The sequence below is a fragment of the Microbacterium sp. HJ5 genome, from assembly GCF_054824025.1.
Map to the genome: position 1 here is coordinate 147 of NZ_JSYE01000012.1, position 54,560 is coordinate 54,706.

Consider the following 54,560-nt stretch of genomic DNA (forward strand, 5'->3'; position numbering starts at 1 on the left):
AGCTCGGCGACGGGGATGAACCGCAGCGCGGCCGAGTTCATGCAGTAGCGCAGGCCACCGGCATCCCGAGGCCCGTCGTCGAAGACGTGCCCGAGGTGGCTGTCGGCGCCTGAGGACCGCGCCTCGGTGCGCGTCATCCACAGCGAGCGGTCCGTCTTCGTGGTGACGGCGGCGGGGTCGATCGGCCGGGTGAAGCTCGGCCACCCGGTTCCGCTGTCGTACTTGTCGGCCGAGGAGAAGAGCGGCTGACCCGAGACGACGTCGACGTAGATGCCGTCGTCGTGGTTGTTCCAGTACGCGTTGCGGAACGGCGGCTCGGTCGCGTCGCTCTGCGTCACGCGGTACTGGGTGTCGCTCAGGCCGCTGAGGGCCTCGGGCGTCTTGCGGTAGTCGTTGGGGTTCACGGTCGATTCCCTTCTGGTGCGACGTCGCTGGCTGCGGCGTCATCAGAAGAGAACGGATGCCGGGCCCGAATTGGTCCCTCGAGACTGGGAGCGAGCCGTGAGTTCGGGCTCAGCCGCGCTGCTGCCTCTCGACGCGGCGCTCGCGCGCGATCTGGACGAAGCCGAAGATGGCGGCGGCTGCGGCGCCCGCCATCCCGATCGCCAGGAGCGTCGTGAAGATCGCGTCGGGCAGCTCCCACGCGATCCACTGCCCGACGGCTCCGACGGCGCAGAACGCGAACACGGTGCCGCTGAAGAGCAGGATGCCGATTCCCCACGCGATGCGCACGCGCCGTCTGCTCTGCGGCAGGCTCTGCGCGTAGCTGAAGAGGACCCACGGGGCCATGACTGTCCTCTCGACCGGGGGCGACCACGTCCGACACTAGCGGAGAGCGCGCGTGCCCTCGGGTCGGGTCCGTGTGCGGCGCGATTAGCCTGAACAGACCGACCCGAGGAGCGCGCGTGGCACGAACGATCGTCATCACCGGAGCGAGCGACGGGATCGGCGCCGCGTCCGCCCGCCAGCTGCACGAGGCGGGGGAGCGCGTGGTCATCGTCGGGCGCAACCCCGACAAGACGCGGCGCATCGCCGACGAGCTCGGCGTCGAACGGCACATCGCCGACTTCGCCGACCTCGCCCAGGTGCGCGCGCTCGCGGACGCGCTGCTCGAGTCCTGCCCGCGCATCGACGTGCTCGCGAACAATGCCGGCGGCATCTTCGCGGAGCGCACGGCGACCGTCGACGGGTTCGAGCAGACGTTCCAGGTCAACCACCTCGCCGGCTTCCTGCTGACCAACCTGCTGCGCGACCGGCTGATCGAGAGCGGCGCGTCGGTGATCCAGACGTCGAGCGAGGCATCCCGCACCATGGCGCGGTTCGACATCGACGATCTCCAGGCGCAGCGGCGGTATTCGGCGGGCACGGCCTACGGCAACGGCAAGCTCGAGAACATCCTCTTCACGCGGGAGCTGCACCGCCGGTACGGCGACGCGGGAATCAACGCCGTGGTGTTCCACCCGGGTGTGATCGGCAGCGGGTTCGGCGGCACGGCGCGCGGTCCGGTGCGGTGGTTCTACAGCAGCCGGCTGACGGCGCCCCTCCTCGATTCGAACGAGGTCGGGGGCTCGCGCCTGACCTGGCTCGCTCTCGGCAAGCCCGGTGTCGACTGGGAGCCCGGTGCCTACTACGTGCGCAATCGCGTCGCGCGGACGAACCGCCGCGCGGACGACCCGCTTCTCGCCAAGCGGCTGTGGGACGAGAGCGCCGAGATGGTCGGCCTCGGCTGAAGGCGTCAAGCCCCCGCCGATCGAGTGCACCCCAGCGTACGGTCGTGGAATGCACGCGGCATCCGCTCGCCCGCTCGGTGGCGTCATCATGGGTTGGAACCCGAACCTGTGGGACGAATGGCCGGGATCATTCGCGTCGGTGGTCGAGCAGGTGACGGGCGGCGAGCCGTTCGTCACCCAGTGGTCGGTCGGCGCCCGCCGGGAGGTCGCGCCGGGCACCGACGCATGGCTGCTGAGGCAGGGCGGCGAGTACGGGATCATCGGGCACGGCACGGTGCTCACCCCGCCGTACGAGGACGTCCACTTCGCCGACCCGCGCCGCACGGCGAACTTCGTCGACGTGAGCTTCGACGCCCTCGTGATCGAGCCCGATCGCATTCCCCGCGACCTCCTCGAAGTGGTCGTGCCGGAGATCGCGTGGCGGTTCCAGTTCCGCTCGGGGAACCGCGTCGGCGTCGCGGCCAACGCGCGGCTTCACGAACTGTGGCGCCAGGTGGTAGCCGACGGCGACCCGCGCGGCTGAAGGAGCGCGAGGGGCGGCCGAGCCTCCCCGCGTCGATGCGCGGGCAGGTCCGGCCGCCCGAGGATCAGCTCGCGGTCCCGGCTCCCCGGCCACCGGCATCCGTCGCCGGCGCCGCCGGCGCGGGTTCTGCCGTGCGCCGGTCCGCCGCGCGCTGCTCGGCTTCGAGGCGCTCGGCCTCTTCGCCGCCGATCGCCTCGCCGCGGGCGACGAGCCCGGCGACGTCGGACAGCGGGATCTCCTTGAGGAAGAGCGACAGCACGAACGCGACCGCCATGAACGGCACGAGGTACCAGAACACCGGCGCGAGCGCGTCGGCGTAGGCGGTCACGATCGACTCGCGCACCGCGTCCGGCAGCTCGTTCAGGACGGCCGGATCGATGGATGCCGCGGCCTGCGACGCCTGGTCGGGCGAGGCTCCGGCTCCGGTGAACGCCGCCAGCAGGTTGTCGGTGAGGCGGCTGGTGAAGATGGCTCCGAACACCGCGATGCCCACGGCGGCGCCGGCCTCGCGGAAGTAGTTGTTCGAGCTGGTCGCCGTGCCGACCTGCGTCGCGGGCACGGAGTTCTGCGCGACGAGCACCACAACCTGCATGACGAGGCCGAGACCGGCGCCGAAGGCGAACAGGTACACGCAGATGAGCCAGATGGGCGTGTCTGCCGTGAGGGTCGTCATCGCGACCATCGTGAGTCCCGTGATGAGCGTGCCGAGCACCGGGAAGATCCGGTAGCGACCGGTCTTCGTGATGAGGATTCCCGACGCGATCGAGGTGCCCATCACGCCGACCATCATCGGCAGCATGAGGAGACCGGATGCCGCGGCCGACGTGCCCGACGACATCTGGAGGAACGTCGGCACGAAGGCGAGGGCCGCGAACATGCCGATGCCGAGGACGAAGCCGATGAGCGTCGTGTTGACGAAGACCGGGTTCTTGAACAGCGAAAGCGGCATGACCGGGTCGGCCGCGCGCGACTCGGTGAAGACGAACAGCGCGACGGCGGCGAGGAGCCCGGCGCCCCAGGCCCACGTGTTGGGCGAATCCCAGCCGTGCTCGCGGTCGCCGCCGAAGTCGGTGAAGAAGATGAGGCACGTCGTGGCGGCCGAGAGGAACACCACGCCCAGCCAGTCGATCGGCTGCGTCGCCTTCTTGCTCGGCAGCTTGAGGGCGAAGACCGCGATGAGGAACGCCGCGATGCCGACGGGGATGTTGATGTAGAACGCCCACTGCCACGTCAGGTGATCGACGAAGAAGCCGCCGAGGAGCGGGCCGGCAACGGCCGAGAGGCCGAAGATCGCGCCGAGCGGGCCGAGGTACTTGCCGCGCTCGGAGGCCGGCACGATGTCGGCGATGATCGCCTGCGACAGGATCATGAGCCCGCCGCCGCCGAGGCCCTGGACGGCGCGGAAGACGACGAACATCCAGAAGTCGGTCGCGAACGCGCAGCCGACGGAGGCGAGGGTGAAGATCGCGATCGCGATGAGGAAGAGGCTGCGCCGGCCCAGCACGTCGCCGAACTTGCCGTAGATCGGCATGACGATGGTGGTCGCGAGGATGTACGCGCTCGTGATCCACACCTGGTGCTCGACGCCGCCGAGCTCGCCGACGAGCGTCGGCATGGCGGTCGAGACGATGGTCTGGTCGAGGCTGGACAGCAGCATCCCGGCGATCAGGGCGGAGAAGATGATCCAGATGCGGCGCTTGGTGAGCAGCATCGGGCCATCGCCGGCGAGGGTCGGCGTGGGGGCGGTGGCGGTCATGGGGTTCTTTCGGGTGGTGCTCGATGGGTGGGGTGTCGCAACCGGGGGGTGCGCGACGAGGGGCCGGTGGGGTCAGGCGGCGGTCGTACGCGCGGCCGGGCCGCGCGGCGGGAGCGGATGCTGCGAGGCGAAGAGCTCCTGCGCCGTGGCGAGCTGGCCGCGGAACGCGTCGGAGAAGGTGCGCGGGTTGTCGGGGTCGAGGGATGCCGGCACGGCGACGCGCGCGAGGTGGCCGACGATGTGCACGGCGGCGGCCGCACGCGGGTCGTCGTCGTCGAGGCCCTCGCGCCGGGCGACGAGCAGGATGTCCTTCGCCTCGTCGCGGCGGTGGCGGTCGAGCATGTGGCTGACGAGGCGGGGCTCGCGGTCGGCCGCTGCCATGAGCTCCTCGGCGGAGGAGCGGTCGAACTCGAGGGCCGCCCAGCGTCTTTCGGTGAGAGCGGCGAGGTCGGACAGCAGCGTCGGCGAGAGCTCGCCCGCGGGCGTGCGCGGGCGCATCGCCACGAAGAACTCGTCGGCCTCGTCGCTGTCGGCGTGGAGAGGGATGCCGAGGACGGCGTCCTCCTTCGACGCGAAGTAGTTGAAGAACGTGCGCCGCGAGATGCCGGCCCGCTCGCACAGCTCGTCGATCGTGAAGCCGTTGAGCCCGTCGGCCGCCGTCGCCCGCCGGGCGAGCGAGATCAGCGTCTTCGTCGTCTCGTCGCGACGGCGGTCGCGCGTGGAGAGTGCACTTTCGGGCATGGAGTGCATTATTGCACTATTCGGTCCGTGGTGCACGAAAGTGGCCCGGCACGCGCGTGGCACCGTGCCGCAACTCCGCCTCGACCGCCGGGGAACGACGGAACCCCCGCGGCGATCCGCGGGGGTTCCGTGTCACGCCTCAGGACGAGGCGGAGTCAGTGCACAGGGTGCAGCGGCTCAGTACCAGCCGACCGACTGCGAGTGGCCCCACGCGCCGCACGGGGTGCCGTAGCGGCCCGAGATGTAGCCCAGGCCCCACGCGATCTGCGTCGCGGGGTTGGTCTGCCAGTCGGCGCCCGCGCTGCCCATCTTGCTGCCGGGCAGTGCCTGCGGGATGCCGTAGGCACCGCTCGAGGAGTTGTACGCGGCGTAGTTCCAGCCGGACTCCTTGTTCCACAGCGACACGAGGCACGCGAACTGGTCGCTGCCCCAGCCGTGATTGCCGATCATCGCGCGCGCCGTCGCCTGCGCGTCGGCCGGGCTCGTGCCGCCGACGGCGCCGCCGGTCGCGTACGCCGGGGACGGGGCGGCCGACGAGCGCGCAGCCTCCGCCGCCTTCCTCTCGGCCGCAGCCTTCGCCGCAGCGGCGGCCTTCGCCTTCGCCTCGGCCTCCTGCTTCGCCTTGAGCGCCTTGGCGGCGTCGAGCTTGCCGCGGAGGCCCGCCACGCGCTCGTCGACGGCGGTCTTCAGCGCGGCCACGTCCTCGGCGATGGAGGGCAGGAGCAGGGTCGGCAGCGCGTCGGCGCCGTCCAGGCGCGCGATCGCGGCCTCGAGCTCGGCCGTGTCGACCGAGGGGTCTTTCTCGCCGACGTCGAGGCCGGATTTCTCGATGTCGGCCGTCACGGTCGCGGCGGCGGCGACGGAGGCGCTCGCAGCCTCGACGGTGGCCTGGGCCTCATCGAGCGCTGCGGTCTCGGCGTCCGTGGGCATCGCGTCCGCGGGGGCAGGGGTCGTGTACGACGCGAGTGCGAAGACGGGGGTGGTTCCGGATGCCTCGGCCAGACTCGCGGGTGTCGTCGCGGTCATGCCGGCGGTGACGAGAAGGCCGATGGCCAGGCCGGCGCCGAGCAGGGCGGGGCGGCGGCGGAGGCGGCGCTCGGCGGCGCGGAGGGTGCGGCGGGCAGGACGGGAAGACGTGATCGAACGCATGGAACCGGTTTCGTATAGGGGGTGCCGCATCGACAGCGCGACGCGAAGAGTCCGTTCGGGCGGACACAAGTGCCCGAGTCTGCCCACCCCTCCTGGGCGGTTCCGGTGCGTTACCTGAACGTTACATGGGAGCGTCTGCGACGTCGGCGCTGTCGCGAGCGGGGCGTAGCCTGAACGGATGCCGGTGGAACACACCCTCCGAAGCGCCCGCGCGCAGCTGGTCTCGCTCGTCGAGGCGGTCGCTGCGAAAGGGCCCGGTCACCAGGGATTCGAGCACTTCGCAGGGCTTCCGACGCCCGCCGACTCGCGCCCCGCAGCGGTGCTGGTGCTGTTCGGCGTGCTCGACGCCCGCCCCAGCGCGCACGACGCCGCCGACGAGGCCGTGTCGAGCGACCTCGACCTCCTGCTGCTGGCCCGAGCGACGACGCTGCGCTCGCACGCGGGGCAGGTGGCGTTCCCCGGCGGGCGGATCGATCCCGCCGACGACGGCCCAGTCGCCGCCGCCCTGCGCGAAGCGCAGGAGGAGACGGGACTCGACCCGGCCGGCGTCGACGTGCTCGGAACGCTCGAAGACATCCCGCTCGTCTACTCGCAGCACGTCGTGACGCCGGTGCTCGGCTGGTGGAGGCATCCGTCGCCGGTGCGCCCCGTCGACGAGGCCGAGTCCTCCGCGGTGTTCCGCGCGCCCGTCGCCGACCTGCTGAACCCCGCCAACCGCGGGGTGACGGTGATCCGCCGTGACGGCCAGGAGTGGCGGGGTCCGGGCTTCCTCGTACCCGACCCGGACGGCGATCAGCTGGTGTGGGGCTTCACCGGCATGGTCCTCGACGGCCTCTTCGACCGGCTGGGCTGGACCGAGCCGTGGGACGCCGGACGTGAGCTGCCCTTGACGCGGGCAGGGTTCGACGAATCCGAGGCGACCGCCGGGAGAGCGGCTGAGTGACTGCGGGCGCCCGGGGCTACGCTGACCGTGTGCACCGGATCTACACCATGAGCTTCGCTTCGGTCTATCCGCTCTACGTCACGAAGGTGGAGAAGAAGGGCAGGTCGCAGGCCGAACTCGACGAGGTGATCGAGTGGCTCACGGGGTTCGACCGCGCCGAGCTGCAGCGCCAGCTCGATGAGCACACCACCTTCGAGGACTTCTTCGACCGGGCGCACCTCAACCCGAACGCGTCTCTCATCACCGGCGTGATCTGCGGCATGCGGGTCGAGCAGATCGAGGACCCGCTGATGCAGAGGATCCGCTACCTGGACAAGCTCGTCGACGAGCTCGCCCGCGGCAAGGCCATGGAGAAGATCCTGCGCGCATGACGGCGACCCGCACGATCACCCGCGACGAGGCTCGCCGCATGGTCGTGCGTGCGCAGCTGCTCGACGCGGACCGGCCGGGCGACGTCGTCGAGGTGGCGGAGCAGCTCGGCTACATCAAGATCGACCCGACGGCCACGATCGCGCCCTGCGAGCACACCGTCCTCTGGTCGCGGATCGGCTGGTCGTACGAGGCCGGCCAATTGCAGAAGGCGACCGAGATCGACCGCCTCCTGTTCGAGTTCGACGGTGCCTTCCGGCCCATGAGCCTGCTGCCCCTCATGCTGCCGGCGATGCGTGCATGGCCGACGCGCGAGAGCAGCCGGCAGTGGCTCGCGGCGAACGACCGCTTCCGCCGCGACGTGCTGGCGCGTCTGCGGGCCGAGGGGCCGCTGCTGGCGGCGGACATCCCCGACACTGCGCAGGTCGACCGCGCGCCCGACGGCTGGTCGGGAAGCAACCAGGTTCCGCACATGCTCGACTTCCTCGCGCGGCAGGGAGAGGTGGCCGTCGTCCGCCGCGAGGGGCGTCACCGCCGCTGGGATCTCGCCGAGCGCGTCTACCCGCGCGACCTGCCCGAGCTCAGCGTCGAGGAGGCCGCACTCCTCCTCGACGAGAGGCGGCTGCAGGCAGCCGGTATCGCGAAGCAGAAGTCGCCGTGGAGCGGGGTCGGCATGGCCGGCGAGCCGGTCGCGGTCGAGGGCAGCGGGTGGAGGTTCCGCGCCGATCCGGCGGCGCTCGCCGCGCTCGCCGATGAGGACGACGGCGGCCGGGTGGCTCTCCTCAACCCGTACGACAGCCTGCTGTTCGACCGCCCGCGCCTTGCCGAGGTCTTCGAGTTCGCCTATGTCCTCGAGCAGTTCAAGCCGGCTGCACAGCGGACCTACGGCTATTTCGCCCACCCGATTCTCATCGGCGATCGATTCGCCGGGATGCTGACGCCGAGGTCGACAAGGCGAACGGCGTGCTGCGCGTCAACGCCGTGCACGAGTTCCTGCCGTTCGAGGCCGAGGAGCACGACATGGTGCGCGCCGAGGTCGTCGAACTGGGGGAGTGGCTCGGCCTTCCGGTCGTCTGACCGCCGGCGGAGTCTTCGCGGCTGTGCCTCTTAACGCGAGCGGCCGACGGTCGTAGATTCGTCAGCATGGCAGACCGGGCGCAACCCAACCTCCCGTCCCGCGACTTCGACGCGACCGTCGCCTTCTACGGCGGCTTCGGGTTCGAGGTGTCGTACCGCGACGGCGGCTGGATGATCCTGGCGCGCGACGGCGTGGTGCTCGAGTTCTTCCTCGCGCCCGAGCACGACCCGTACGAGAGCTGGTTCATGGCCAGCATCCGGGTCCACGATCTCGACGGCCTCTACGGCGCGGTCCGCGGCAGCGGGGTGCCCGAGAAGACGGTGGGCATCCCGCGCCTCATCCCCGTCGCGCTGCAGGAGTGGGGGCAGCGGGCCGGATACCTCATCGACCCCGACGGGACGCAGCTGCATCTCATCGAGGATGCCGGGTGAGGCTCAGCCCCGCGTGCCCTTCCACCCCAGGGCGGGAGCCACATGGGTGGCGAACGCCTCGACGACCCGCAGATTGAACTCGACCCCGAGCTGGCTGGGGATGGTGAGCATCAGGGTGTCGGCGGCGGCGATGGCGGCGTCGTCGAGCAGCTGTTCCACGAGGACGTCCGGCTCGGCCGCGTAGGTCTTGCCGAACGTCGAGCGCATGCCGTCGATGATGCCGATCTGGTCGCCGTCCTGCCGCCCGCCGAAGTAGAGGTGATCCTCGGCCGTGACGAGCGGGAAGATCGACCGGCTGACCGAAACGCGGGGCTCGCCGGCGTGGCCGGCCTCGCGCCACGCCGAGCGGAACGCGTCGATCTGCTCCGCCTGGAGGATGTCGAACGGGCGACCGTCGGCGGAGGTGAGCAGCGTCGACGACATGAGATTCACCCCGACGCGGCCGGCCCACTCGGCGGAATCGCGGTTGCCGGCACCCCACCACACGCGCGACCGGAGCCCCGGAGAGTGGGGCTCGATGCGCTGCAGTCCGGTCGCGCCGCCGCCGAAGGGCGAGTCCGCGTCCCGTTCGGCGAGACCTTCGCCGTCGATGGCGCGCAGGAACAGGTCGAAGTGCTTGCGCGCGATGTCGGCCCCGCGGGGGTCGCCCGAGCCGGTGTAGCCGAAGGCCTCATAGCCGCGCACGACGGTCTCGGGTGAGCCGCGGCTCACCCCGAGCGCCAGTCGTCCGCCCGAGATCAGATCGACGGATGCCGCTTCCTCCGCGAGGTACAGCGGGTTCTCGTAGCGCATGTCGATGACGCCGGTGCCGACCTCGATGCGCTGGGTGCGCGCCGCGATCGCCGCGAGGAGCGGCATAGGCGACGACTGCTGCCGGGCGAAGTGGTGCACCCGGAAGTACGCGCCGTCGACTCCGAGATCGTCCATGCCCTGCGCGAGGTCGATGGCCTGCAGCATCGAGTCGGCCGCGGTGAGCTGCCGCCCGCCGCCGAGCGGACCGTAGTGGCCGAATGAGAGGGTTCCGAAGCGCTCCATGACTGCCTGCAACCGTAGCGCCGCGGCATCCATTCCGCTGAATGCGTCCGGGCGATCGAGGTGGCGACGGCCATCCGCGGGCCGCGCGGCGTGCCTACGATGGCAGAGAGGAGGTGCGGCCATGGTGCAGGTGCGGGTGGCAGGCGTCGCGCTCGACGCGTCGGGGCAGCACGTCGTCCTGCTCAAGCCCATCGACGAGATGCCCGGCGACGGTCACGTGCTGCCGATCTGGATCGGCCAGCTCGAGGCCACGTCGATCCTCGTGGCGCTGGAGCAGGCTCCCGTCCCGAGGCCTCTCGCCCACGACCTCATGCGCACCATGCTCGAGGCGCTCGGCGCCGAGGTCACGCGCGTCGAGGTGACCCGCATCGACGACGGCACGTTCTACGCCGAGATCACGCTCTCGACGGCGCTGGGCGACCGCGTCGTCGATGCGCGGCCGTCGGATGCCGTGGCCCTGGCGTCGCGTGTGGGCGCGGGCATCTGGGTCGCCGACGCCGTGCTCGAGGAGGCCGGAGTGCCCGACGTCCTCACCGAGACGGACGCCGCCGAGAGGCTCGATGAGTTCAAGCGCTTCCTCGACGACGTCGAGCCCGAGGACTTCGAGGGCTGACGGGCGCGACGCGCGTCACGCGGCGAGCAGCTGCGACACGCGGTCGAGAGCCCCCGGCACGAGGGCGTAGTACGCCCACGTGCCGCGCTTGCTCCGGGTGAGGAAACCGGCGTCCATCAGCACGCGCAGGTGATGCGACACGGTGGGCTGGCTCAGGCCGACGGGCTCGATGAGATCGCACACGCACGCCTCGGCGCCGTCGGACGCGGCGACGATGGACAGCAGGCGCAGCCGCGTGGGGTCGGCCAGGGCCTTCATCGTCTGCGCGAGCTGCTCGGCGTCGTCCGCGGACAGCGGCTCGCGGACGAGCGGCGAGCAGCACGGGGCGGCGACGTCGGTGAGCGGCAGTGCGATCATGCATCGATGATAGTCGATATTGACACTCATCGATATAGCGATCATGATTCTGATCATGACCCTCCTGGACCTCACGCCCCGCGTGGTCGCGGCCGATCGCCTCGCCCCGCTCCCCGTCGTCATCGTCGGGGCCGGCCCCATCGGCCTGGTGGCCGCCGCCCACCTCGCCGATCGCGGGGCCGAGTTCGTCGTGCTCGAGGTGGGCGACTCGATCGCCGCCAGCGTGCGCTCGTGGGGTCATACGCGCCTGTTCTCGCCGTGGCGCCACCTCGTCGACCCCGTCTCGCGCCGCCTGCTCGAGGCGACCGGCTGGCGTATGCCGGAACCCGATGGCGCGCCCACGGGCGCACAGCTCGTGGCGGACTACCTCGAGCCCCTCTCGCGACTCGAGGCGATCGCGACGCGCGTGCGCACGGGCGTCGAGGTGATCGGCGTGGCGCGCGAGGGGATGGACCGCACGCGCACGCGCGCCCGCGCCCAGACCCCGTTCGTCGTGCGCGTGCGCGTCGGGGGCGACGTCGAGGAGCTGTCGGCGCGCGCGGTGATCGACGCGTCCGGAACCTACCGCTCCCCGAACCCTCTCTCCTCGAACGGGCTGGGACTGCTCGGCTTCGACGAGATCGCGGATGCCGTCACCCACGCCCTGCCGGATGTGCTCGGTCGCGACCGGGCGACGTTCGCGGGCCGCCGCACGACCGTCGTGGGCGCCGGCCACTCGGCCGCGAACACCCTCCTCGCCCTCGCCGATCTCGCACGCGACGAGCCCGGCACCGAGGTGACATGGCTCATCCGAAACGCGCAGGCGGCGCGCGTGACCGCCTCGCCCGACGACGAGCTCGCCGATCGCGCGAAGCTCGGGAGCCGCGTCGACCGCGCCATCGCCGCCGGCCGCATCGCCGTGGTCGACGGCTTCGAGGTCGTCCGCGCTCGCCGCGCCGGTGACGAGGTCGAGCTGGTCGGCCGCCGTGATGCCGAGCAGGTGACGCACGCCACCGACGTCGTGGTCAACGCCACCGGCTTCCGGCCCGACCTCGGGATCCTGCGAGAGGTGCGCCTCGAGCTCGACGACATCGTCGAGGCGCCGCGCCGGCTCGCGCCCCTCATCGACCCGAACGTGCACTCGTGCGGCACGGTCGAGCCGCACGGCTTCCGCGAGCTGACACACCCCGAGCAGGGCTTCTTCATCGTGGGGATGAAGTCGTACGGCCGCGCTCCCACGTTCCTCCTCGCGACCGGGTTCGAGCAGGTCCGCTCGGTGGCCGCCTGGCTCGAGGGCGACGTGGCGTCGGCTTCGCAGGTCGAGCTCGTGCTGCCCGCGACCGGCGTGTGCTCCACCGACGCCGCCGGCGGGTGCTGCTGATGCCGGTCGTGCGCGAGATGCGTGCCTCGGACTGGCCGGCGGTCGAGGAGATCTACCGGCAGGGCATTCTCGACGGAGAGGCGACGTTCGAGGTCGAGCCGCCGTCGTGGGAGGCGTTCGACGCGGGCAGGCTTGCCGGCCTGCGGCTCGTCGCCGAGGACGACGCGGGTGCGATCGTCGGGTGGGCCGCGGCATCCGCCGTCTCTTCACGACCCGCCTACCGGGGGGTCGTCGAGCACTCGGTCTACGTCGACCGTGCGCGGCGGGGCCTCGGCGTGGGGCGTTTGCTGCTCGACGCCTTCGTCGGCGCGGCCGAGGCCGCGGGAGTGTGGACGGTCCAGTCCAGCGTGTTCCCCGAGAACGCGGCCAGCATCCGGCTGCACGAGGCGGCGGGCTTCCGTGTCGTGGGGCGCCGCGAGCGCATCGGCCGGTCGGAGGTCGGGCCGAACGCGGGGCTCTGGCGCGACACCGTGCTCATCGAGCGGCGGAGCGCCCGCAACGGGGTGTGAGCGCGGTCGGTCGGCGGGTCACGCCGCCACGGCCTGTGCAGCCGCGTTGACGACCGGCAGCTCGCCGGTGGTGCTCCAGTCGAGCACGAGCCCGCGGCTGGAGTTCGCCGCGGTTGCCAGCTCCTTGAGATAGGCGCCGTCGAGCTCCGCCGCCTCGGGGGAGTCGAACACGAACCGCAGCGGGATGGCGGGCTGGATCCAGATGGACGTGTGGCCCTCGGGTGCCTCGAGCGGATGACGCCACGTGAGCATGAAGCTCTCGCCGCGGCGCAGCTTGGTCGCGATGACGATCTTCACGTGGGCGAGCACGCGATCGGGGATCTCCGCGGGCAGCGGTTCCATTCCGTAATACAGGTAAGCCATCGGACCAGTCCTCTCTGTCGTCATCGCCGGTTCGCCCGGCCACAGGTGGATCAATCGGATGCTGTGTATCACAGCGCCTGTGTAATTTACCATGTGTCACAAATGGTGCGGTAGATTGAGTCGTCGAATTCGTCGACCGAAGTTGGGGGTCGCGGATGCCTGAGAGCGTCGTCCGCCGCGAGAACGAGCACCTGTACGCCGACGAGCCGCGCACCGAGGAGGGGCGCCGGCTGAGCCGGGCGATCCTGCGCCTGCGGCACGCCGAGCAGCAGCAGGCCGAACGCGCGCTGCGCGCCTCTGGGCTGAGCAGCGTCGACCTCACCGCGCTCCGCTATCTTGTGCAGGCCGACCGTGACGGCAGCGACCTCGGCCCCAAGGACCTCATCGTCATGCTCGACACCTCGAGTGCGACCGTGACGAACGTGATCGAGCGCCTCGTCGAACGCGGCTACGTGACGCGGGTGTCGCACCCGACCGACCGCCGGGCGCATCACCTGGTCCCCACCGAAGCGGCCGTGCGGCACGTCGACGACGCGCTGGGCGAGCATCACGCCGCCGTGGTCGGGGCGATCGACGCGCTGTCGAGCAGCGATGCGCAGACGGCCGCCGATGTGGTCGACGCGATCGCGGCCGCGCTCGGCGACTGAGCAGCACCGCTCGGCGCCGCGTGTCAAGCCCCTGCGTGCGCCGCGACCCCGACGCCTAGGTTCGCCGCGAGGGAGAGGAGCGCATCATGACTCTTGCGCGCGACATCATGACCACCGACCCGCGGTGCATCGGCGAGGCGGAGAGCCTCGAGGAAGCCGCCCGCCTGATGGCGGAGCTCGACGTCGGAGCTCTGCCGATCTGCGGTGGCGACGGGCGCCTGAAGGGAATGCTGACCGATCGCGACATCGTGGTGAAGTGCATCGCCCGCGGCGGCTCGCCCAAGCTCGAGACGGCGGGGCTCCTGGCCGAGGGGAAGCCGGTGACGGTCGGCGCCGACGACGACGTGCGCGACGTCCTGACCGTCATGGAGACGCACCAGGTGCGCCGTCTGCCGGTGATCGACGGCCATGATCTGGTGGGCATCATCAGCCAGGCCGACGTCGCGCTCTCGCTGTCGGCGACGCAGACCGGCGAGGCTGTCGAGGCGATCTCGGAGTGACCCCCGGCGTCAGCCCTTGACGCCGCCTGCGCTGATCCCGTGGATGATCTGCTTCTGCGCGAAGAAGAAGATCAGGATCATGGGGATCGTGGCGATGACGCTCGCCGTGACGATGATCTCCCAGTGCCATTCGCCGCCGAAGCCGAAGGCGTCGACGAGCGACTTCAGTCCTCGCGGGATGGTGAACGTCGACGAGTCGCGCAGGTAGATCAGCGCGCGCATGAGGTCGGTCCACACCGCCTGCACCTCGAACACGAACGTCACCGCGAGGGCGGGCTTGCTGAGCGGCACCGCGATGCGCCAGAAGACCGCCCATTGCGACGCGCCGTCGACGCGCGCCGCGTCGAACAGATCGCGCGGCAGCCCGAGCATGAACTGCCGCAGCAGGAACACGTAGAACGCGCTCGCGAACATGTTCTGCGCCCACAGCGGTACGAGCGTGCCGACGAAGCCGAGCGAGTTCCAGATGAGGAAGGTGGGGATCATCGTGACGGCGCCGGGCAGCATCATGCTCGCCAGTACGAGGCCGAACAGCACGTTCCGCCCGCGGAACCGGTAGTGGGCGAAGCCCCACGCCACCATCGCGCTCGAGATCGTCACGGTCACGGCGGCGAGGATCGTCACCAGGATGGTGTTCCCCAACCACAGTGCGAGCGGCGCCTCCTGCCAGACCGTGACGTAGTTCTCCCACGTGAAGGTCTCGGGGATGAGCTTGTTGTCGAAGACCTCGCCGCGGGGCTTGAACGACGCGCTCACCAGCCAGACGAACGGGTAGACGAAGACCACCGCCAGCAGCGACAGCAGGACGAGCACGACGACGCGGATGCCGCGCTTGCGGCCCCTCGCCGCGCGGGAGGCGCCCGTCCGCACCGTTCCCGGCTCCGGGGCGGGCTCACCGGAACGGCCTGCGCCCGGCGTGGGCTCGGGGGCCGGATCGGCGTCGATCCTCGGGGGCAGCACGCGGCTCATCGGCGCTCCTCGCCTTCGTAGTAGACCAGGCGCCGCGACACCACGAGCTGCACGACCGTGACCGCCATGATCAGGACGAACAGCACCCAGGCCATCGCCGAGGCGTAGCCCATGTGCAGGAACTGGAACGCCTGCTGGAAGAGGTAGATGACGTAGAAGAGGGCGGCATCGTTGCTGTACGTCGTGTTGCCTGCGCCGAAGAACGCCGTATACGCCTCGTCGAACGTCTGCAGTCCGGCGATCGTGTTGACGACGATGATGAAGAACAGGGCCGGGCTGATCATCGGAAGGGTCACCGACCACGCCTGCCGCCAGAAGCCCGCGCCGTCGAGGCGGGCCGACTCGTAGAGCTCGTCGGGCACCGCCTGCAGCGCCGCAAGCAGGATGATGACGGATGCCCCCACCGTCCACAGGCTCATGATGATGAGTCCCGGCTTGACCCAGGCCGGGTCCGTCGTCCACGACGGACCGTCGATGCCGAACCAGCCGAGCACCGTGTTGAAGAGCCCGTTCTGCCCGTTGAAGAGGAGCAGGAACAGGATGCCGACGGCGACCGGCGGCGTCATCTTCGGCAGGAAGAAGACGGTCCGGAAGAAGCCCGAACTGCGGCCGGCACGGTCGAGCAGCAGCGCCAGCAGCAGCGAGACGACGACGTACAGCGGCACCTGGAAGGCCGTGAACAGCAGGGTGTTCCCGAGCGCGAGGGCGATCTTCGGGTCGGCGAACAGCTCGGCGTAGTTGTCCAATCCGACGAACTCGGGGTCGTTGATGACGTCGTAGTCGGTGAGCGAGAGGTAGACGCTGTAGATCAGCGGCCACGCCGTGAAGACGAGGAAGCCGACGATCCACGGGCTGAGGAACAGCAGGGCCGAGCCGACGTACCGGCGCCGGGCGCGACGCCGGCCGCGCGCCATCGGAGGATGACGCGCGACCTCGGTCGCCGCGACCACGTCAGCCCTCCTGCTCGAGCTCGGCCCACCCTTCGTCGAGGGCCTCCTGCGCGGTGGACTGAGCCTCCGCGAGGGCCTCCTCGGGTGTCGCCTCGCCGTTGAGCACCGAGTTCACCGCGTCGAACATGGCTGCCTTGAACTCGGCGTCGGCCGGGTTGGCGGGGAGCGCGAAGGTGCTCTCGTTGGCCTCGTACATCTTGGCCACGGCCGTGTCCCACGGCTCTCCGCCCGACGTCGTCATGTCCTGGATCATGGCGTCCGCGGTGGCGTTGCCGGTCAGGATGCCGGTGAACGGCTTGCCCTCGGCCTCACGGGCCTCGATCCGGGCCTCGGCGGCCGCCTGCCAGGCATCCGTCGACGTCATGGCCCGCGCGAAACGGCACGCGGCCTCGGGGTTCTCGCCGCCTGCAGGGATCGCCCACGCCGACCCGGAGGCATAGGCGAGCGTCTCGCCGGAACGGTCGCGGACGGTGTCGAACGCGAGCGGAGCGTCGGGCGACACGTCGTTCAGGACGTTGACGTACCACTGCTCCATCGGCATCGCGCCGAGCACCTCGGTCGCGAACTGGTTGCCCTCGCCGAAGAAGTCCGCCGAGTCGCGGTAGGCCTTCACCGCGCTGAAGCCCCCCTGGGCGTCGTAGATCGACACCGCCCACGTGAGCGCCTCCACGACCGCGGGGTCGTCGAGCTGGGCGGTGCGGCCGTCCTCCGAGATGAGGTCGGCGCCGTTGGCCTTGGCCCACAGCGGCAGGAACTCGGGGAGCTTGCTGTCGACCCCGATCACCTCGAGGCTGCCGCCGTCCCCCACGACGAGGCCCTCCGCCGCCGCGGACATCGCCTCCCAGTCCGACCCGTTGACATCGTCGAGGCTGAGGCCGGCGCCCTCCAGAAGGTCGGCATTGGCCATCGTGAGCTGGACGGTGTTGAACTCGGGGATGCCGTAGACCACGTCGTTGAGCGTGACCTGCTCGAGGGCGGCGGGCACGAAGTCGTCGACGGGGACGCCTTCGCCCTCGATGCAGTCGTCGAGCGGGATCACCGCGCCGCGAGCGGCGAGCGAGCCGATCTGGTCGCGTGACGCGTACACCACATCGGGCGGAGAGCCCGTCGCGACGGCGGAGAGGAACTGCTGCATGTCGAGGTCGCCCTCGGCGAGCTGGACGGTCACGTCGCCGAGCTGCTCCTCGGCGTACTCGACGCGGGTCGTGGCGATCTCGTCGACGCCGGAGAACCCCATGACGGCGAGCTCGCCGCTGAGCTCGGCGCCCGAGTCGTACGACGCGTCGGTGTCGTCGGCGCCTCCGGTGCCCACCGCGCATGCGGAGAGCGCGAAGGCGACGGCTGCCGCGCCGCACACCGCGGCCGGCAGTCGAGTCGATGTGCGCATGATGGCCTCCCTCACCCAGGGGGTCGAAGTGGGTGGGCCGCGAACGTATGCGCGCGAGGGCGCGACCACCGAAGGGGTTGACTATCGGCGCCTCACCCTCTACGCGACTTCCGGCGCCGGCGGCGCGCCGCGCTGAAGCACATGTCGCGGGTCCGGCACAACCCCCATGCCGCCATCCGATTGCGCGCCTAGAAAGGTAAGCCCCACCGGCCACGCGGTGGGACCGAGGAAGGAGAACCCATGTCACAGGGTTACGGAGCCGGAGGCGTCGACCCCTACGTCGACACGTCCGGCGAGAAGTCGAACATGGCGGAAACCGCGAAGCACGAGGCCGGCGAAGTGAAGGATGCCGCTGCCGGTGCGGCCAAGGATGTCGCGTCGACGGCGAAGAGCGAGGCCGCCGGAGTCGCGAGAGAGACGAAGTTCCAGGTGCGCGAGCTCTACGACCAGGGCAAGCAGGAGCTGCGCGACCAGGCCTCGAAGCAGCAGCAGCGCCTTGCGACCGGACTGACCTCCGTCGGCGGCGACCTCCGCTCGATGGCGGCGAACTCCAACGGCTCGGGAATCGCCGGCGATCTGGTGCAGCGCGCGTCGGATCGCGTCGAAGCCGCGGGAACGTGGTTCGCCGATCGGGATCCTGCGACCGTCTTCAGCGAAGTCAAGGCGTTCGCCCGTCGTCGTCCTGGCGTGTTCATCGCCGCCGGCGTGGTCGCCGGCGTCGTCGTGGGGCGCCTGACCCGTGCACTCGCTGCGAACGCGAGCGACGCCTCTCAGGCGAACGACGCGACGACGCCCGCACTGCCGACGGGCTACAGCGGCGGCACCGTGGTGCCCCCGCCGGTGGTGACGACCGAACCGGTCACCGAGGCCGAGTCGCCGATCTACTCCCAGTCGGCCGCGCGACTCGACGGCGGCGGAATGGAGATGACAGATGAGCGATCAGACTCCCTCTGAACAGCGCGCGGCGACAGCGTCCTTCGGCGAGCTGTTCGGCGAGGTCACGCGTGACCTGTCGACGCTGATGCGCCAGGAGTTCGCCCTGGCCAAGGCCGAGCTCAAGGAATCGGCGACCGAGACCGCCAAGGGCGCAGGCCTGCTCGGCGGCGCGGGGTACGCGGCATCCATGACCGTGCTGTTCCTGTCGATCGCGCTCTGGGCCGGGCTGTCCTACCTCGTCGGGGGCGGCTGGGCGGGCGTGATCGTCGCCGTGCTCTGGGCCATCATCGCCGCCGTGCTGTATTCGGTCGGCAAGTCCCAGATGAAGAAGGTCAAGGGCGTCCCGCAGACGGTGGAGACGCTGGGAGAGATTCCGTCCACGTTGAAGAGAAATGAGGAGAACCGATGACCGATTCACCCGATGCGATCCGCGCCGACATCGAGCGGACGCGAGAAGAGCTGGGCGCCGACGTCGACGCGCTCGCCGACAAGGTGACGCCCTCGAAGATCGTCCACCGGCAGACCGACAAGGTCCGCGGTGCCCTCGGATCCCTCCGCGACCGCGTCATGGGCGTCGCGGACGACGCGGGATCGTCCGCGGCCGGACTGGCGCACGGTGCGGCGGATGCCGCGCACGACGTCAAGGTCAAGGCCCAGGGCAACCCGCTGGCGGTGGGCCTGATCGCGTTCGGCGTCGGCCTCGTGGCGGCATCTCTCATCCCGGCATCCGCCAAGGAGAAGGAGCTCGCCGAGACGGTCAAGCAGAAGGCCGAGCCGCTCGTGAGCGAGGTCAGCTCCGTGGCCAAGGAGGTGGCGGGCGACCTCAAGGAGCCCGCGCGCGACGCCGCGACCGCGGTGAAGGACAGCGCGCAGCACGCGTTCGCCAATGTCAAGGACGAGGCGACGACGGCTGCGACGGACGTGAAGGACCGCGCGCAGGACGCGCGCGAGAACGTCAGCAACGCGTGAACCGGATCGGGCGGGGCGCGGCGCGAGACGCCCGCCCCGCCCGACTCCGCGCTCGCCGTCCGGACGACAGGAAAGACCGATGTCCCGCAATGTGAGGGTGCTCCGGTGCACGCCGGAGGACGTCTTCGAGGTGCTGAGCGACGGGTGGCTCTACCCGTCGTGGGTGGTCGGCGCGTCCCGTATGCGCGACGTCGATGAGCGCTGGCCGGCCACGGGATCCGAGTTGCACCATTCCTTCGGCACGTGGCCCGTGCTCATCGACGACAAGACGGTGGTCGAGGAGTGCGACCCGCCGCGGCGCATGGTCGTGCGTGCGCGAGGCTGGCCGATCGGCGAGGCGCGCGTCACCATCGACGTGAAGCCGCGCGGCGACGCCTGCGTCGTGCGCATCCAGGAGGAGGCGGTCGCCGGGCCGGGGCGCTTCGTGCCCGACTTCGTGATGGACCCGATGCTGCACTGGCGCAACGACGAGACGCTCCACCGACTGGCCTACCTCGCCGAGGGGCGCGCGCAGCGCCCGGTCGGTCCGACGAGCGCGGAGCAGGAGCTCGCGGGCGCCGACGAGGCGCAGGCGCCCGCGACGTGATCGCCGCGACCGGCAGGCGCAGCGCCGAGGTCGACGCCGTCGTCGTCGGCGCCGGACCGAACGGCCTCGCCGCCGCGGTGACGCTCGCGCGCGCCGGCCTGACGGTGCGGGTGTACGAGGCCGCCGACCAGGCCGGGGGAGGTGCCGCCACCCGCGAGCTGACGCTGCCCGGCTTCCACCACGATGTGTGCTCGGCGGTGCACCCGATGGCCTTCGAGTCGCGCTTCTTCCGTGAGTTCGGGCTGCGTGCGCGCGTGCCGTTCGTCACGCCGGAGGTCTCGTTCGCCCACCCGCTGGACGGCGGCCGTGCCGGCGTCGCCCACCGGGACCTGGCGCGCACCCGCGACGAGCTGGGACGCGACGGGTCCGCCTACGAGGGGCTGCTGCGACCGCTCGTCGAACAATCGACCGCCGTCGCCGAGTTCACCGGGTCGACCCTCCTGCGCCTCCCTCCGGACCCCGTGACCGCCGTGCGCTTCGGCCTGCGGTCGCTCGAGCAGGGATCGCCCGCGTGGGCGGCTCGGTTCCGCGAGGACGCCGCGCCGGCCCTGCTGACCGGAGTCGCCGCCCACACCATCCTGCGTCAGCCGAGCGTCGCGGCCGCGGGCGGGGGGCTCGCCCTCGCGGCCTACGGGCACGCCCGCGGATGGCCCATCCCGGTCGGTGGCAGTCAGGCGATCGTCGACGCCATGGTCGACGACCTGCGCGCGCACGGGGGCGAGCTCGTCCTCGGGCACGAGGTGACGTCGCTCGCCGAGCTGCCGCACGCCCGGGCGACGATGCTCGATGTGACACCGCACGCCTTCCTGCGTCTCGCGGGCGAGATCGTGCCTCGGCGCTACCGCCGCGCGCTCGAGGGCTTCCGCTACGGCGGCGGCGTGGCGAAGGTCGACTTCGCACTGTCGGAGCCGGTGCCGTGGACCAACGCCCAGGTGGCGCGCGCCGGCACGGTCCACGTCGGCGGCACGCGGCAGGAGGTGGCGGATGCCGAGAACGACGTCAACGCCGGCCGCCTGCCGGACCGTCCCTACGTGCTGGTCTCGCAGCCCTCGGTCTTCGATCCGACGAGGGCTCCCGCCGGCCGCCAGACCCTGTGGACCTACACGCACGTGCCCGCCGGCAGCGCGGCCGACCGACGCGAGGCCGTCATCGCACAGCTCGAGCGCTTCGCGCCGGGCTTCCGCGACACGATCCTCGCGGTGAGCTCGCGCACCGCGATCGACGTCGAGCGGCACAACCCGAACTACCCCGGCGGCGACATCGCCGCGGGCGCACCGACCCTGCGCCAGATCGTGCGCCGGCCCGTGCTGAGTGCTGATCCGTGGCGCACGCCGGTCGCCGGCGTCTATCTCGCCGGAGCCTCCGTCGCCCCGGGCCCGGGGGTGCACGGGCTCGCGGGCTGGTTCGCCGCACTCAGTGCCCTCTGCCACGAGTTCGGCACGCGCGCGCTGCCCGACCTGTCGCCCGGCGGCGACGGCCGCCCGACCGATGAGGAGCAGACATGATCGATGCACCCGGGCCGGTGGTCGTGATCACCGGCGCGTCGAGCGGGATCGGGCGCGAGACCGCGCGGGCGTACGCCCGCCGCGGCGCCCGGCTCGTGCTCGCCGCCCGCGGTGCCGCCGCGCTCGAGACGGTCGCCGACGAGTGCCGCGCGCTCGGCGCGGCGGTCCGGACGATGCCGACCGATGTCTCGGCCGAGGGGGAGGTGCGGGCGCTCGCCGCCGGTGCCGTCGCAGAGTTCGGGCGCGTCGACGTGTGGGTCGGCAATGCGGGCGTGTTCAGCTACGGCACCTTCGAGCAGACGCCCGCCCGCGTCTTCCGCCAGGTCATCGAGACCAATCTCATGGGCCAGGTCCACGGCGCGCGGGCAGTGCTGCCGTACTTCCGCCGACAGGGAGCCGGCACGCTCGTCCTCGTCGGCTCGCTCTACTCGCGCGTGAGCTCGCCCCAGATCGCCCCGTACATCACGAGCAAATGGGGCCTGCTCGGGTTCGCTGAAGTGCTGCGAGCCGAGCTTCGGGGGACCGGCATCCGTGTCCGCGTCGTCCTGCCCTCGACGGTCGACACCCCCATCTACCAGCACGCCGCCAACGTCACCGGCCGGGCGGTGCACCCGCTGGCGCCTGCCGCATCGCCTCGCCGGGTGGCCCGCGCGATCGTCCGTGCGCCCCGACGTCGACGCTTCGCATCGCCCGTCGGCCTCTCGCAGCGCGCCGTGGTGCCCCTGCATCGCCTGTGGCCTGCCGGATACGACACCCTCACCCGCTTCTCCAAGCGGAGGCTCGAGCTCCGAGGCAGCGACGTCGAGCTGACCGACGGCACGGTGTTCGATCCGCCGGCGCATGCCGCGCCCACGACGGGAGGCTGGCGCCCGCCCGTCGCCCGCGTGACGCTGTGGGGCGTAACGCTGGCGGCCGGAGCGCTGGCCGTCAGCGCGCGGCTTCGGCCCGCTTCTTCCGCTGCGTCGCGGCAGTCGTCCCGCTGACGGCGCCGAGAACCTTCTTGAGGAAGGACGCCACGGTGCGGGCCTCGGCCGGGGGCAGCTGGGCTGCGAGTGATCGCAGGTGCGAGGTCAGCGGGTCGACGTGGTCGGGATCGATGTTGCGGTCGAACGGTTGCACGAGTTTCTTGCGGCGGTCGCGCGGGTGCGGTTCGACGAAGATCAGTCCGCGGTCGACGAGGCGGTCGATGAGGGCCGTGCCTGCCGCCGGAGAGAGGTGGAGCGCCTTGGCGATCATGGTCGGCGTCACCTCCAGCGCGTCGACCCGCTCCAACAGGTAGCGCATGGCCGCGCGGTCTGTCTCGGTCAGCCCTGAATTCTGCTGCCGGGCGCGTGCGAGCCGCGCCTCCGCGAGGCGCAGTTGCTCGAGGATCTCGGCGACGTCGGGCACGTCCTCGCCCGGGTCCGCCGTCAGCAGCGCGCTCTGTGTCATCGTGAGCCTCCGTGATGTCGTACTCCCGGGGATCGAGTATGCCCTACGAGACCGAATAATTCAATGAAAGGACTCTCACTATCGAAATGTTCGGTATCGAAGTAAACTGGAAGGACCCCCAAACTGAATGGACGGCAGAATCATGGCGAACCTGTTCTACGGCGCCGGGAGCACGCCGATCGAGATCCCTGATCACCTCCTCGCGCACGTCAAGATCGTGATCGCGACCAAGCTCCGGCGCAACGAGAGCTTCCTGATGTCGTGGCCGCACCCCGACGGCAGCGGCCGCACCTCCATCTGGCTGCAGCCCTCGATCCCGATGCGCTTCGTCTTCAGCAGCAGCGAGTCCGCCGAGATCGACCGCGCCCTGCTGGCTCGTCTCGCCGAATCGGCGAACTCGAACACCGGCCTCGCCCTCACGGCCGAGGAGATGGCCGATACGCAGCGCGCCCGCGGTGCCGTCGCCGTGCCGGATGCCGACTCCGAGCGCTCACGCGTTCTCGCGGTCGCCTGACCCATCGCGCGCGCCGGCATCCGTCAGCGTCACGCGCATCGCAGGAGTGAGTTCGGCAGCGAGCTCGCGCGCGAGGAACCCCAGCCCCATCCGCTCGGCGAGACGCCGGCCCGCCAGGGCGTGCGTCCAGGCGCCCCATACGGCCGCCCGTTCGGGCGCCGTGCCCCGTGCGGCGAAACCCGCGACCGCGCCGGCGAGCACGTCGCCGCTCCCGGACGTGCCGAGCTCCGGCCCTCCTGCTTCCAGACGCCACAGCGCTCCGCCGGGCGCCGCCACGAGGCCGTAGCAGCTCACGACGGCCGAGTACCGCTCGGCGATCTCCCGCACGTCCTCGGGGTCGCCTCGGGCCGCTCGCCCGAGGAGCAGGGCCGCCTCTTCCTTGTTCGGGGTCAGGATGAGCTCGTCGGGCAGTGTCGCGCGATCGATGTCGGGCAGCACGCCGAGCGCGAAGGCGTCGAGCACCAACCGCGCCGGCGCGGTGTCGGCGACGGCGACGAGTGTCGCGCGGGTCTCGTCCGGGTCGTCGAAGCCCGGCCCGACGAGCACCGCGTCGGCCGCCTCGAGCTGCGACCGCAGGCGTCCCTCCAGCGGGTCGGACGCCCCATCCGGCAGCGCGTAGATGCCGGCCTCCGGCAGGGCGATGCCGACCTGCGCGTCGATCGAGGCGGGAACGACGAGTCCGACGCGGCCCGCGCCGACGCGCAGCGCCCCCTCGCCGGCGAGGATCGCCGCGCCCGGCGCGCTGCGCGATCCGCCGACGACCATGACGCGGCCGCGGTCCTTCTTCGAGTCGCCGGGGTCGGGGAGTCCCCACGATCGCAGCAGCGCCGCGGTGACCGTTTCACCGGGGCTGGACATTGCCGTCTCCCGGGTGGGCGGTGACCTCCGCGCCCTCGCGCGTGAGGTGCGCCACGTCGGCGAAGGCCTCGAGTCGCCAGCCGGAGCCGTCCCGCACCAGATGGGTCACCGAGGCGTTGAGCACGGTGTGCTCGACGGCGAAGTCGAGCAGCTCGTCCTCCCGCAGGGGGAGGAGCACGTAGAGGAAGAGCATCACGACGGCGTCATGGGCGACGATGAGGGCACCGTCGCCGGGGGCCTCCAGCGCGTCGCGCAGGAACGATCGCAGCCGCAGCGCCACATCGGCCCAGGACTCTCCGCCCGGGGGCCGGTGGTAGAACTTGCCGAGGTGCAGGCGACGAGCCGATTCCTCCGGGTGCAGGCGCGTCACCCCGTGGCGGGTGAGCAGATCGAGGACGCCCAGCTCACGGTCGCGCAGCCGCTCGTCGATGAACGCGGGTGCATCGCCGCTCTGGGCGCGCGCGAGGTCGAGGGTCTGGCGCGCCCGCAGGTACGGCGACGTCCATGAGACGTCGATGCCGTCCCGATGGCGCTCGAGCCAGCCGCCGAGGGCGGTGGCCTGCTCCTCGCCGGTCGGCGACAGCGGGACGTCGGCATCGCGGATGTCCAGCGGGATCACGTCGAGGCCGTCCCGCTGGGCCTGAGTGGCCGCGACGTTGCCGACGCTCTCGCCGTGCCGCACCAGCCAGAGTTCACCGAGAGCCATGGCCCCAGGCTACGAGGGGACGCGCCGGTGCGGCACCGCTTGACAAGCGACGGTGCCGCACCCCGCGGCTGACATCGCGGCGCGCCCCGCAGGCCGACTCAGAGCCGTCCGAAGGTCGCATCGATGTCGGCCATCTCCATGGCCGCCGTGGCTTCGATCAGCGCCATGAGCTCTTTGTCGGCGCCCGGAGAGAACTCCTCGAAGCGCTCGGGCGAGATCACCGAGGGCACGCCCTCCGGCGCCTGCTCGCTCGCATCGAGGGTCGTGCCGTCGTTGGACGGCGACATGCCCTGGAAGATCTTCCCCGCCTCGGACTGGGCGTCCAGGTCGAACGAGTACTGCTTGCTGTGCAGCCCCAGTTCGAGGAGGCGCTTCACCTCGGGGAAGCTCTCCGCGTTCGTCTTCGGAATCGGGAGCGTCTTGTTCCAGTTGACGCCCAGCGTCTCGAGCGCCTGCGCGTAGGCGTTCTCGTGCGCCTGGTCGCGGACGATGAGATAGGCGATCGTGGAGCGCGCCGTCTTGTTCGACGTCATCTCGTACAGGCGGCACTTCTGCAGCCGGCCCGTCGACTCGAGCATCAGGTTGTACAGCAGGTCGAGCACCAGGTTGCCGGAGTTGTAGACGTAGCTGCCGCTCCACGGGTTCCCGACCGCGTCGACCGGAAGAGCGCCCTGCGCACCCACGAGGTAGTGGTGGATGTTGCCGTGGTCCAGGGCGATGTCCAGCGGGGTCGCACCACCGGAGCCGGGCTTGTCGAGCGGGTCCGCCGGCTTGCCCCGATAGGCGGGGGAGCCATCGAGCAGGCGCGAGATCGTCGTGCCGATCAGCTCGACGTGGCTGATCTCCTCGGTCCCGATGCCCTGGATGAGATCGCGGTACGGCTTCGCGGCCGGACCCCGGAAGTTGATGGCCTGGAAGAGGTACTGCATCATCGTGCGCATCTCGCCGAACTGACCGCCGAGTCCTTCCTGCAGCGCGTTGGCGGCGGCGGGATCCGGCTCATCCTGCTCGATCTCGTTGATGAGCCGTTGTACGTGGAAAAACATGCGGTCCTCCTCGGGGGTTGGGCGTCCAACCTCGCGTCCGCTCGCAGAATGCGACCAGGTGGTGGACACCGGGCGTGGGGGCGCGTAGCATCACCGCGGCCCGGAGAGCCCTTGCCGACCCCGGGTCGCCTGTCAAGCCCCGAGGTCGCCGGGGTTCCGGCATCCATGATCGAATCCTCACATCACGCCAGGAGCGCTCATGAACAGCCGACAGCCCGTGTCCGGTCCCCGCTCGGTCCGCGATCGCGATCCGCTGCGTGATGAGGCGGACGACTTCGAGGACGACCTGCGGGCCGAGCTCGTGCGCGCCGGGGTGATCGAGGAGTGGTGATGCTCGAGTCGACCGGTGCGACCCGGTTCACGCTCCGCGAAGCGGGCCCCGACGCGTGGGTCGTGTGCGACCGCAGCGTCCCCACCGACGACCCGCGTCACATCGTCGCGTCCGTCTCGGAGGCGGGCTCCGACCGCGTCGACGTCGTCTGGACGCCAGCGACGGGTCTGCCCGCCCATTTCATCTCGCCGGATGCCGCGCTCGACGCGTTCCGCCGATGGGCGGCGGCTGCCGGCTGAGGTCGGCCCGGCGCAGCGGTGGGACGCGCATGACCCGCATCGGCACCTCCGGCTGGAGCTACGACCACTGGCAGGACGTGCTGTACCCGCCGCGACTTGCGGCTGCCGCGCGGCTGGACCGCTACCGCGAGGAGTTCGACACGGTCGAGCTCAACGCGAGCTTCTACCGCTGGCCGCCCGCGGCGCGGTTCGCCTCGTGGCGTGACCGCCTTCCCGCCGGCTTCGAACTGACGGTCAAAGCGCCCCGCGGCCTCACCCATGCCCGTCGGCTCCTGCACCCCGAGCCGTGGATCGAGAGGATCGTCGCGGGCCTGCACGAGCTCGACGGCCGCCGTGGGCCCCTTCTGGTGCAGCTGCATCCCGCCTTCGAGCGCGACGACGCGCGCCTCGACTGGTTCCTCGGCGCCCTGCCGTCGTGGACCCGTCCGGTGATCGAGTTCCGCCATGATTCGTGGACGGATGCCGCGGTCTTCGGCCTGCTCGAGAAGCACGGTGCGTCGTACTGCGTGATGAGCGGCGCCGGACTGCCGTGCATCCTGCGGGCGACCGCGCCCATCGTGTACGTGCGCCTGCACGGGCCCGACCCGGATCACCTCTACGGCGGGTCCTACTCGGACGACGATCTGCGCTGGTGGGCCGATCGGATCCGCGAGTGGGAGGCGGCCGGCCACACCGTGTACGCGTACTTCAACAACGACGGGCATGGCCACGCCGTCCGCAACGCTCGCACGCTCAAGGAGCTGATGGGGTCTAGATGAAGTCGATGCCGCCGGTGTCGGGCAGCCATCCGTCCTGCGCTGTGGCGGGCAGCTCGGGCAGGTCTCCGTCGGCCTCGATGTGCTCCACCGTGACGATGCTCGCGGGGGTCACGAGCGCCTCGACGGTGCTTCGCACTCCTGTCGGGCACTCCACGAACCCGCCGCCGCCCCGGACGGCCTCGAGGATCGCGGCTTTCATCCGCGCCACGTGCTCCTCGTCGAGCAGCACGAAGGTCTGGCTGTTGATCGTCAGCACGTGATGGATCACGAATGCCCCGGACTGTCGTGAGGGGAGGCTTCGGTGCGCCGGACGGCGGGCCTCGGCCCCACGGTACGTCCGCCGTGGTCGGCACCGCGCGGGGGTTGCGTCAACGCCGAGCGCGGGCTAGAGAGATGGGAGCGAAGCCGCGGCGTCAGTCCCGCGCGAGCGCGATCCGGTCGCCCCCCGCCGTCTTCGCGCGGTACATCGCGAGATCGGCGCGACGGATGAGCTGCTCCGCGGTGAGCTCCGTACCCGCTTCGGCGACGGTCATCCCGATGCTCGCACGGAGCGCCTGGCGGGTCGCCGCGTGCAGTGCATCGCCGCGCAGCAGGTCCAGGATCCGCTCGGCGATGTCGACGCCGTCGGCCGCCTCGGAGAGCTCGCAGACGACCACGAACTCGTCCCCGCCGTACCGCGCGACGAGGTCCTGCTCGCGGACGCCCAGCTGCAGCCGTGACGCCACCTCCCGCAGCATCCGATCGCCTGCCTGATGACCCAGCCGGTCGTTGACGCGCTTGAAGTCGTCGAGGTCGATGAACAGCACGGCGCATCGAGTCGAGCCGACGAATCGGTCCATCTGGGCCTCGAGCAGGCGCCGGTTCGGCAGGTCGGTGACCTCGTCGTGCGTCGCCGCATGAGCGAGCCGCGCCTGCAGCCGGAGGGTGGCGAGCGCCTGCGCCGCCTGGCCGGCGAGGGCGACGGCGAGCGGGGCGGCTTCGTCGTCGAATGCGCGCTCGTGACGGAACCACGCGGCGAACACGCCGAACTCGGCGTCCTCGTGGTGCAGCGGCGCCGCGAGGAAGGCCCGCACCCCCGCGCCGCCCATCGCGGCGCCGAGGCCCGGCAGCAGCGCTTCGCCCTCGGCCTCACTCGCCACGCGGACAACACGCCGCGGATGGTGCACGAGCTCGACGAGCGCATGCGGGTCGACTGCCCCCCGGAGACCGTCGACGCCGGCGGCGAGAACGGTCCCGTCGCCGTCCGTCGCGCGGAGGTGGACCGACGACTCCTCCGCACGGTAGGCGCGGGCGGCCGTGTCGGCGAGCACCCGGGCGAGGCGCTCCTCGGTGGCCGCCGTCGAGAACGCCACCGAGGAGTCCATCACCAGTTCGAGCCGCGTGCGGGTGCGGTCGGCCAGCGCGTAGCGCCGCCGCAGGTCCATGACCGCGCGGAATCGGTCGGATGCCTCCGCCAGCACGAGGACGTCCTCCCCGTCGGAGTGGTGACGGGTGACCATGACGGCCTTGCCGGGGTCGGCCGAGTGCACCATGACCCACGGTCCGACGCCGACGCCCGGCCTGAGGATGTCCTTGTCGGCGGGGATGACGACGTCGCTGAAAGGTCTGCCCCGGAGCTCGTCGGCTGGGGCGCCGGCCCAGCATGCGAACCAGTCGTTCGCCTCGGTGATCGCGCCGTCGGCGTTCACACGCACGACGCCGACGGGCAGGGCGTCCGCTGAGAGCTGCTCCATCGGTCGCCCCGTCCCACGCCCGTCTGAATGATTGGTTGAACCATAGCGCCCCGCGGTATCCCCGCCAACGCCCGCGACCGGTTCAGCCGTTCTTGCGGTTCTCCTTGGCGGCGTTCTGCTGCTCCTTGCGCTGCTCACGGTCCGCTTCGCGCTCGGCCTTCGCCTCTGCGCGGTCGGCTTCGCGCTGGGCTTTCGCCTCTGCGCGGTCCGCCTCGGCCGTCTCCTTGGCGTCGCCGGCGACCGCCGGCTTCACGCTGCTCGAGGTATCGGTGACGGTCACGGGGGCGGGCGCCGGGACGGTGGAGTCCGCCGTCTCCTGCGAGACCTCGGGAACGACGACGGTCAGCCCGCTGAGCGGATCGTGGGAAGGAGGGGCGGCTTCGGCGCCGAAGCCCAGTCCGAGACCGACGGCGACCACGGCTGCGGCGGCACCGCTCACCGCGGCGACGACGGCGCGTCGGGGTCGACGCGGACGACGAGCCGCCGAGACCGACCGGCGCCTGGCCGCTCGGGAGTCGAGCGGCAGCACGCGGGTCACCGGCGGCGGGGGAGTCGCCGGCACGACGGGGATCGGCGGTGCCGGCGTCGCCTGCGTCGGGGCGAGGTCGATACCGGACGTCACCGGCACCGGTGCGACGGACGCCGGTGCCGTCGTTGGGGGCGCAGTCTGCCCGTTCAGTGCGAGCGCCGCCTGAGCGACGTCGAGCGCCGCGGGGCGCTGGGCGGGATCGGTCGCGAGCATCCGGGTCAGAAGTCCGGCCCACATGGTCCCGACGCTCCCCGGAACGATCGGCGCATCGATCAGCCGCGCCATCACGGCGCCGATGCCGGAGAGGTGGCCGTACGCGCGCACGCCGGTGAGCGCCTCGAGGAGGACGAGTCCCAGGGCGTACACGTCTGCGGGGGGTCCTGCCGGTTCGCCGCGCACCTGCTCCGGTGCCAGGTACGCGCCCGTGCCGATGACCGTGCCGTCGGCGGTCACTCCGGTCCCGTCGACGATGTGGGCGACGCCGAAGTCGGTGAGCTTCACTTGAGGGTGTCCACCCGGTGTCAGGGGCGTCGCGAGGAGGATGTTGGCCGGCTTGACGTCGCGGTGGACGACACCCGCCCCGTGCACCACGTGAAGCGCGGACGCAAGCTCGCCCGCGAGATGTGCGGCCTCGGCGGATGACAGCACGCCGCGCTGCAGACGGTCCGCGAGCGTCTCTCCGTCGACGAACTCCATCACGAGATAGCGGGGCCGGCCGGATTCGACCTGCCCGTCGAGCAGCTTCACCAGCGAGGGGAAGCTCAGCGAGGCGAGCACGGTCATCTCGGTGCGGACGCGTTCCGGCGACGCGAGGAGGTCGCCGTCCTCGCGCATCAGCTTCACCGCGACGGTGCGGCCGAGCGAGACATCCAGCGCGCGGTACACGCGGGACATGCCGCCCACGCCCACGCACTCGTGCAACTCGTATCGCCCGTCCAGCAGAACCGTGGCGGGCTCGCTCTCCAAGACCTGCATCGCCGTCCTCCCCGTGCCCGGAGACGTGGTCGCCGTGGCATGACACGAAGCTAGCCGCGGGCCAGGCTCGGCACCGCCCCTTGACAACAGGGGCGATCACGTGCGGGGGACCAGAACGGTGGCCGAGGATAGGGGACTCCGTCGCTGCGCTCCTCCTCGAATCGCACTGCCCGATGATGCGTGAAGGGCCGCCCCTTCGGGACGGCCCTTCACGCGTGGCGGAGGATAGGGGATTCGAACCCCTGAGAGCTTTCACTCAACACGCTTTCCAAGCGTGCGCCATAGGCCACTAGGCGAATCCTCCAGGGCCCCGGAGGGCCACAGGTCATCCTACCTGGTCGCGGGGGCTGCTCCTGCGTACACGCTTCCGGGCCGCACGATCAGCGAGCGCGGTGCGATGACCGACAGGATGCGGCGTGCCGCGGGTGCCGCGGCGATGAGCTGGCCGCGCACCGAGGCCGCGGCATCCAGCGCCGCATCGCCCATCCAGTAGTCCCGACCAGCCGAGGGCGCATACGAGGCCCGCTCGATAGCCGTCACCAGGGTGTACATCTCGTCCGGCGAGACGCCGTGCTGATCGATGAGCCGCTGGGCGAAGGCGCGCGGGCTCTCGCTCCCGGGCACGGCGATGCCGACGTCGATCGCGGCATCCTGCACCATCGTCCACGCCGAGGCGGCGTCGCCGCCGCGAGCGGCCGCCGTGAGCTGACGGCGCCGCAGCTCCCGCACCAGGAACGGCAGCGCGAGCACGAGGAGGATCAGCATGATCACGCCGAGCACGGGGAGAGGGTTGGCGGTGCCGAGAGGGGTTCCCGGAAGCGCCTCGTCGCGGGGATCTCGCGCGCCGTTCGGGCCGGCGCTCGAGGTGGGCGTGGGGGCCGGCGTCGCCCCGGGGGTCGCCGCGTTCGGGTCGTCGGTCTCTCCCGGCAGCGACGCCGCGGGGAAGAAAGCGGTCGGAACGCCGAGTCCGGCGGTCGGCTCGAACGGGATCCAGCCGACGTCGTCGAAGTACACCTCGGGCCAGGCGTGCAGGAGCGAGCTCGACACCGAGTACACCGTCTCGTTCTCGACGACATCGGTCGTCGCCACGCCCGGGAGGTAGCCGACGACGACCCGCGACGGCATGTGCAGCGTCCGCGCCATCAGGGCGAAGGCGGACGCGAAGTGGATGCAGTAGCCCTGCCGCACCTCGAGGAAGCGGGCGACCGCGTCCGCGCCGCTGCCGTCGAAGCCCTCCTCGACGGGAGCCTCGAGCGAGTAGCGGAACTCTCCTCCGCGGAACCAGCGCTGCATCGCGATCAGCCGGTCATAGTCGTTGGTGGCGCCGGAGGTCACCTCTGCGGCGACCTCGGTGATGATCTCGGGCGTGTTGGCTGGCACCTCGGTGGTCTCGTCGCGGAACTCCGGCCCGCCGGCGCTGTACGAGCGGATCTGCTCGAGCGTCGGGCGCGGCTGGTTCGAGATGACCTCGTAGGTCTGGCCCTGCGTCGTGCCGGACTGCGAGACCACCGTGCGGTTGTAGGGCACGGCGGCCCAGCGCCCTTCCAGACCCGTGACCTCGACGGCCGGGTACGCCACCGGCAGCCACGTGGCCGCGAGGTTCACGACCTCGACCTTGGTGGTGTACTCCGCGACCCGCACGTCGTCGGCGACGCTCACGCGGCCGAGTCCGAAGTCGCTGTCGAGCGGCACCGTGCGCACGCGGTCGGGCTCCCACACGCCGCCCTCGAAGCGCGAGAGGGTGGTCGCCCGCAGGTACGGGGCGATGGGGGCGTCCGAGCGCACCCGCAGCACCTCGATCACTTCGGGCCGCCGGAGGTCGTCGCCGAGCTGGAGGGTGGCGTCGATGCCCGGACCCGGACCGAGCCCGGCGCCCGGCCGCATCCCCGGCTGCGGCAGCAGGGGGGTGGCGACGACCGCCACGACCACGGCGATCGCGCCGATGCCGAGCGCCGTCGCGGGAACCCCGGCCGTGCGCTCGGCGGTGCGCTCGAGCGGCCGCTCGCGCGAGCGCGTCTCGGCGCGGATGAGGAACAGGACGGCCACCGCGAGGAAGACGAACGACATGATGTCGACCTGGCGCGGCACGGCGATCGCCGGGATCAGCGACACCGCGACGATGCCGATCGACGCCAGGAGCGGCATCCGTGCCGTGAGCACGACGTGATCGACGATGATCGCGAGCAGTCCCATAGACCCGACGACGAGGAACGCGAGCGCGGCGCTGTCGTCGAGCGGCGCCGCACCGAACACGATCGCGTCCATCGCATCGTCGACGAGCAGCGGGACTGCGCGGAACGTCTCGGGTGTCGGGATGACCCAGAGGAATGCGGTGTCGCGCAGGAACATCCCGGTCATGAACGCGACCCACACGCCCGCCTCGATGAGGCTCACGGCGACGGCGGGGAGGCGGTAGCGCCGGGCGACGAAGCCCGCGGCGAGGATCAACGTCGCGATCGCGACCGAGCCCAGCAGCCACCCGCCCGGCTTGACGACCCGCAGCACCGGGAGGAGCGCGGCGAGCAGCGTCACGAGGAGGGCGATCGTCAGGACGCGCTCGCCGCCGCGGCGCACCGTGCGCTGGTCGAGGTCAGGCGACGACATGGCTCACCCCGCGTCCGACGGCGTTGCCCCACGCGACGGCGAGGTCGCCGTCGGGGTCGATCGCACCCACGCGCCAGCCGTGGTCGGCGGCGCGGTCCAGTGCGTCGCCCACCGGCGACACGGCGAAGACCATGGGCAGGGTGCTGTGATGGGCGACCGAGGCGATCGCCTCGGCGTCGTGGGGGTCGAACCGGCCGACGATGAGGATGACCGGTCCCGTCACGACGCCGGCGAACAGGCGGCGCACCCGGCCCAGGCTGTCGTCGCGCCGTGCGGTGAGCGTCGCGAAGTGCGCGAGGAGCGCCTCGACCTCGGTCATGTCGCCGCCGTCGATCCGCTCGGCGAGCACCGTGCCGTCCGTGTCCACGACCTCGACCGCGTACCCGTCGTGCACGAGCCGGGCGACGGCCGACACGCATGCCGAGACCGCCGCCTCGAACCCCGGGTCGGAGCCGGGGGCCTGCATCGCCTCCGCCGACCAGCGCAGCACGCCGCGGTCGAGCACGACGCTCGCCTCGGGCGTGGACTCCTGCTCCTCCTGGCGCACCATCAGCTCGTCGCGGTGCGCGGTGGCCCGCCAGTGGATGCGGCGCATCGAGTCGCCCGGCGCGTACGGCCGCGCGACGAGGTTGTCGGCACCCTGCCCGAGCTGGTTGGTCGTCGTGTGCAGGGTGCCGCCGGTCTCGCCGGCGAAGTCGGTGAGCGGCGGCAGGTCGACGAGCGCCGGCGCGACGGTCACCGGCGTGCGCTCGCCGAAGAGGGTGCGGCGCCGAGCGAGGCCGAAGGGGTCGGTCGAGCGCACGGATAGCGGCCCGAGGGAATGGATGCCTCGGCGCACGCCGGTCACGGGATACGACAGATCGACCACCCGCTCGCCGCCGCGCAGCCCCGAGCCGAGGGCGGGGAACACGCCCTCCGCCCTGCCGCGCAGTCCCTTCGGCAGCCCGTCGTGCCAGGTCCCCGGCGGCGTGGGCACCGCGGTGCGCACACCGACGCGCATGGTGACGATCGACTCGCGGCCCACCGTGACCACCTCGGGCGCGAGCGACCGGGTCACCACATCGGAGCGACGCGTGAGGTAGAGCGAGGCGACGCTCGCGAGCAGCACCGAGACCAGCAGGATGCCGAAGTACATGAGCTCGGTGATGCCGAACTCGTTCGCCATCACGAAGCACGCGACCGCGAGAACGAGCGCACCCGTGCCGCGCACGGTCAGCGGCCACAGGCGTCTCATCGCGGACTCACTGTCGTGGGGCGATGGGGACGCGCACGCTCGAGGCGATGCGCTCGAGGATGGTCGTGATCGCGTCGGCGGCGCCGCGGGCGCGGGCTCCGCCGGCCGAGCGCGTGGGGATGAGCCGGTGGGCGAAGACCGGAGCGAGGAGGGCGGTGATGTCGTCGGGGATGACGAACCCCCGGCCGTCGAGAGCCGCCCACACCTTGGCGGCGCGCACGAGCTGGAGGGTCGCCCGCGGGCTCGCGCCCAGCCGCAGGTCGGAGTGGGTGCGGGTCGCGTGGGCGAGCGCGACGGCGTAGTCCTCGATCGCGGGCGCCACATGCACCGCGCGCGCCCACGCGACGAGACCCGTGACCTGATCGGCCGTGACGACGGCGACGAGCTGATCGAGGGGGTTGAGGGCGTCGCGCTGCCGCAGCATGAGCGCCTCGGACCGCTGATCCGGATAGCCCATCGAGATGCGCATCATGAACCGGTCGCGCTGCGCCTCGGGCAGGGCGTAGGTGCCCTCCATCTCGAGGGGGTTCTGCGTCGCGACGACGAGGAACGGGTCCGGAACGTAATGAGTGTGCCCGTCGACGGTCACCTGGCGCTCCTCCATCGCCTCGAGCAGCGCGGACTGCGTCTTGGGGGAGGAGCGGTTGATCTCGTCGGCGATCACGATGTTCGCGAAGATCGCGCCCTGCTTGAACTCGAACTCGCGGTCGACCGGGTTGAAGACGCTCACGCCGGTGACGTCTCCGGGCAGCAGATCGGGCGTGAACTGGATGCGGCGCACCGTGGCGTCGACCGAGGCGGCAAGCGCACGCGCGAGCATCGTCTTGCCCACGCCCGGCACGTCCTCGATGAGGAGGTGACCTTCGGCGAGGAGGCACATCAGGGCGCTGCGCACCGCCTCCGGCTTGCCGTCGATGACGCTGCCCACTGCCGCCAGGATCGCGTCGGTGGTGCGGGCGAACTCCTCGGCGCTGAGTGCTGCCGTGGCGTCGGTCGTCGCGGTATCGGTCATCGCGCCCTCCCTCGGCCGCCCGTTCGGGCGGGTGAGCCGGTGTTGCGCGGGCCACATCGCCCGCCCACCCGTTGATCGTAACAACGCGAGAGGCGTCGCGGACCTGGGAGAACACCGCGACTCCGGCCTCGGGTTAGACTGGTGTCAGCTCTCCGCGAGGCGGCATCCAGGCCAACTCCCCCAGGACGGAAACGTAGCAAGGGTAACCAGGCTCTGCCGGGTTCGCGGAGAGTCTTACTTTTCCCGGCCGAAGGGGCCGTCGAGCACCGCCCACTGCAGCAGCATGATGGTCTTCGCGTCCTGGATGCGGCCGTCGCGCACCATGTCGAGCGCCTCGTCGATGCCGGCTTCCCGCAGCTCGATGTGCTCGCCCTCGTCGGCGAGGCCCGCCCGGTCGCCGGCGCGCACGGTGCCGTCGTAGGGCGCTGCGAAGAAGTGCAGGCGCTCGGTGACCGAGCCGGGGCTCATGTAGACGTCCCACACGTGCTCGAGCTCGCCGACCTCGACGCCCGTCTCCTCAGCCGCTTCGCGGCGGATGGCGGTGGCCGGATCGTCGTCGTCGAGCAGTCCGGCGGCGGTCTCGACCAGCATCCCGTCCTCATGGCCGTTGACGTAGACCGGATAGCGGAACTGCCTGGTCAGCAGCACGGTGCGGCGCGTCGGGTCGTAGAGCAGCACCGTCGCCCCGTTCCCCCGGTCGTAGGTCTCGCGCTGCTGGGTCTCCCACTCGCCGGACGGATTGCGGTACTCGAGCGTCGTGCGCCGCAGCACATGCCACCCGGCTGCGAGCAGCTCGACATCCGTCACGCGGACGTCGGGGTTGCGGTCGAGCCCGCGTCCCTCCTGGTCCAGTCCTGTGCGTCCGCGGTGGTCGGGGAGGTCGATGCCGGGGCGGGGTTCGCTCATGCGGCGAGCCTATAGAGACGTGCGCGCCCATAGGCTGGACCCGTGGCGCAGAGCATCTTCATCACGTCGGCAGAAGGTCACTCGGGCAAGTCCACGGTCGCGCTCGGCGTTCTCGATGCGCTCAGCCACGCGACACCCCGGGTCGGCGTCTTCCGGGCGATCGCGCGCTCCACGGCCGAGCCCGACTACGTCCTCGAGATGCTGCTCGATCACGACGGGGTCGATCTCGCGTACGACGAGTGCGTCGGCGTCACGTACGACGACGTGCGCCATGATCCGGATGCCGCGCTCGCGACGATCGTCGAACGGTACAAGGCCGTCGAAGCCCAGTGCGACGCCGTGGTGATCCTCGGCAGCGACTACACCGACGTGGGCAGTCCCGCCGAGCTGGGCTACAACGCGCGGATCGCCGCCAACCTCGGCGCTCCCGTCCTCCTGGTCCTGGGTGGCCGGTCGGCGCAGAACCAGACTCAGCCCGAGCAGCTCGGATCCTCGCTGCCCCGCACGGCGGCCGAGATGGGCCAGATCGCCGACCTCGCGCTCGCCGAGCTCGACCACGGCCGCGCCGAGCTGTTCGCCGTCGTCGCCAACCGTGCCGAGCCGGCCGAGGCGGAGGCGACGATCGCCGCGATCCGGCGGTCGGTCGAGGCATCCGCTCGCCCGCGCAAGGGTCCGGTGCCGGTCTGGGCGATCCCCGAGGACCGGTATCTCGTGGCCCCCTCGATGCGGGGCATCATGCGCTCGGTCGGCGGCGAGCTCCTCTCGGGCGATCCCGACCGGCTCACGCGCGAGGCGCTCGCGGTGGTCGTCGCCGGCATGTCGATGGTCAACGTGCTGCCGCGGCTCCTCGAGGGCGCCGTCGTGGTGATCCCCGCCGACCGGTCGGAGGTGCTGCTCGCGGCGCTGCTCGCCAACGCGTCCGGGACGTTCCCGTCGATATCGGGCATCGTGCTCAACGGCGGGTTCGAGCTGCCCGAGCCCGTGACCCGGCTGCTCGACGGACTGGGCTCCAACGTCCCGATCGTGACGACCGACCTCGGCACCTACGAGACCACGGCGCGCATCATGAGCACGCGGGGGCGGCTCGCGGCCGACTCGCAGCGCCGCTACGACACCGCGCTGGCGCTGTTCGAGCAGAGCGTCGACACCGACGAGCTGCTTGTCGCGTTCGGCGTCGCGCGGGCCACGGTCGTGACCCCGCTGATGTTCGAGTTCCAGCTCATCGAGCGCGCCCGCGCCGAGCGCAAGCGCATCGTGCTGCCCGAGGGCGACGACGACCGCGTGCTCCGTGCCGCGGCCACCGTCCTCAAGCGCGGCATCGCCGATCTCACGATCCTGGGCGAGCCGTTCGAGGTGCGCGCCCGCGCCATCGAGCTGGGCATCGACCTGCAGGCGGCCGAGGTGCTCTCGCCCTTCGACGCGGTGCACGTCCGCAGGTTCGCCGAAGAGTACGCGCGGCTGCGCGCCCATAAGGGCGTGACGCTGGCGCAGGCATCCGACACCGTCACCGACGTCTCGTACTTCGGCACGCTCATGGTGCACCTCGGGCTCGCCGACGGCATGGTCTCGGGAGCGGCCCACACCACGGCGCACACCATCAGGCCCGCGTTCGAGATCATCAAGACGAAGCCGGGCGTCTCGGTCGTGTCGAGCGTCTTCCTCATGGCGCTCGCCGACCGTGTCCTCGTCTACGGCGACTGCGCCGTCATCCCCGACCCGACGTCCGAGCAGCTGGCCGACATCGCGATCTCGTCCGCCGCGACGGCGTCGCAGTTCGGCATCGACCCGCGCATCGCGATGCTGTCGTACTCGACGGGCGAGTCCGGCTCCGGCGCCGAGGTCGAGAAGGTGAGGGATGCCACGGCCCTGGTCCGCTCGCGGGCGCCCGAGCTGCGCGTCGAGGGGCCCATCCAGTACGACGCCGCCGCAGACGCGGCCGTCGCCGCGGCGAAGATGCCGGGATCGGCCGTGGCCGGGCGCGCGACGGTGTTCGTCTTCCCCGACCTGAACACCGGCAACAACACCTACAAGGCCGTGCAGCGGTCGGCCGGCGCCGTCGCGATCGGCCCGGTGCTGCAGGGTCTCAACAAGCCCATCAACGACCTGTCGCGCGGCGCGCTCGTCGACGACATCGTCAACACGATCGCGATCACGGCGATCCAGGCGCAGGGGGAGGGCGCCGCATGAGCGTCGTGCTCGTCGTGAACAGCGGCTCCTCGTCGTTCAAGTACCAGCTGATCGACATGCACACCGAGTCGACGCTCGCCTCGGGTCTCGTCGAGCGCATCGGCGAGGCATCCGGTCGCGCGACCCACACCGTCGTCGCGCCGCCGTCCGACGGCCCGGCGCCCACGATGCTCAACGCGACGCACACGCGCGAGCTGCCGATCCCCGACCACACGGCGGGGTTCCAGGTCATGCTCGACGCCTTCGCCTCGGACGGTCCCGCGCTGTCCGAGCGGCCGCCGGTCGCCGTCGGGCACCGGGTGGTGCACGGGGGCGCCCGGTTCTTCGAGCCCACCGTCATCACGCCGCTCGTCGAGATCAACATCGACGAGCTCGCGGTGCTCGCGCCGCTGCACAACCCCGCCAACCTCGCGGGCATCGTCGCCGCGAGGAAGGCCTTCCCCGACGTCCCCCACGTGGCGGTGTTCGACACGGCGTTCCATCAGACGCTCGAGCCCCGCGCGTACACGTACGCCATCGACGCCGAGCTCGCGGCATCCCACCGCATCCGTCGCTACGGCTTCCACGGCACGTCGCACAAGTTCGTCAGCGAAGCGGCCGCCGCGTTCATCGGCCGCCCGCTCGCGGAGCTCCGGCAGGTCGTGTTCCACCTGGGCAACGGAGCCTCGGTCACGGCGATCGACGGCGGGCGCTCCGTCGAGACCTCGATGGGGTTCACCCCGCTCGAAGGCCTCGTGATGGGCACGCGGTCGGGCGACATCGACCCGGCTGTCCTCTTCCACCTCGCCCGCCGGGAGGGCATGTCGATCGACGACCTCGACACACTCCTCAACAAGCGGAGCGGCATGGTCGGACTCGCCGGATCCTCCGACCTCCGCGACATCGGCGCGGCGATCGAGAACGGCGACGAGCGGGCGCTGCTGGCCTACGAGGTGTACGTGCACCGGCTGCGCGCTTACGCCGGGGCGTACCTCGCCCAGCTCGGCGGCGTGGACGTCATCTCGTTCACCGCCGGCGTCGGCGAGAACGCCCCGGTGGTGCGCGCGGCGACGCTCGAGACCCTCGGGTTCGCCGGGATCGAGATCGATCATCAGCGCAATCTCGCGCCGGGGCGCGGCATCCGGATCATCTCGCCGGATGCCTCCGCCGTCACCGTCCTCGTCGTGCCGACCGACGAGGAGCTCGAGATCGCCCGACAGACCCTGAGCGTCGCACACTCGTAGCCCGCCCTCGATACCCTTAAGCGATGGCCATGCACACGCTGCCCGACCTGACCGCCTACGACGCCGTGCTGTTCGATCTGGACGGCGTCCTCACGCCCACCGCCGAAGTGCACATGCACGCCTGGCAGACGATGTTCGAAGAGCTGTTCGCGGCGTGGGACATCACCCCGCCCTACACCGAGCGCGACTACTTCGACCACCTCGACGGAAAGAAGCGGTACGACGGCGTGGCGGCGCTGCTGCGCTCGCGCGACGTCGAGGTGCCGTGGGGTGATCCGTCCGACCCGGTCGAGGCCGACACCGTGTGCGGCATCGGGAACCGGAAGAACGTCGTCTTCGAGCGGGTGCTGCGGCGGGACGGGATCGCCCCGTACCCCGGCTCGCTGGCGCTGCTCGACCGGCTCGGCGCGGCGGGCACGACGGTCGCCGTGGTCTCCAGCTCGAAGAACGCGGAGGAGGTGCTCGCCGTCGCGGGCATCCGCGACCGGTTCGCCGTCGTGATGGACGGCGTCATCGCCGAGCGCGACCACCTGGCGTCCAAGCCCGCGCCCGACGTGTTCGTCGAGGCCGCCCGCATGCTCGACGTCGACCCGGCGCGCAGCGCCGCCGTCGAGGACGCGATCAGCGGCGTCGAGTCGGCCGCCGCCGGAGGGTTCGGCCTCGTCGTGGGCGTCGACCGGGGAGCGGGTGCGCAGGCGCTCACCGACGCCGGCGCGCACGTCGTCGTCACCGATCTCGAGGAGTTCACCGCATGATGGATCGCGACCGCTTCCCCGTCGACCCCTGGCGGCTCGTCGAGACGCAGTTCGACCTCGAGGACAGCGGGGTCACCGAGACCCTCTTCGCCGTGGGCAACGGCTACCTCGGCATGCGCGGCAACCACCCTGAGGGGCGCCACTCCCACGAGCACGGCACGTTCATCAACGGCTTCCACGAGACGTTCCCGATCCGCCACGCCGAGCAGGCGTACGGGTTCGCCGAGGTCGGGCAGACGATCATCAACGCGCCCGACGCGAAGGTCATGCGCGTGTACGTCGACGACGAGCCCCTGTCGCTCGACGTCGCCGACGTCCGCGAGTACGAGCGCGTGCTCGACATGCGCGACGGCGTGCTGCGGCGCCACGTGCTGTGGACCACGCCGTCGGGCAAGGACGTCCGCATCGACTTCCAGCGCCTGGTCTCGTTCGAGGAGAAGCACCTGGCCGTGATGACGGTCGACGTCACCGTGCTCAACGCCGACGCCCCGGTCACCGTCAGCTGCCAGATCATCAACAGGCAGGACGGCGAGGACGTCTACGGCGGCACGCCCACCGCGCCGAAGAAGGCCGGATTCGATCCCCGCAAGGCGGAGCGCATCCACGAGCGGGTGCTGCAGCCCCAGGAGTACTGGCAGGACGGCCTGCGCTCGGCCCTGTCCTACCGCGTGACCGAGTCGGGCATGACGCTCGCCGTCGTCGCCGACCATGTGGTCGAGACGGACAACCCGTACTCGGCGCGCACGCTGATCGAGCCCGATATCGCGAAGAACGTGTTCCGCGTGCAGGCGAAGGCCGGCGTGCCGGTGCGCGTGACCAAGCTCGTCAGCTACCACACGTCGCGCGGTGTGCCGGCGCGCGAGCTGGTCGACCGCTGCCGTCGCAGCCTCGACCGGGCACTGAACGTCGGCGTCGACGCCGTGTACGCGCAGCAGCGCGAGTGGCTCGACGGCTTCTGGAGTCGCTCGGACGTGCGGATCGGCGGGCACGACGACCTGCAGCAGGCGACCCGGTGGTGTCTGTTCCAGCTCGCCCAGGCGTCCGCCCGCGCGGACGGGCAGGGTGTCCCCGCCAAGGGCATGACCGGGTCGGGATACTCGGGCCACTACTTCTGGGACACCGAGATCTACGTGCTGCCGTTCCTGGCGTACACGACGCCGCTGTGGGCGCGCAACGCGCTGCGCATGCGGTACCTGATGCTCCCCGCCGCCCGCAAGCGCGCCTTCCAGCTCAACGAGCACGGTGCGCTCTTCCCGTGGCGCACGATCAACGGCGAGGAGGCGTCCGCCTACTACGCCGCCGGCACCGCGCAGTACCACATCAACGCCGACGTCTCCTTCGCGCTCGCGAAGTACATCCGCGCGACAGGCGACACCGAGTTCCTGCACCGCGAGGGCGTCGACATCGCCGTCGAGACGGCCCGCCTGTGGGCGACCCTGGGCTTCTGGCGCACGGTCGACGGGGCGGGCGAGGAGTCGTTCCACATCCACGGCGTCACCGGGCCCGACGAGTACACGACCGTCGTCAACGACAACCTGTTCACGAACGTCATGGCCCGGTTCAACCTGCGGTTCGCCGCGCGCACGATCCGCGAGATGGCCGAGCTCGACGGCGACGTCTACCGCCGCATGGTCGACCGCCTCGGCCTCGACCCCGCCGAGCCGGAGGGCTGGGAGCGCGCGGCCGAGGCGATGCACATCCCGTTCAGCCCGGCGCTCGGGATCCACCCGCAGGATCACGTGTTCCTCGAGCGCGAGATCTGGGACCTCGAGAACACCCCCGCCGACAAGCGGCCGCTGCTGCTGCACTTCCACCCGCTGGTCATCTACCGGTACCAGGTGCTCAAGCAGGCCGACGTCGTCCTCGCGCTGTTCCTGCAGGGCAACCACTTCTCCGACGAGGACAAGCTCGCCGACTTCGAGTACTACGACCCGCTGACCACGGGCGACTCGACGCTGTCGGCGGTCGTGCAGGCCATCCTCGCCGCCGAGGTCGGCTACCAGGACCTGGCTCTGGAGTACTTCCGGCAGTCGATCTTCGTCGACCTCGCCGACCTCCACCACAACGCGTCCGACGGCGTGCACGTCGCGTCGGCCGGCGGAGTGTGGACGGCGCTCGTCTCCGGCTTCGGCGGCATGCGCGACCACTTCGGCGAGCTGTCGTTCGACCCGCGCCTTCCCGCCGACTGGCCCGAGTTGTCGTTCGTCCTGCACTGGCACGGCACGCGGCTCGAGATCACGATCACGCGCGACGAGCTGCGCGTGGCGGCATCCGACGGAGATCCCGTCGGCTTCAGCGTGCGCGGCGTCGGCCACGTCGTCGGGGCGGGCGAAGAGGTCGCCGTCCCGCTCGACGGGCAGGGTCCGCTCATCCCCGGCAGGCCGACGCTCGGCGAACTCACCGAGGTGCAGCGCGAGGACGGCTCGTACCTCTCGGCGTCCGTGCCGACGGTGACGTCGTCGATCCCGATCATCGTGGGCGCGGCGGACGTCGAGCACGGCGCAGATGCGTGACCTCCGCCATGTCGGACTCACGGCTTAGGCTGTCGGAGTGACCACAGCCCTCTATCGCCGCTACCGACCCGAGTCGTTCGGCGAGATGATCGGCCAGTCGCAGGTCACCGAGCCGCTCATGACCGCGCTGCGCGGTGATCGCGTCGGGCACGCCTATCTCTTCTCGGGTCCGCGCGGCTGCGGCAAGACGACGTCGGCGCGCATCCTGGCGCGGTGCCTGAACTGCGCCGCGGGTCCCACCGACACCCCGTGCGGCACGTGCGACAGCTGCGTCGAGCTCGGGCGCGGCGGCGGCGGCTCGCTCGACGTCGTCGAGATCGACGCGGCCTCGCACAACGGCGTCGACGACGCCCGCGACCTGCGCGAGCGGGCGGTGTTCGCCCCGGCGCGCGACCGTTTCAAGATCTTCATCCTCGACGAGGCGCACATGGTGACGCCGCAGGGATTCAACGCCCTGCTCAAGCTCGTCGAAGAGCCCCCCGACCACGTCAAGTTCATCTTCGCGACGACCGAGCCCGAGAAGGTCATCGGCACGATCCGCTCGCGCACCCACCACTACCCCTTCCGGCTCGTGCCGCCGGGGGCGATGCTCTCGTACGTCGAGGAGCTGTGCGGGCAGGAGGGCGTCGAGGTCGAGGCGGGCGTCCTGCCGCTCGTGGTCCGCGCCGGCGGCGGCTCGCCGCGCGACACGCTGTCGCTGCTCGACCAGCTGATCGCCGGGTCCGAAGAGGGCAAGGTGCGCTACGAGCGGGCCGTCGCTCTGCTCGGCTACACCCACGCCGAGCTGCTCGACGAGGTCGTCGACGCGTTCGCGGCAGGCGACGCGCAGGCCGCATTCTCGGCGGTCGACCGCGTCGTGCAGACAGGCCAAGACCCGCGGCGCTTCGTCGACGACCTGCTCGAGCGGCTGCGCGACCTCATCGTCGTCGCCGCCACCGGGCAGGGCGCGGCCGCCGTGCTCCGTGGCGTCTCTGCGGAAGACCTGGCGCGCATGAAGAGCCAGGCCGACGCCTTCGGCACCGTGCGTCTCTCGCGCACCGCCGATCTCGTCATCGCGACGCTCGACGACATGACGGGCGCGACATCGCCCCGCCTTCAGCTCGAGCTCATGGTCGCCCGGGTGCTGGCCCGGGGAGCGGATGCCGCGGCCCCCGCGCCCGCGGCCGAGACACGTGCCGTCGGCGGTGCCACCGCTGGCCCCGCCGCAGCCGCGCCGGCTTCTGCTGCAGCGCCGGCAGCTGCTCCCGCTGCGGCCGCGCCGGCTCCTGCGCCGGCTGCTGCGTCCCCGTCGGCGAGTGCGCCGTCGGCTCGTGGAGCAGCACCTTCGGCGCCGGCGGCTGTCTCCGCGGTTGCCGACGGGAACGACTCCGCCGCGTCCGCGCGACCCGACATCGCGGCTTCGGCCGATGAGCCCACCGTCGCCACGTCGGCGCGAGGAACCGAGACCGTCACGGCTCCGCCGGCGGCTGCCGCTCCGGCGCCGACCGGCCCGATCACGACAGAGCGCATGCGCGCGGCATGGCCCGAGGTGCTCGGACGACTCGAAGACATCAGCCGCACATCGTGGCTGCTCGCCTCGAACGCCGAGGTCGCTGCGCTCGACGACGACGTCCTCACCCTGACGTTCGCCAGCCAGGCGGACGTCGCGAAGTTCAAGCAGCGCGCCGCGGGCGGCGGGCCGAGCGAAGACCTCCGCCAGGCGATCCTCGCCGTGCTCGGCCTCCGCGTGAAGTACCTCGCGAAGCACGAAGGCAGCGGGCCGGGCGGGTCGGCACCGGGCGGATCGGCGTCCGGCGGCTCCGCGCAGGGTCCGTCCGCACCCGCCGGCTCCGCTCCCGGCGCACCTTCGGCGTCACGTCCGGCTCCCGCGCGCGCGGCCGCTCCGGCCGCGGCGGCACCGGTCACCGAGTGGGCCGTGGCCCCGATCCCGACCGACGCCGACGCGCCGCCGCCCGACCCCGGCCCTGCCGCGCTGTCGACCGCCGGCCAGTTCGCCGTCGACGACGAGCCCGAAGACGCGGCCGCGCGCGCGCGCATCGCGACGCTCGCCCCGGCGCGCGAGGGCGAGGTGCTCCGTCCCGCCGAGGTCGAGCCGTCGATCGAGCGCGACGACGACGACGATGTCCCGGATGCCTCGGCCGACCTGCCCGTGCCACCCGTCGTCGCCCCTCCGCTCCCGCCCGTGACCACGATGCGCAACGACGGCGTGCAGCGCTATGGCGAAGCGGTGGTGCGCCAGATGCTCGGGGCGACGTTCGTGCGCGAAGAGCCCTACGAGCCGCCGACGAGGTTCAGCTAGCCCATGTACGACGGCATCGTCCAAGACCTCATCGACGAGTTCGGCCGCCTTCCCGGGATCGGCCCGAAGTCCGCCCAGCGCATCGCGTTCCACATCCTGCAGACCCCGAACTTCGACGTCTCGCATCTTGCCCAGCTCCTCGCCGAGGTGCGCGACAAGGTGCGGTTCTGCGAAGTGTGCGGGAACGTCTCGGAACAGGATCGCTGCTCGATCTGCCGAGACCCGCGCCGGAACGTCTCGCTCATCTGCGTCGTGGAGGACGCGAAGGATGTCGCCGCGATCGAGCGCACGCGCGAGTTCCGCGGGCTCTACCACGTGCTCGGCGGGGCCATCAGTCCCATCGCCGGCATCGGCCCGGACGATCTGCGGATCACGCAGCTCATGCAGCGACTGGCCGACGGCACGGTCCAGGAGGTCATCCTCGCCACCAACCCCAACCTCGAGGGCGAGGCGACGGCCACGTACCTCAGTCGGCTGCTGCACACGCTCGAGATCTCCGTGACGCGCCTGGCATCCGGGCTCCCGGTGGGCGGCGACCTCGAGTACGCCGACGAGGTCACCCTCGGGCGTGCCTTCGAGGGCCGCCGCTCTGTCTGACCTCTGCCCTACATTGGCAGTCGTGCGCGTCGCGCCGCCGGTCCTCGCCGTCCATTCTGATCCGATGTGGGTAACGCCATGAACGCCGTCCAGCGGTTCGACACCCGTGCCTGGGTCCTCTTCGCGATCATGGCGCTCGTGTGGGGCATCCCCTACCTCTTCATCAAGGTGGCGGTCGACTCGTACTCGCCGGCCGCCGTCGTCGCGGGGCGCACGCTCATCGGTGCCGTGCTCCTGCTGCCGTTCGCGCTCCGGCAGAAGGCGCTGCGAGCGGCGTTCTCCAAGATCGGCTGGGTGCTCGCCTTCGGCGCCATCGAGATGGCCGGGCCGTTCCTTCTCCTCGGGCACGCCGAGCAGACCCTCCCGTCGGGCCTCACGGGGCTGCTCGTCGCCACGGTGCCGCTGTTCGCCGCTCTGATCGCGTTCGGCGGCGGCGATCGTTCCGTCCTCCGGCCGGCACGCGCCGGCGGGCTCGTCATCGGCTTCGCCGGCGTCGCCGTCATCGTCGCAGGCCCGGGCCTTGCGATCGAGGGCGGTGGCGGCCTCATCGCCGTGGGGGAGGTGCTGCTCGTCGCCGTCCTGTACGCGATCGCACCGTTCATCGTGGCGCACAAGCTCAAAGACGTCCCGGCGCTCGGCACGATCACCCTCTCGCTGTTCGCCGTCGGCATCTTCTATCTGCCGATCGGCCTGCTGACCCAGCACCAGGTGCCCACTCTCGACGCGACCCTCGCGCTCATCGCACTCGGCGTCGTCTGCACGGCCGTCGCGTTCATCGTGTTCTTCGCGCTCATCGCGCGCGTCGGGCCGGTGCGCGCGCCGCTGTTCACCTATGTCAACCCCGTGGTCGCCATCATCCTGGGCACGATCATCCTGGGTGAGCACCTCACCCTCGGCCTGCTGATCGGGTTCCCGCTCGTGATCCTCGGCTGCTGGCTGGCCGCCACCGGCGGAACGATCCGCACCCGCGACGTCGAAGCCGAATCCGAGCGCGCGCCCGACCTCCCACCGGTCGCCCCCGGCTGACGTCCGGCCCGACACATGGCCGAGGAGCGATCGGGCCGTCCGTAAGATGGACATTCGGGTGCGGCATCCGATCGCGCTCGTCAGGCTTCATGCCGCTCGACGGCATTCCCGGGAGTTCACGTGGCGCTGATCGTCCAGAAGTACGGCGGGTCGTCCGTCGCGGATGCGGAGAGCATCAAACGGGTCGCCAAGCGCATCGTCGACGCCCGCCGCGCCGGGCACGACGTCGTCGTGGCCGTGAGCGCGATGGGCGACACCACCGACGAGCTGCTCGATCTCGCCGCACAGGTCGCCCCGATCCCGGCGCCGCGCGAGCTCGACATGCTGCTGTCCAGCGGCGAGCGGATCTCGATGGCTCTCCTCGCGATGGCGATCCACTCGATGGGCTTCGAGGCGCGGTCGTTCACCGGCTCGCAAGCGGGCATGATCACGACGGCCGACCACGGATCGGCTCGCATCGTCGACGTCACCCCCATCCGCCTGCGCGAGGCACTCGACGAAGGTGCGATCGTCATCGTCGCGGGGTTCCAAGGATTCAACCGCGACACCCGTGACATCACCACGCTCGGCAGGGGCGGCTCCGACACGACCGCCGTCGCGCTCGCCGCCGCGCTCGAGGCCGACGTCTGCGAGATCTACAGCGACGTCGACGGCATCTTCACGGCCGACCCGCGAGTCGTGCCCAAGGCGCGCAAGCTCGGCGTCGTCTCCGCGGAAGAGATGCTCGAACTCGCCGCGAACGGCGCCAAGGTGCTCTACATCCGCGCGGTCGAGTACGCGCGGCGGCACGGCGTGCTGATCCACGCGCGCTCGACGTTCAGTTCGAGCGTCGGAACCTATGTGCTCGGCCCGGGGATGACGCTCCCCGACGGCGAAAAGGGAGAAGAGATGGAAGAGCCGATCGTCGCGGGGGTCGCCACCGACCTCGGCCAGGCCAAGATCACCGTCACCGGCGTCCCCGACGTTCCGGGCAAGGCCGCCGAGATCTTCAAAGTCGTCGCCAAGTCCGGCGCCAACGTCGACATGATCGTCCAGAACGTGTCGGCTGCGACGACGGGGCGCACCGACATCTCGTTCACGCTTCCCAAGACCGACGCCGCGACCGCGCTCAAGGCGCTCGCCGGGGATCAGGCCGAGATCGGGTTCGCGGGCCTCGTGCACGACGACCAGATCGGCAAGCTCTCGGTCGTCGGTGCGGGGATGCGCACGCACTCGGGCGTCTCCGCCACGCTGTTCGAGGCGCTGAGCGTCTCGGGCATCAACATCGAGATGATCTCGACGTCCGAGATCCGCATCTCCGTCGTCGTGCGCGGTGACGACCTCGCCGAGGCCGCCCGCGTCGTTCACACGGCGTACGGGCTCGACGGCGACGGCGACGCCGTCGTCTATGCCGGCTCCGGCCGCTGACCGCGACAGCATCCACCCGCGCCGGGCTCGAGCACGCCTGACCTCGTCGACGCGCGGGCGAGCGAGTTGGCACGAATCGTGCGGTGGGCGGCAGTCAGCGCGGGGTAACACGGGCGAGGCCGCGAAGACGGGCCGGTAGAATCGCACAAATCCCGCGCTCCGATGGCGTCTGCGCGACCTCTTTCGCATCAAGGATCCTCATGACCCGCATCTCCGATTCAGGACTCTCCGTCGCCGTCGTCGGCGCCACCGGCCAGGTCGGCACGGTCATGCGCGAGATCCTCGTCGAGCGCGACTTCCCCATCCGCGAGCTGCGGCTGTTCGCGACCGCGCGCTCCGCCGGCACCGCGGTGGAGTTCAAGGGCGAGACGGTGATCATCGAAGACGTCGCCACCGCAGACCCGTCCGGCATCGACGTCGCGCTCTTCTCCGCCGGTGCGACCGGCAGCCGCGCGCACGCCCCGCGATTCGCCGAGGCCGGGGCGCTCGTCATCGACAACTCGAGCGCCTGGCGCATGGACCCCGAGGTGCCCCTCGTCGTCAGCGAGGTCAACCCCCACGCCATCGCCGAGGCGAAGAAGGGCATCGTCGCCAATCCGAACTGCACGACGATGGCCGCCATGCCCGTGCTGAAGGTGCTCGACGCCGAAGCCGGCCTCGAGCGTCTGATCGTGTCGACCTACCAGGCCGTCAGCGGCTCGGGCCTGGCGGGCGCGCAGGAGCTCCTCGGCCAGGTCGAGGGCGTGCTCGCGCAGGGCAACACGCTCGACCTCGTGCACGACGGCGCGGCGGTCGATTTCCCGCAGCCCGAGAAGTACGTGGCGCCCATCGCGTTCGACGTCATCCCGCTCGCGGGGAACCTCGTCGACGACGGCCTCAACGAGACGGACGAGGAGAAGAAGCTCCGCAACGAGAGCCGCAAGATCCTCGAGCTCCCCGACCTCCGCGTGGCCGGCACGTGCGTGCGCGTTCCGGTGTTCACCGGCCACTCGCTCAGCATCCACGCCGAGTTCGCCCGCGACATCACGCCGGAGCGCGCTCGCGAGATCCTCGCGTCGGCACCCGGAGTCGCGCTCGAGGAGGTTCCGACGCCTCTGCAGGCGGCCGGCAACGACCCGAGCTACGTGGGTCGCATCCGCGCCGACCAGTCGGCGCCCGAGGGCAAGGGGCTCGTGCTCTTCATCTCGAACGACAACCTGCGCAAGGGAGCCGCGCTCAACGCCGTGCAGATCGCCGAGGTCGTGGCGGCGTCGCTCGGCGCCAACGCCTGAGCGCGGCATCCGCTCGCTTGATCGCCGTGCAAGAAACGGCGTTCTTTCGCGCTGAGAATCAGCCCACGGTCGGTGGTCCTTTCGTCGCGAACTAGAATCGTCGGGTGACCGAAACGCCCGATGCCCTGCCCCACCCCGACGACAGCGAGATGCCCGAGGGCACCGTCGACGTCCTGCTGATCGGCGGCGGGATCATGAGCGCGACGCTCGGCACCCTCCTGCAGGAACTGCAGCCGACGTGGAAGATCGCCGTGTTCGAGCGGCTCTCCGACGTCGCGCTCGAGAGCTCCAACGCGTGGAACAACGCCGGCACGGGTCACGCCGCCCTCTGCGAGCTCAACTACATGCCCGAGGGCAAGGACGGCACGGTCGACCCCGCGAAGGCGATCTCGATCAACGAGCAGTTCCAGCAGAGCCGCCAGTTCTGGTCGACCCTCGTCGACCAGGGCGTCCTCGATGCCCCGTCCACGTTCATCAACTCCGCCCCGCACATGACCTTCGTGCGCGGCGACAAGGACGTCGCCTACCTCAAGAAGCGCTACGAGGCGCTCAAGGACGAGCCGCTGTTCGCCGGCATCGAGTACAGCGAGGACTCCCGGGTCATCCACCAGTGGGCGCCGCTGCTCATGCAGAAGCGCCGCAAGGGCGAGCCGTTCGCGGCGACCCGCGTGCCGGCCGGCACCGACGTCGACTTCGGCGCGCTCACGCGTCAGCTGTTCGCCCACCTCGCCGAGAACGGCGCGGACGTGCGCACGAACACCGAGGTGCGCCGGCTCAAGCGGCTCGCCGACGGCTCGTGGCGGGTGAAGTACCGCCGCTCGATCGGCCGGACGCCCGGGGAGATCCGTGCGAAGTTCGTCTTCGTCGGCGCCGGCGGCTGGGCGCTCAAGCTCCTGCAGCGCTCCGGCATCCCCGAGATCTCGGGCTACGGCGTGTTCCCCATCGGGGGCCAGTTCCTCAAGACGTCGAACCCCGCTGTGGTGGCCCAGCACAAGGCCAAGGTGTACTCGCAGGCGTCGGTCGGCGCACCGCCGATGTCGGTGCCGCACCTCGACACCCGGGTCGTCGACGGCGAGGCATCCCTCCTCTTCGGGCCGTTCGCGACGTTCAGCCCGAAGTTCCTCAAGTCCGGCTCGCTGTTCGACATCGTCGGCCAGGTGCGTCCTGGCAACCTCGGCCCGATGCTCAAGGTCGCGTGGGACAACCCTTCGCTCATCACGTACCTCGTCGGCGAGCTGCTGAAGAACCACGCCAAGAAGGTCGACAGCCTCCGCACGTTCATGCCGACGGCGAAGGACGACGACTGGGAGCTGATCCAGGCGGGCCAGCGCGCGCAGGTGATGAAGAAGGACCCCGAGAAGGGCGGCATCCTCCAGTTCGGCACCGAGGTCGTCACCGGCGCCGACGGTTCCATCGCCGGGCTGCTCGGCGCGTCGCCGGGCGCGTCGACGGCTGTCTCGATCATGCTCGGCCTGCTCAAGACGTGCTTCCCCGACCGCATCGACGAGTGGGAGCCCCGGCTGCGCACCCTCATCCCGAGCTACGGCGAGACGCTGAACTCGCGTCCCGAGGTCGCAGACGAGGTCCTCAGCGAGACCGCCGAGACGCTCGCACTCACGGCGTAGTCGGACGGCCTCCTAATGTGGGGGCATGCGGGTCTGGGGGCGTCCCACGTGGCGCACAGGGAGGCGGCCGGTTCGGAGGCCGGCGACTCCGTAGACTCGCCGGGTGGCAAAACTGTACTTCCGCTACGGCGCGATGAACTCCGGAAAGTCGACGTCTCTGCTGCAGGCTGCCTACAACTACGAGGAGCGCGGGCAGCATGTGCTCCTCGCGAAGCCCGAGATCGACACCAAGGGCGCCGACCAGATCGACAGTCGCCTGGGCGTGAAACGGACTGTCGACTTCCTGATCGCCCCCGACGCCGACCTGCGCGCGCTGTTCGCGGAGCACCGGTGGCGCGTGCAGCAGGATGCCGCTCAGACGCTGGTCCCCGAGGCCGAGGAACATCCGGTCGACGTCGCGTGTCTGCTCATCGACGAGGCGCAGTTCCTCACTCGCGATCAGGTGGACGATCTGCTGCGGATCGTGGTCCTCGACGGCGTTCCCGTACTGGCATACGGCATCCGCACCGACTTCCAGACCCAGGCGTTCCCCGGCTCGCGGCGCCTGCTCGAGCTCGCGCACAGCCTCGAGGAGCTCAAGACGATCTGCCGCTGCGGACGCAAGGCACTGTTCAACGCCCGCCTCGTCGGCGGCCGGTTCGTCTTCGACGGCGACCAGGTGGCCATCGACGAGCTGTCGGCAGACCGGGTCACCTACGAGTCGATGTGCGCCGAGTGCTATCTGCGCGAGTCCGGCGGTCGCATCGCGGGCAGCTGACCCGGCCGGGGCCGATCTGCTGCACGTCGTAGGCTGGAGCCATGCGAGTTCTCCTCACCGGCGGCGCCGGGTACATCGGTGCGCACACCGCGATCGCGCTCGTCGAAGCCGGGCACGAGGTCCTCATCGCCGATGACATGTCCGGCACGAGCCCGGAAGCGGTGCGTCGCATCGAGCGGCTCACCGGCGGCGCCGTCCCCACGCTCGCAGCCGATCTTCGCGACGAGAGCGCGCTCCGCGAGTTCGTGCGCGAGCATGCTCCGGTCCACGCGGTCGTGCATCTCGCCGGGCTCAAGGCGGTCGGCGAGTCGATGGCCGAACCGGTCCGCTACTACGACGTGAACCTCGGGACGACGATCACCCTCCTGAAGGTCATGGCGTCGGAGGGCATCCGCACCCTCGTCTTCTCCAGCTCGGCCACCGTGTACGGCACTCCCGATGAGCTTCCGCTGACCGAGCAGTCGCCGACGGGGATCGACCTGGCGAACCCGTACGGCAAGACGAAGCGCATCATCGAGGAGATCCTCTCCGACGCGGCAGCCGCCGACCCCGAGCTTCGTGCGGTGAGCCTGCGGTACTTCAACCCGGTGGGAGCACACCCGTCCGGCCTCATCGGCGAGGATCCGCACGGTATTCCGAACAACCTCATGCCGTTCGTCTCACGCGTCGCGATCGGCTCCCTTCCGTCCGTCTCCGTATTCGGCGACGACTACGACACTCCGGACGGCACCGGCCTGCGCGACTACATCCACGTGACCGACCTCGCCGCGGGCCATGTCGCCGCGCTCGAGCAGGCCGAGCCGGGCTACGACGTGTTCAACCTCGGGACGGGAGAGCCTGTCAGCGTGCTCGAGCTGATCGCCGCGTTCGAGCGCGCCAGCGGACGGGAGATTCCCCGTCAGATCGCACCGCGCCGCCCCGGAGACGTGGCGGCGAGCTATGCCGACCCGTCCAAGGCGGGCGAGAAGCTCGGATGGCGAACCACGCTGACCATCGAAGAGGCGTGCCGCGACTACTGGAACTGGCAGTCGAACAACCCCAAGGGCTACGCCGGCGCCTGAGCGCGCCTTCGGCTGCGCGGCGGGAGCGGCACGAGCATCGACGTCGTGCGCCTGTAGTCGGCGTACGCGGGGTACTTCGACGCCGTGATCGACTCGGTGAAGATCGTCGATCCGATGAAGAGGATCGTCAGCAGTGCTGCGCCCAGGATCGTCCAGTTCACGGCTCCGCCCCACAGCCCGAGCCCTCCCGACACCGCGGCGGTCGCGCCGATCGCGTAGAGCGCCCACCACTGCGCCTGCTCGAAGAAGAAGTTCGGATGCCGGCTGTAGGCGAACATGCCGGTCGTGAGGAACCCGGGTTCCAGTGCGCCGCCGGCCGCCTTCTTCGCCTGGTGGAAGTCCCACTGCTGCTGGTCGGCCACGAACTCTCCGATCAGGAACGCCGCGAAGAGCGCGGAGAACGCGGCATCCCATCCGGTGAAGGGAAGCGGATGCTGGAACGCGATGTATGCCGGAAGCGTGATCAGCACGAGCAGGGCGTTCTGGTACAGGACGATGAAGAAGACGTTGAACAGCTGGAACTGCACGGGTGACATGCGGGCTCGCAGGATCGCCCAGCGGTAGTCCTCCATGCCGCTGTAGCCGCCCTTCCGGGCGAAGTTGAACGTGAGCCGCGCCCCCCACGCGGTGACCAGGACCGCCATCACGAGGAGCCTCACCGCGTCCTCCCCGGCCACGATGCCCGCGACGGCGAAGATCCACACGTAGACGACGGGCACGATCGACCAGAGGCGGTCGACCCACGAGGTGTCCCGGGTGATCAGGGATGCGATCCAGCAGAAGGCGCAGGTCACGCCCGCGACGATGAGGACGAGGGTGAGCGGATCCATGCGCTCACAGTAGTGGTTGCGTATGGTCAGACCACACGCTAGTGTGGTCTGACCATAGGAGGTGGACGTGACCGAGACCCGCGCCTGGCGAGTCGTCCTCGAGAGCATCGAGGCCGACCTGCTCGACGGCCGGCTCCGACCCGGCGACCGCCTGCCCCCCGAGCGTGAGCTCGCCTCGACCCTCGGGGTCGGGAGGTCGAGCGTGCGCGAGGCGCTGCGCGTGCTCGAGGTGATGGGCCTCATCCGCACCGGCACGGGGTCGGGTCCGTCGTCGGGAGCGATCATCATCGCCACACCGCACGGCGGGATGTCGGCGCTGCTCCGGCTTCAGGTCGCCGCGCAGGGCTTCCCGCTCGACGACGTCGTGCGTACGCGTCTCGTGCTCGAGTCCGCGGTCGTCGATGCGCTCGCGGCGGATCCCCAGCGGCGCACAGCGGATGCGAGAGTCGTGCTGGACGCGATGGACGGGGGCGACCTGAGCACAGCGGAGTTCCTGGCGCTCGACGCACAGCTCCACCTGGCCCTCGCCGAGGCGTCAGGCAATGTCGTCATCGCGGCGATGATGGCGGGCCTGCGCACGGCCATCGAGTCGTACGTGCAGGCGGGTGCCGCGGGAATCGAGGATTGGGATGCCGCGGCCGCTCGCCTGCGAACGGAGCACCGCGCCATCCTCGACGCCGTCGACGACGGCGACGGCGACCGCGCCCGTGCGCTCATCCATGCCCAC

General features: G+C 71.0%; 57 protein-coding genes, 1 tRNA gene and 1 other RNA gene (1 of these 59 only partly in view). 35 read left to right on the forward strand and 24 right to left on the reverse strand.

The window, feature by feature from the left end; translation table 11 throughout:
* Together msrB and OB08_RS05490 are read right to left on the reverse strand one after the other, a co-directional pair.
* A partial coding sequence (msrB, locus tag OB08_RS05485) for a peptide-methionine (R)-S-oxide reductase MsrB (RefSeq protein WP_461472944.1) occupies window positions 1-404 on the reverse strand: 404 nt, incomplete at its 3' end.
* A gap of 109 nt (window positions 405-513) precedes the next feature.
* Window positions 514-789 (reverse strand): hypothetical protein, encoded by a 276-nt coding sequence (locus tag OB08_RS05490; protein WP_461472946.1) that lies wholly within the window; start codon window positions 787-789, stop codon window positions 514-516.
* Between the two features lie 116 nt (window positions 790-905).
* Here OB08_RS05490 and OB08_RS05495 point away from each other — a divergent pair, with 116 nt between their 5' ends.
* A complete protein-coding gene (locus OB08_RS05495) occupies window positions 906-1,730 on the forward strand; it encodes an SDR family NAD(P)-dependent oxidoreductase (RefSeq protein ID WP_461472948.1) in 825 nt (274 codons plus the stop codon).
* A 49-nt stretch (window positions 1,731-1,779) separates the two neighbouring features.
* Entirely contained in the window at window positions 1,780-2,253 is a 474-nt protein-coding gene (locus tag OB08_RS05500) for a hypothetical protein (RefSeq protein WP_461472950.1), read from the forward strand.
* Between the two features lie 64 nt (window positions 2,254-2,317).
* On the opposite strand, the gene OB08_RS05505 is transcribed toward OB08_RS05500, so the two are convergent.
* The 3 genes from OB08_RS05505 to OB08_RS05515 form a co-directional block, all read right to left on the reverse strand.
* Window positions 2,318-4,009: an MDR family MFS transporter gene (locus OB08_RS05505; protein WP_461472951.1), complete on the reverse strand. Its 1,692-nt coding sequence runs from the start codon at window positions 4,007-4,009 to the stop codon at window positions 2,318-2,320.
* A 72-nt stretch (window positions 4,010-4,081) separates the two neighbouring features.
* Complete coding sequence (locus tag OB08_RS05510; protein ID WP_461472953.1) at window positions 4,082-4,750, reverse strand: TetR/AcrR family transcriptional regulator; 669 nt, start codon at window positions 4,748-4,750, stop codon at window positions 4,082-4,084.
* A 177-nt stretch (window positions 4,751-4,927) separates the two neighbouring features.
* Entirely contained in the window at window positions 4,928-5,899 is a 972-nt protein-coding gene (locus OB08_RS05515) for an aggregation-promoting factor C-terminal-like domain-containing protein (protein WP_461472955.1), read from the reverse strand.
* Between the two features lie 178 nt (window positions 5,900-6,077).
* Here OB08_RS05515 and OB08_RS05520 point away from each other — a divergent pair, with 178 nt between their 5' ends.
* Genes OB08_RS05520 through OB08_RS05535 form a run of 4 tightly spaced genes read left to right on the forward strand, consistent with a single transcriptional unit; the run spans window position 6,078 to window position 8,720 of the window.
* The gene (locus OB08_RS05520) at window positions 6,078-6,842 is read left to right on the forward strand and encodes an NUDIX hydrolase (RefSeq protein ID WP_461472957.1); all 765 of its coding nucleotides are present in this window, start codon (window positions 6,078-6,080) and stop codon (window positions 6,840-6,842) included.
* A gap of 29 nt (window positions 6,843-6,871) precedes the next feature.
* Window positions 6,872-7,213 carry a DUF2200 domain-containing protein gene (locus tag OB08_RS05525; RefSeq protein ID WP_461472958.1) on the forward strand — a complete coding sequence of 114 codons (342 nt, stop codon included), beginning with the start codon at window positions 6,872-6,874 and terminating at the stop codon, window positions 7,211-7,213.
* Window positions 7,210-8,322 (forward strand): DNA glycosylase AlkZ-like family protein, encoded by a 1,113-nt coding sequence (locus OB08_RS05530; RefSeq protein ID WP_461472960.1) that lies wholly within the window; start codon window positions 7,210-7,212, stop codon window positions 8,320-8,322. Before OB08_RS05525 ends, OB08_RS05530 begins: the two co-directional genes overlap by 4 nt.
* Window positions 8,323-8,354: 32 nt before the next feature.
* Window positions 8,355-8,720: a bleomycin resistance protein gene (locus OB08_RS05535; RefSeq protein WP_461472962.1), complete on the forward strand. Its 366-nt coding sequence runs from the start codon at window positions 8,355-8,357 to the stop codon at window positions 8,718-8,720.
* Window positions 8,721-8,723: 3 nt separating this feature from the next.
* On the opposite strand, the gene OB08_RS05540 is transcribed toward OB08_RS05535, so the two are convergent.
* Entirely contained in the window at window positions 8,724-9,755 is a 1,032-nt protein-coding gene (locus OB08_RS05540) for an LLM class flavin-dependent oxidoreductase (protein ID WP_461472964.1), read from the reverse strand.
* Between the two features lie 121 nt (window positions 9,756-9,876).
* Here OB08_RS05540 and OB08_RS05545 point away from each other — a divergent pair, with 121 nt between their 5' ends.
* Complete coding sequence (locus tag OB08_RS05545; protein ID WP_461472966.1) at window positions 9,877-10,368, forward strand: bifunctional nuclease family protein; 492 nt, start codon at window positions 9,877-9,879, stop codon at window positions 10,366-10,368.
* 15 nt (window positions 10,369-10,383) lie between these two features.
* Here OB08_RS05545 and OB08_RS05550 read toward each other — a convergent pair whose 3' ends face one another.
* Window positions 10,384-10,725 carry a metalloregulator ArsR/SmtB family transcription factor gene (locus OB08_RS05550; protein WP_461472968.1) on the reverse strand — a complete coding sequence of 114 codons (342 nt, stop codon included), beginning with the start codon at window positions 10,723-10,725 and terminating at the stop codon, window positions 10,384-10,386.
* Window positions 10,726-10,780: 55 nt separating this feature from the next.
* Here OB08_RS05550 and OB08_RS05555 point away from each other — a divergent pair, with 55 nt between their 5' ends.
* Both OB08_RS05555 and OB08_RS05560 read left to right on the forward strand, forming a co-directional pair.
* Window positions 10,781-12,085 (forward strand): FAD-dependent oxidoreductase, encoded by a 1,305-nt coding sequence (locus tag OB08_RS05555; RefSeq protein ID WP_461472970.1) that lies wholly within the window; start codon window positions 10,781-10,783, stop codon window positions 12,083-12,085.
* Entirely contained in the window at window positions 12,085-12,594 is a 510-nt protein-coding gene (locus OB08_RS05560; RefSeq protein WP_461472972.1) for a GNAT family N-acetyltransferase, read from the forward strand. The genes OB08_RS05555 and OB08_RS05560 overlap by 1 nt, the downstream gene beginning before the upstream one ends.
* Before the next feature lie 18 nt (window positions 12,595-12,612).
* Here the strand turns inward: OB08_RS05560 and OB08_RS05565 are convergent, their stop codons facing one another.
* The gene (locus OB08_RS05565; RefSeq protein ID WP_461472974.1) at window positions 12,613-12,957 is read right to left on the reverse strand and encodes a DUF7882 family protein; all 345 of its coding nucleotides are present in this window, start codon (window positions 12,955-12,957) and stop codon (window positions 12,613-12,615) included.
* A gap of 155 nt (window positions 12,958-13,112) precedes the next feature.
* Here OB08_RS05565 and OB08_RS05570 point away from each other — a divergent pair, with 155 nt between their 5' ends.
* Entirely contained in the window at window positions 13,113-13,604 is a 492-nt protein-coding gene (locus OB08_RS05570; RefSeq protein ID WP_461472976.1) for a MarR family winged helix-turn-helix transcriptional regulator, read from the forward strand.
* Window positions 13,605-13,690: 86 nt separating this feature from the next.
* Window positions 13,691-14,104, forward strand: coding sequence for a CBS domain-containing protein (locus OB08_RS05575; RefSeq protein WP_461472978.1), 414 nt, complete (start codon window positions 13,691-13,693; stop codon window positions 14,102-14,104).
* Window positions 14,105-14,113: 9 nt separating this feature from the next.
* Here the strand turns inward: OB08_RS05575 and OB08_RS05580 are convergent, their stop codons facing one another.
* From OB08_RS05580 to OB08_RS05590, 3 genes are read right to left on the reverse strand one after another with little or no spacing between them, the layout of a single operon-like run.
* On the reverse strand, window positions 14,114-15,073 hold the full coding sequence (locus tag OB08_RS05580) for a carbohydrate ABC transporter permease (protein ID WP_461472980.1): 960 nt from the start codon (window positions 15,071-15,073) through the stop codon (window positions 14,114-14,116).
* Window positions 15,070-15,987, reverse strand: coding sequence for a carbohydrate ABC transporter permease (locus OB08_RS05585; protein ID WP_461473287.1), 918 nt, complete (start codon window positions 15,985-15,987; stop codon window positions 15,070-15,072). Before OB08_RS05585 ends, OB08_RS05580 begins: the two co-directional genes overlap by 4 nt.
* A gap of 37 nt (window positions 15,988-16,024) precedes the next feature.
* The gene (locus OB08_RS05590) at window positions 16,025-17,410 is read right to left on the reverse strand and encodes an extracellular solute-binding protein (protein ID WP_461472982.1); all 1,386 of its coding nucleotides are present in this window, start codon (window positions 17,408-17,410) and stop codon (window positions 16,025-16,027) included.
* A gap of 240 nt (window positions 17,411-17,650) precedes the next feature.
* Here OB08_RS05590 and OB08_RS05595 point away from each other — a divergent pair, with 240 nt between their 5' ends.
* From OB08_RS05595 to OB08_RS05620, 6 genes are all read left to right on the forward strand, one after another.
* Entirely contained in the window at window positions 17,651-18,364 is a 714-nt protein-coding gene (locus tag OB08_RS05595; RefSeq protein WP_461472984.1) for a hypothetical protein, read from the forward strand.
* The gene (locus tag OB08_RS05600; RefSeq protein ID WP_461472986.1) at window positions 18,342-18,755 is read left to right on the forward strand and encodes a phage holin family protein; all 414 of its coding nucleotides are present in this window, start codon (window positions 18,342-18,344) and stop codon (window positions 18,753-18,755) included. The genes OB08_RS05595 and OB08_RS05600 overlap by 23 nt, the downstream gene beginning before the upstream one ends.
* Window positions 18,752-19,315, forward strand: a complete 564-nt coding sequence (locus tag OB08_RS05605; RefSeq protein ID WP_461472988.1) for a DUF3618 domain-containing protein — start codon at window positions 18,752-18,754, stop codon at window positions 19,313-19,315. The genes OB08_RS05600 and OB08_RS05605 overlap by 4 nt, the downstream gene beginning before the upstream one ends.
* 79 nt (window positions 19,316-19,394) lie before the next feature.
* Window positions 19,395-19,901, forward strand: a complete 507-nt coding sequence (locus OB08_RS05610; RefSeq protein ID WP_461472990.1) for an SRPBCC family protein — start codon at window positions 19,395-19,397, stop codon at window positions 19,899-19,901.
* Entirely contained in the window at window positions 19,898-21,406 is a 1,509-nt protein-coding gene (locus OB08_RS05615; protein WP_461472992.1) for a phytoene desaturase family protein, read from the forward strand. Before OB08_RS05610 ends, OB08_RS05615 begins: the two co-directional genes overlap by 4 nt.
* Complete coding sequence (locus OB08_RS05620; RefSeq protein ID WP_461472994.1) at window positions 21,403-22,389, forward strand: SDR family NAD(P)-dependent oxidoreductase; 987 nt, start codon at window positions 21,403-21,405, stop codon at window positions 22,387-22,389. Before OB08_RS05615 ends, OB08_RS05620 begins: the two co-directional genes overlap by 4 nt.
* Here the strand turns inward: OB08_RS05620 and OB08_RS05625 are convergent.
* The gene (locus tag OB08_RS05625) at window positions 22,334-22,837 is read right to left on the reverse strand and encodes a MarR family winged helix-turn-helix transcriptional regulator (RefSeq protein ID WP_461472996.1); all 504 of its coding nucleotides are present in this window, start codon (window positions 22,835-22,837) and stop codon (window positions 22,334-22,336) included. The two genes, OB08_RS05620 and OB08_RS05625, sit on opposite strands and share 56 nt — an antisense overlap.
* A gap of 127 nt (window positions 22,838-22,964) precedes the next feature.
* On the opposite strand from OB08_RS05625, the gene OB08_RS05630 reads away from it, so the two are divergent.
* On the forward strand, window positions 22,965-23,351 hold the full coding sequence (locus tag OB08_RS05630; RefSeq protein ID WP_461472998.1) for a DUF7882 family protein: 387 nt from the start codon (window positions 22,965-22,967) through the stop codon (window positions 23,349-23,351).
* Here OB08_RS05630 and OB08_RS05635 read toward each other — a convergent pair.
* The 3 genes from OB08_RS05635 to OB08_RS05645 all read right to left on the reverse strand — a co-directional run bounded on the left by OB08_RS05635 (window position 23,328) and on the right by OB08_RS05645 (window position 25,961).
* Complete coding sequence (locus tag OB08_RS05635) at window positions 23,328-24,209, reverse strand: NAD(P)H-hydrate dehydratase (protein ID WP_461473000.1); 882 nt, start codon at window positions 24,207-24,209, stop codon at window positions 23,328-23,330. The two genes, OB08_RS05630 and OB08_RS05635, sit on opposite strands and share 24 nt — an antisense overlap.
* Window positions 24,193-24,915, reverse strand: a complete 723-nt coding sequence (locus OB08_RS05640; protein WP_461473002.1) for a histidine phosphatase family protein — start codon at window positions 24,913-24,915, stop codon at window positions 24,193-24,195. The genes OB08_RS05635 and OB08_RS05640 overlap by 17 nt, the downstream gene beginning before the upstream one ends.
* A 98-nt stretch (window positions 24,916-25,013) precedes the next feature.
* Entirely contained in the window at window positions 25,014-25,961 is a 948-nt protein-coding gene (locus OB08_RS05645; protein WP_461473004.1) for a manganese catalase family protein, read from the reverse strand.
* A gap of 199 nt (window positions 25,962-26,160) precedes the next feature.
* On the opposite strand from OB08_RS05645, the gene OB08_RS05650 reads away from it, so the two are divergent.
* Genes OB08_RS05650 through OB08_RS05660 form a run of 3 tightly spaced genes read left to right on the forward strand, consistent with a single transcriptional unit; the run spans window position 26,161 to window position 27,289 of the window.
* Entirely contained in the window at window positions 26,161-26,292 is a 132-nt protein-coding gene (locus tag OB08_RS05650; protein WP_461473006.1) for a hypothetical protein, read from the forward strand.
* A complete protein-coding gene (locus OB08_RS05655) occupies window positions 26,292-26,531 on the forward strand; it encodes a hypothetical protein (RefSeq protein WP_461473008.1) in 240 nt (79 codons plus the stop codon). Before OB08_RS05650 ends, OB08_RS05655 begins: the two co-directional genes overlap by 1 nt.
* 29 nt (window positions 26,532-26,560) lie before the next feature.
* Window positions 26,561-27,289, forward strand: a complete 729-nt coding sequence (locus OB08_RS05660) for a DUF72 domain-containing protein (protein ID WP_461473010.1) — start codon at window positions 26,561-26,563, stop codon at window positions 27,287-27,289.
* On the opposite strand, the gene OB08_RS05665 is transcribed toward OB08_RS05660, so the two are convergent.
* The 7 genes from OB08_RS05665 to OB08_RS05695 form a co-directional block, all read right to left on the reverse strand.
* Window positions 27,282-27,557, reverse strand: coding sequence for a hypothetical protein (locus tag OB08_RS05665; protein ID WP_461473012.1), 276 nt, complete (start codon window positions 27,555-27,557; stop codon window positions 27,282-27,284). The genes OB08_RS05660 and OB08_RS05665 overlap by 8 nt on opposite strands.
* A gap of 145 nt (window positions 27,558-27,702) precedes the next feature.
* Window positions 27,703-29,022: a diguanylate cyclase gene (locus OB08_RS05670; protein ID WP_461473014.1), complete on the reverse strand. Its 1,320-nt coding sequence runs from the start codon at window positions 29,020-29,022 to the stop codon at window positions 27,703-27,705.
* A gap of 82 nt (window positions 29,023-29,104) precedes the next feature.
* A complete protein-coding gene (locus OB08_RS05675) occupies window positions 29,105-30,526 on the reverse strand; it encodes a serine/threonine-protein kinase (RefSeq protein ID WP_461473016.1) in 1,422 nt (473 codons plus the stop codon).
* Window positions 30,527-30,742: 216 nt separating this feature from the next.
* Window positions 30,743-30,830 (reverse strand) — tRNA-Ser (locus tag OB08_RS05680).
* 26 nt (window positions 30,831-30,856) lie between these two features.
* Window positions 30,857-33,130, reverse strand: a complete 2,274-nt coding sequence (locus tag OB08_RS05685; protein ID WP_461473018.1) for a transglutaminase family protein — start codon at window positions 33,128-33,130, stop codon at window positions 30,857-30,859.
* Complete coding sequence (locus tag OB08_RS05690) at window positions 33,117-34,364, reverse strand: DUF58 domain-containing protein (protein ID WP_461473020.1); 1,248 nt, start codon at window positions 34,362-34,364, stop codon at window positions 33,117-33,119. The genes OB08_RS05685 and OB08_RS05690 overlap by 14 nt, the downstream gene beginning before the upstream one ends.
* A 7-nt stretch (window positions 34,365-34,371) precedes the next feature.
* Window positions 34,372-35,376 carry an AAA family ATPase gene (locus OB08_RS05695; protein WP_461473022.1) on the reverse strand — a complete coding sequence of 335 codons (1,005 nt, stop codon included), beginning with the start codon at window positions 35,374-35,376 and terminating at the stop codon, window positions 34,372-34,374.
* Window positions 35,377-35,519: 143 nt separating this feature from the next.
* Here OB08_RS05695 and ffs point away from each other — a divergent pair.
* Window positions 35,520-35,616: signal recognition particle sRNA small type (ffs, locus tag OB08_RS05700), an RNA gene on the forward strand.
* Here the strand turns inward: ffs and OB08_RS05705 are convergent.
* Entirely contained in the window at window positions 35,611-36,282 is a 672-nt protein-coding gene (locus tag OB08_RS05705; protein WP_461473024.1) for an NUDIX domain-containing protein, read from the reverse strand. The genes ffs and OB08_RS05705 overlap by 6 nt on opposite strands.
* Before the next feature lie 42 nt (window positions 36,283-36,324).
* On the opposite strand from OB08_RS05705, the gene pta reads away from it, so the two are divergent.
* The 12 genes from pta to galE all read left to right on the forward strand — a co-directional run bounded on the left by pta (window position 36,325) and on the right by galE (window position 53,003).
* A complete protein-coding gene (gene pta / locus OB08_RS05710; protein WP_461473026.1) occupies window positions 36,325-38,469 on the forward strand; it encodes a phosphate acetyltransferase in 2,145 nt (714 codons plus the stop codon).
* Window positions 38,466-39,692, forward strand: coding sequence for an acetate/propionate family kinase (locus OB08_RS05715; protein ID WP_461473028.1), 1,227 nt, complete (start codon window positions 38,466-38,468; stop codon window positions 39,690-39,692). Before pta ends, OB08_RS05715 begins: the two co-directional genes overlap by 4 nt.
* A 29-nt stretch (window positions 39,693-39,721) precedes the next feature.
* Complete coding sequence (locus OB08_RS05720) at window positions 39,722-40,447, forward strand: HAD family hydrolase (RefSeq protein ID WP_461473290.1); 726 nt, start codon at window positions 39,722-39,724, stop codon at window positions 40,445-40,447.
* The gene (locus OB08_RS05725; protein ID WP_461473030.1) at window positions 40,444-42,960 is read left to right on the forward strand and encodes a glycoside hydrolase family 65 protein; all 2,517 of its coding nucleotides are present in this window, start codon (window positions 40,444-40,446) and stop codon (window positions 42,958-42,960) included. Before OB08_RS05720 ends, OB08_RS05725 begins: the two co-directional genes overlap by 4 nt.
* A 37-nt stretch (window positions 42,961-42,997) precedes the next feature.
* Window positions 42,998-45,259 (forward strand): DNA polymerase III subunit gamma and tau, encoded by a 2,262-nt coding sequence (locus OB08_RS05730; RefSeq protein WP_461473032.1) that lies wholly within the window; start codon window positions 42,998-43,000, stop codon window positions 45,257-45,259.
* A gap of 3 nt (window positions 45,260-45,262) precedes the next feature.
* Window positions 45,263-45,856 carry a recombination mediator RecR gene (recR, locus tag OB08_RS05735; RefSeq protein ID WP_461473034.1) on the forward strand — a complete coding sequence of 198 codons (594 nt, stop codon included), beginning with the start codon at window positions 45,263-45,265 and terminating at the stop codon, window positions 45,854-45,856.
* Between the two features lie 78 nt (window positions 45,857-45,934).
* The gene (locus tag OB08_RS05740; protein ID WP_461473036.1) at window positions 45,935-46,882 is read left to right on the forward strand and encodes a DMT family transporter; all 948 of its coding nucleotides are present in this window, start codon (window positions 45,935-45,937) and stop codon (window positions 46,880-46,882) included.
* A gap of 120 nt (window positions 46,883-47,002) precedes the next feature.
* Window positions 47,003-48,289 carry an aspartate kinase gene (locus OB08_RS05745; RefSeq protein ID WP_461473038.1) on the forward strand — a complete coding sequence of 429 codons (1,287 nt, stop codon included), beginning with the start codon at window positions 47,003-47,005 and terminating at the stop codon, window positions 48,287-48,289.
* Window positions 48,290-48,489: 200 nt separating this feature from the next.
* Window positions 48,490-49,560: an aspartate-semialdehyde dehydrogenase gene (locus OB08_RS05750; protein ID WP_461473040.1), complete on the forward strand. Its 1,071-nt coding sequence runs from the start codon at window positions 48,490-48,492 to the stop codon at window positions 49,558-49,560.
* 149 nt (window positions 49,561-49,709) lie between these two features.
* Entirely contained in the window at window positions 49,710-51,185 is a 1,476-nt protein-coding gene (locus tag OB08_RS05755; RefSeq protein ID WP_461473292.1) for a malate:quinone oxidoreductase, read from the forward strand.
* A 103-nt stretch (window positions 51,186-51,288) separates the two neighbouring features.
* Window positions 51,289-51,942, forward strand: coding sequence for a thymidine kinase (locus OB08_RS05760; RefSeq protein WP_461473042.1), 654 nt, complete (start codon window positions 51,289-51,291; stop codon window positions 51,940-51,942).
* A 41-nt stretch (window positions 51,943-51,983) separates the two neighbouring features.
* A complete protein-coding gene (galE, locus tag OB08_RS05765; RefSeq protein WP_461473044.1) occupies window positions 51,984-53,003 on the forward strand; it encodes a UDP-glucose 4-epimerase GalE in 1,020 nt (339 codons plus the stop codon).
* Here galE and OB08_RS05770 read toward each other — a convergent pair.
* Window positions 52,988-53,833, reverse strand: coding sequence for a DUF1295 domain-containing protein (locus OB08_RS05770; RefSeq protein WP_461473046.1), 846 nt, complete (start codon window positions 53,831-53,833; stop codon window positions 52,988-52,990). The two genes, galE and OB08_RS05770, sit on opposite strands and share 16 nt — an antisense overlap.
* Before the next feature lie 67 nt (window positions 53,834-53,900).
* On the opposite strand from OB08_RS05770, the gene OB08_RS05775 reads away from it, so the two are divergent.
* On the forward strand, window positions 53,901-54,560 hold the 5' portion of the coding sequence (locus OB08_RS05775; RefSeq protein WP_461473048.1) for a FadR/GntR family transcriptional regulator. 48 nt of this gene lie beyond the right edge of the window; only the first 660 of its 708 coding nucleotides appear in the window; its start codon is at window positions 53,901-53,903; the stop codon falls past the right edge of the window.

Coding starts and splice junctions, on each gene's coding strand:
- OB08_RS05490 (WP_461472946.1), bottom strand. CDS start 789: ATGGCCCCGTGGGTCCTCTTCAGCTACGCGCAGAGCCTGCCGCAGAGC.
- OB08_RS05500 (WP_461472950.1), top strand. CDS start 1,780: ATGCACGCGGCATCCGCTCGCCCGCTCGGTGGCGTCATCATGGGTTGG.
- OB08_RS05505 (WP_461472951.1), bottom strand. CDS start 4,009: ATGACCGCCACCGCCCCCACGCCGACCCTCGCCGGCGATGGCCCGATG.
- OB08_RS05510 (WP_461472953.1), bottom strand. CDS start 4,750: ATGCCCGAAAGTGCACTCTCCACGCGCGACCGCCGTCGCGACGAGACG.
- OB08_RS05515 (WP_461472955.1), bottom strand. CDS start 5,899: ATGCGTTCGATCACGTCTTCCCGTCCTGCCCGCCGCACCCTCCGCGCC.
- OB08_RS05520 (WP_461472957.1), top strand. CDS start 6,078: ATGCCGGTGGAACACACCCTCCGAAGCGCCCGCGCGCAGCTGGTCTCG.
- OB08_RS05530 (WP_461472960.1), top strand. CDS start 7,210: ATGACGGCGACCCGCACGATCACCCGCGACGAGGCTCGCCGCATGGTC.
- OB08_RS05535 (WP_461472962.1), top strand. CDS start 8,355: ATGGCAGACCGGGCGCAACCCAACCTCCCGTCCCGCGACTTCGACGCG.
- OB08_RS05540 (WP_461472964.1), bottom strand. CDS start 9,755: ATGGAGCGCTTCGGAACCCTCTCATTCGGCCACTACGGTCCGCTCGGC.
- OB08_RS05545 (WP_461472966.1), top strand. CDS start 9,877: ATGGTGCAGGTGCGGGTGGCAGGCGTCGCGCTCGACGCGTCGGGGCAG.
- OB08_RS05550 (WP_461472968.1), bottom strand. CDS start 10,725: ATGATCGCACTGCCGCTCACCGACGTCGCCGCCCCGTGCTGCTCGCCG.
- OB08_RS05555 (WP_461472970.1), top strand. CDS start 10,781: ATGACCCTCCTGGACCTCACGCCCCGCGTGGTCGCGGCCGATCGCCTC.
- OB08_RS05560 (WP_461472972.1), top strand. CDS start 12,085: ATGCCGGTCGTGCGCGAGATGCGTGCCTCGGACTGGCCGGCGGTCGAG.
- OB08_RS05565 (WP_461472974.1), bottom strand. CDS start 12,957: ATGGCTTACCTGTATTACGGAATGGAACCGCTGCCCGCGGAGATCCCC.
- OB08_RS05570 (WP_461472976.1), top strand. CDS start 13,113: ATGCCTGAGAGCGTCGTCCGCCGCGAGAACGAGCACCTGTACGCCGAC.
- OB08_RS05575 (WP_461472978.1), top strand. CDS start 13,691: ATGACTCTTGCGCGCGACATCATGACCACCGACCCGCGGTGCATCGGC.
- OB08_RS05580 (WP_461472980.1), bottom strand. CDS start 15,073: ATGAGCCGCGTGCTGCCCCCGAGGATCGACGCCGATCCGGCCCCCGAG.
- OB08_RS05585 (WP_461473287.1), bottom strand. CDS start 15,987: ATGGCGCGCGGCCGGCGTCGCGCCCGGCGCCGGTACGTCGGCTCGGCC.
- OB08_RS05590 (WP_461472982.1), bottom strand. CDS start 17,410: ATGCGCACATCGACTCGACTGCCGGCCGCGGTGTGCGGCGCGGCAGCC.
- OB08_RS05595 (WP_461472984.1), top strand. CDS start 17,651: ATGTCACAGGGTTACGGAGCCGGAGGCGTCGACCCCTACGTCGACACG.
- OB08_RS05600 (WP_461472986.1), top strand. CDS start 18,342: ATGAGCGATCAGACTCCCTCTGAACAGCGCGCGGCGACAGCGTCCTTC.
- OB08_RS05605 (WP_461472988.1), top strand. CDS start 18,752: ATGACCGATTCACCCGATGCGATCCGCGCCGACATCGAGCGGACGCGA.
- OB08_RS05610 (WP_461472990.1), top strand. CDS start 19,395: ATGTCCCGCAATGTGAGGGTGCTCCGGTGCACGCCGGAGGACGTCTTC.
- OB08_RS05620 (WP_461472994.1), top strand. CDS start 21,403: ATGATCGATGCACCCGGGCCGGTGGTCGTGATCACCGGCGCGTCGAGC.
- OB08_RS05625 (WP_461472996.1), bottom strand. CDS start 22,837: ATGACACAGAGCGCGCTGCTGACGGCGGACCCGGGCGAGGACGTGCCC.
- OB08_RS05630 (WP_461472998.1), top strand. CDS start 22,965: ATGGACGGCAGAATCATGGCGAACCTGTTCTACGGCGCCGGGAGCACG.
- OB08_RS05635 (WP_461473000.1), bottom strand. CDS start 24,209: ATGTCCAGCCCCGGTGAAACGGTCACCGCGGCGCTGCTGCGATCGTGG.
- OB08_RS05640 (WP_461473002.1), bottom strand. CDS start 24,915: ATGGCTCTCGGTGAACTCTGGCTGGTGCGGCACGGCGAGAGCGTCGGC.
- OB08_RS05645 (WP_461473004.1), bottom strand. CDS start 25,961: ATGTTTTTCCACGTACAACGGCTCATCAACGAGATCGAGCAGGATGAG.
- OB08_RS05650 (WP_461473006.1), top strand. CDS start 26,161: ATGAACAGCCGACAGCCCGTGTCCGGTCCCCGCTCGGTCCGCGATCGC.
- OB08_RS05655 (WP_461473008.1), top strand. CDS start 26,292: ATGCTCGAGTCGACCGGTGCGACCCGGTTCACGCTCCGCGAAGCGGGC.
- OB08_RS05660 (WP_461473010.1), top strand. CDS start 26,561: ATGACCCGCATCGGCACCTCCGGCTGGAGCTACGACCACTGGCAGGAC.
- OB08_RS05670 (WP_461473014.1), bottom strand. CDS start 29,022: ATGGAGCAGCTCTCAGCGGACGCCCTGCCCGTCGGCGTCGTGCGTGTG.
- OB08_RS05675 (WP_461473016.1), bottom strand. CDS start 30,526: ATGCAGGTCTTGGAGAGCGAGCCCGCCACGGTTCTGCTGGACGGGCGA.
- OB08_RS05685 (WP_461473018.1), bottom strand. CDS start 33,130: ATGTCGTCGCCTGACCTCGACCAGCGCACGGTGCGCCGCGGCGGCGAG.
- OB08_RS05690 (WP_461473020.1), bottom strand. CDS start 34,364: ATGAGACGCCTGTGGCCGCTGACCGTGCGCGGCACGGGTGCGCTCGTT.
- OB08_RS05695 (WP_461473022.1), bottom strand. CDS start 35,376: ATGACCGATACCGCGACGACCGACGCCACGGCAGCACTCAGCGCCGAG.
- OB08_RS05705 (WP_461473024.1), bottom strand. CDS start 36,282: ATGAGCGAACCCCGCCCCGGCATCGACCTCCCCGACCACCGCGGACGC.
- OB08_RS05715 (WP_461473028.1), top strand. CDS start 38,466: ATGAGCGTCGTGCTCGTCGTGAACAGCGGCTCCTCGTCGTTCAAGTAC.
- OB08_RS05720 (WP_461473290.1), top strand. CDS start 39,722: ATGCACACGCTGCCCGACCTGACCGCCTACGACGCCGTGCTGTTCGAT.
- OB08_RS05725 (WP_461473030.1), top strand. CDS start 40,444: ATGATGGATCGCGACCGCTTCCCCGTCGACCCCTGGCGGCTCGTCGAG.
- recR (WP_461473034.1), top strand. CDS start 45,263: ATGTACGACGGCATCGTCCAAGACCTCATCGACGAGTTCGGCCGCCTT.
- OB08_RS05740 (WP_461473036.1), top strand. CDS start 45,935: ATGAACGCCGTCCAGCGGTTCGACACCCGTGCCTGGGTCCTCTTCGCG.
- OB08_RS05750 (WP_461473040.1), top strand. CDS start 48,490: ATGACCCGCATCTCCGATTCAGGACTCTCCGTCGCCGTCGTCGGCGCC.
- OB08_RS05755 (WP_461473292.1), top strand. CDS start 49,710: ATGCCCGAGGGCACCGTCGACGTCCTGCTGATCGGCGGCGGGATCATG.
- galE (WP_461473044.1), top strand. CDS start 51,984: ATGCGAGTTCTCCTCACCGGCGGCGCCGGGTACATCGGTGCGCACACC.
- OB08_RS05770 (WP_461473046.1), bottom strand. CDS start 53,833: ATGGATCCGCTCACCCTCGTCCTCATCGTCGCGGGCGTGACCTGCGCC.